General features: G+C 63.7%; 53 protein-coding genes and 2 pseudogenes. 18 read left to right on the plus strand and 37 right to left on the minus strand.

The window, feature by feature from the left end; translation table 11 throughout:
• Both IPF85_RS20670 and IPF85_RS20675 read right to left on the minus strand, forming a co-directional pair.
• Window positions 1–679, minus strand: a 679-nt coding sequence (locus tag IPF85_RS20670) for a hypothetical protein (protein WP_343409954.1), incomplete at its 3' end; no start/stop codon positions are given.
• 97 nt (window positions 680–776) lie between these two features.
• A complete protein-coding gene (locus IPF85_RS20675) occupies window positions 777–1028 on the minus strand; it encodes a hypothetical protein (protein ID WP_343409955.1) in 252 nt (83 codons plus the stop codon).
• A 392-nt stretch (window positions 1029–1420) separates the two neighbouring features.
• Between IPF85_RS20675 and IPF85_RS20680 the strand changes: the two genes are divergently transcribed.
• The 3 genes from IPF85_RS20680 to IPF85_RS20690 are packed head-to-tail and all read left to right on the plus strand — an operon-like array spanning window position 1421 to window position 5616.
• Window positions 1421–3511 carry an O-antigen ligase family protein gene (locus IPF85_RS20680; RefSeq protein ID WP_343409956.1) on the plus strand — a complete coding sequence of 697 codons (2091 nt, stop codon included), beginning with the start codon at window positions 1421–1423 and terminating at the stop codon, window positions 3509–3511.
• 11 nt (window positions 3512–3522) lie between these two features.
• Window positions 3523–5190: a hypothetical protein gene (locus IPF85_RS20685; RefSeq protein ID WP_343409957.1), complete on the plus strand. Its 1668-nt coding sequence runs from the start codon at window positions 3523–3525 to the stop codon at window positions 5188–5190.
• Window positions 5191–5199: 9 nt separating this feature from the next.
• The gene (locus IPF85_RS20690) at window positions 5200–5616 is read left to right on the plus strand and encodes a hypothetical protein (RefSeq protein ID WP_343409958.1); all 417 of its coding nucleotides are present in this window, start codon (window positions 5200–5202) and stop codon (window positions 5614–5616) included.
• Window positions 5617–5680: 64 nt separating this feature from the next.
• On the opposite strand, the gene IPF85_RS20695 is transcribed toward IPF85_RS20690, so the two are convergent.
• The 4 genes from IPF85_RS20695 to IPF85_RS20710 all read right to left on the minus strand — a co-directional run bounded on the left by IPF85_RS20695 (window position 5681) and on the right by IPF85_RS20710 (window position 11632).
• Window positions 5681–6691: an enoyl-CoA hydratase/isomerase family protein gene (locus tag IPF85_RS20695; RefSeq protein ID WP_343409959.1), complete on the minus strand. Its 1011-nt coding sequence runs from the start codon at window positions 6689–6691 to the stop codon at window positions 5681–5683.
• Window positions 6692–6786: 95 nt separating this feature from the next.
• Window positions 6787–9378, minus strand: a complete 2592-nt coding sequence (locus IPF85_RS20700; protein ID WP_343409960.1) for an FtsX-like permease family protein — start codon at window positions 9376–9378, stop codon at window positions 6787–6789.
• Window positions 9379–9404: 26 nt separating this feature from the next.
• On the minus strand, window positions 9405–10160 hold the full coding sequence (locus IPF85_RS20705; protein WP_343409961.1) for an ABC transporter ATP-binding protein: 756 nt from the start codon (window positions 10158–10160) through the stop codon (window positions 9405–9407).
• 98 nt (window positions 10161–10258) lie between these two features.
• Window positions 10259–11632: a PQQ-dependent sugar dehydrogenase gene (locus IPF85_RS20710; RefSeq protein WP_343409962.1), complete on the minus strand. Its 1374-nt coding sequence runs from the start codon at window positions 11630–11632 to the stop codon at window positions 10259–10261.
• A gap of 271 nt (window positions 11633–11903) precedes the next feature.
• On the opposite strand from IPF85_RS20710, the gene IPF85_RS20715 reads away from it, so the two are divergent.
• The 4 genes from IPF85_RS20715 (at window position 11904) to IPF85_RS20730 (ending at window position 17907) form a co-directional block, all read left to right on the plus strand.
• On the plus strand, window positions 11904–15398 hold the full coding sequence (locus tag IPF85_RS20715; RefSeq protein ID WP_343409963.1) for a S41 family peptidase: 3495 nt from the start codon (window positions 11904–11906) through the stop codon (window positions 15396–15398).
• Between the two features lie 159 nt (window positions 15399–15557).
• On the plus strand, window positions 15558–16538 hold the full coding sequence (locus tag IPF85_RS20720; protein WP_343409964.1) for a B12-binding domain-containing protein: 981 nt from the start codon (window positions 15558–15560) through the stop codon (window positions 16536–16538).
• Between the two features lie 214 nt (window positions 16539–16752).
• Window positions 16753–16971, plus strand: a complete 219-nt coding sequence (locus IPF85_RS20725) for a hypothetical protein (protein WP_343409965.1) — start codon at window positions 16753–16755, stop codon at window positions 16969–16971.
• A gap of 273 nt (window positions 16972–17244) precedes the next feature.
• Complete coding sequence (locus tag IPF85_RS20730; RefSeq protein WP_343409966.1) at window positions 17245–17907, plus strand: Crp/Fnr family transcriptional regulator; 663 nt, start codon at window positions 17245–17247, stop codon at window positions 17905–17907.
• Between the two features lie 13 nt (window positions 17908–17920).
• On the opposite strand, the gene IPF85_RS20735 is transcribed toward IPF85_RS20730, so the two are convergent.
• From IPF85_RS20735 to IPF85_RS20815, 17 genes are all read right to left on the minus strand, one after another.
• Window positions 17921–18478, minus strand: a complete 558-nt coding sequence (locus IPF85_RS20735) for a PD-(D/E)XK nuclease family protein (RefSeq protein WP_343409967.1) — start codon at window positions 18476–18478, stop codon at window positions 17921–17923.
• 47 nt (window positions 18479–18525) lie between these two features.
• The gene (locus tag IPF85_RS20740) at window positions 18526–19317 is read right to left on the minus strand and encodes a L,D-transpeptidase (RefSeq protein WP_343409968.1); all 792 of its coding nucleotides are present in this window, start codon (window positions 19315–19317) and stop codon (window positions 18526–18528) included.
• Window positions 19314–19568, minus strand: coding sequence for a hypothetical protein (locus IPF85_RS20745; RefSeq protein WP_343409969.1), 255 nt, complete (start codon window positions 19566–19568; stop codon window positions 19314–19316). Before IPF85_RS20745 ends, IPF85_RS20740 begins: the two co-directional genes overlap by 4 nt.
• Window positions 19555–20268 carry a haloacid dehalogenase gene (locus IPF85_RS20750; RefSeq protein ID WP_343409970.1) on the minus strand — a complete coding sequence of 238 codons (714 nt, stop codon included), beginning with the start codon at window positions 20266–20268 and terminating at the stop codon, window positions 19555–19557. Before IPF85_RS20750 ends, IPF85_RS20745 begins: the two co-directional genes overlap by 14 nt.
• A 134-nt stretch (window positions 20269–20402) precedes the next feature.
• Entirely contained in the window at window positions 20403–21566 is a 1164-nt protein-coding gene (locus tag IPF85_RS20755) for a glycosyltransferase (protein WP_343409971.1), read from the minus strand.
• Window positions 21567–21616: 50 nt separating this feature from the next.
• Window positions 21617–22789 (minus strand): glycosyltransferase, encoded by a 1173-nt coding sequence (locus IPF85_RS20760; protein WP_343409972.1) that lies wholly within the window; start codon window positions 22787–22789, stop codon window positions 21617–21619.
• 38 nt (window positions 22790–22827) lie between these two features.
• Window positions 22828–23625 (minus strand): SDR family NAD(P)-dependent oxidoreductase, encoded by a 798-nt coding sequence (locus IPF85_RS20765; RefSeq protein ID WP_343409973.1) that lies wholly within the window; start codon window positions 23623–23625, stop codon window positions 22828–22830.
• Between the two features lie 55 nt (window positions 23626–23680).
• Complete coding sequence (locus tag IPF85_RS20770) at window positions 23681–24673, minus strand: beta-ketoacyl-ACP synthase 3 (protein WP_343409974.1); 993 nt, start codon at window positions 24671–24673, stop codon at window positions 23681–23683.
• Window positions 24674–24729: 56 nt separating this feature from the next.
• Window positions 24730–25641, minus strand: coding sequence for a PD-(D/E)XK nuclease family protein (locus IPF85_RS20775; RefSeq protein ID WP_343409975.1), 912 nt, complete (start codon window positions 25639–25641; stop codon window positions 24730–24732).
• A complete protein-coding gene (locus IPF85_RS20780) occupies window positions 25641–26936 on the minus strand; it encodes a hypothetical protein (protein WP_343409976.1) in 1296 nt (431 codons plus the stop codon). Before IPF85_RS20780 ends, IPF85_RS20775 begins: the two co-directional genes overlap by 1 nt.
• A gap of 63 nt (window positions 26937–26999) precedes the next feature.
• Window positions 27000–27725, minus strand: a complete 726-nt coding sequence (locus IPF85_RS20785; RefSeq protein ID WP_343409977.1) for a phosphate ABC transporter ATP-binding protein — start codon at window positions 27723–27725, stop codon at window positions 27000–27002.
• A 73-nt stretch (window positions 27726–27798) separates the two neighbouring features.
• Window positions 27799–28488, minus strand: coding sequence for an ABC transporter permease (locus tag IPF85_RS20790; protein WP_343409978.1), 690 nt, complete (start codon window positions 28486–28488; stop codon window positions 27799–27801).
• 4 nt (window positions 28489–28492) lie between these two features.
• Entirely contained in the window at window positions 28493–29392 is a 900-nt protein-coding gene (locus tag IPF85_RS20795) for a substrate-binding domain-containing protein (RefSeq protein ID WP_343409979.1), read from the minus strand.
• 72 nt (window positions 29393–29464) lie between these two features.
• Window positions 29465–29812 (minus strand): LysR family transcriptional regulator, encoded by a 348-nt coding sequence (locus IPF85_RS20800; protein ID WP_343409980.1) that lies wholly within the window; start codon window positions 29810–29812, stop codon window positions 29465–29467.
• A gap of 234 nt (window positions 29813–30046) precedes the next feature.
• Window positions 30047–30436: a hypothetical protein gene (locus IPF85_RS20805; RefSeq protein ID WP_343409981.1), complete on the minus strand. Its 390-nt coding sequence runs from the start codon at window positions 30434–30436 to the stop codon at window positions 30047–30049.
• A 47-nt stretch (window positions 30437–30483) separates the two neighbouring features.
• On the minus strand, window positions 30484–31563 hold the full coding sequence (locus IPF85_RS20810) for a DNA translocase FtsK (RefSeq protein ID WP_343409982.1): 1080 nt from the start codon (window positions 31561–31563) through the stop codon (window positions 30484–30486).
• A gap of 288 nt (window positions 31564–31851) precedes the next feature.
• A complete protein-coding gene (locus IPF85_RS20815; protein ID WP_343409983.1) occupies window positions 31852–32523 on the minus strand; it encodes an HD domain-containing protein in 672 nt (223 codons plus the stop codon).
• Window positions 32524–32884: 361 nt separating this feature from the next.
• On the opposite strand from IPF85_RS20815, the gene IPF85_RS20820 reads away from it, so the two are divergent.
• From IPF85_RS20820 to IPF85_RS20840, 5 genes are all read left to right on the plus strand, one after another.
• A complete protein-coding gene (locus IPF85_RS20820) occupies window positions 32885–34270 on the plus strand; it encodes an MFS transporter (RefSeq protein ID WP_343409984.1) in 1386 nt (461 codons plus the stop codon).
• A gap of 154 nt (window positions 34271–34424) precedes the next feature.
• Complete coding sequence (locus tag IPF85_RS20825) at window positions 34425–34964, plus strand: GNAT family protein (protein WP_343409985.1); 540 nt, start codon at window positions 34425–34427, stop codon at window positions 34962–34964.
• Window positions 34965–35213: 249 nt separating this feature from the next.
• Complete coding sequence (locus IPF85_RS20830; protein WP_343409986.1) at window positions 35214–36323, plus strand: M50 family metallopeptidase; 1110 nt, start codon at window positions 35214–35216, stop codon at window positions 36321–36323.
• A gap of 159 nt (window positions 36324–36482) precedes the next feature.
• Entirely contained in the window at window positions 36483–36890 is a 408-nt protein-coding gene (locus tag IPF85_RS20835) for a hypothetical protein (protein ID WP_343409987.1), read from the plus strand.
• 144 nt (window positions 36891–37034) lie between these two features.
• Entirely contained in the window at window positions 37035–39161 is a 2127-nt protein-coding gene (locus IPF85_RS20840) for a glycosyltransferase family 39 protein (RefSeq protein ID WP_343409988.1), read from the plus strand.
• A gap of 29 nt (window positions 39162–39190) precedes the next feature.
• Here IPF85_RS20840 and IPF85_RS20845 read toward each other — a convergent pair whose 3' ends face one another.
• The 4 genes from IPF85_RS20845 to IPF85_RS20860 form a co-directional block, all read right to left on the minus strand.
• Complete coding sequence (locus IPF85_RS20845) at window positions 39191–40474, minus strand: nucleotide sugar dehydrogenase (protein ID WP_343409989.1); 1284 nt, start codon at window positions 40472–40474, stop codon at window positions 39191–39193.
• A complete protein-coding gene (locus IPF85_RS20850) occupies window positions 40471–41481 on the minus strand; it encodes an NAD-dependent epimerase/dehydratase family protein (protein ID WP_343409990.1) in 1011 nt (336 codons plus the stop codon). Before IPF85_RS20850 ends, IPF85_RS20845 begins: the two co-directional genes overlap by 4 nt.
• A gap of 60 nt (window positions 41482–41541) precedes the next feature.
• A complete protein-coding gene (locus IPF85_RS20855; RefSeq protein WP_343409991.1) occupies window positions 41542–42174 on the minus strand; it encodes a transcription termination/antitermination NusG family protein in 633 nt (210 codons plus the stop codon).
• A gap of 136 nt (window positions 42175–42310) precedes the next feature.
• Window positions 42311–42460 carry a hypothetical protein gene (locus IPF85_RS20860; protein WP_343409992.1) on the minus strand — a complete coding sequence of 50 codons (150 nt, stop codon included), beginning with the start codon at window positions 42458–42460 and terminating at the stop codon, window positions 42311–42313.
• A 314-nt stretch (window positions 42461–42774) separates the two neighbouring features.
• On the opposite strand from IPF85_RS20860, the gene IPF85_RS20865 reads away from it, so the two are divergent.
• Together IPF85_RS20865 and IPF85_RS20870 are read left to right on the plus strand one after the other, a co-directional pair.
• Window positions 42775–43125, plus strand: coding sequence for a hypothetical protein (locus tag IPF85_RS20865; protein WP_343409993.1), 351 nt, complete (start codon window positions 42775–42777; stop codon window positions 43123–43125).
• Between the two features lie 169 nt (window positions 43126–43294).
• Window positions 43295–44017 carry a DUF3307 domain-containing protein gene (locus IPF85_RS20870; protein WP_343409994.1) on the plus strand — a complete coding sequence of 241 codons (723 nt, stop codon included), beginning with the start codon at window positions 43295–43297 and terminating at the stop codon, window positions 44015–44017.
• Window positions 44018–44036: 19 nt separating this feature from the next.
• On the opposite strand, the gene glgA is transcribed toward IPF85_RS20870, so the two are convergent.
• Together glgA and IPF85_RS20880 are read right to left on the minus strand one after the other, a co-directional pair.
• Window positions 44037–45512 carry a glycogen synthase GlgA gene (gene glgA / locus IPF85_RS20875; RefSeq protein ID WP_343409995.1) on the minus strand — a complete coding sequence of 492 codons (1476 nt, stop codon included), beginning with the start codon at window positions 45510–45512 and terminating at the stop codon, window positions 44037–44039.
• Between the two features lie 128 nt (window positions 45513–45640).
• Window positions 45641–46084 carry a hotdog fold thioesterase gene (locus IPF85_RS20880; RefSeq protein WP_343409996.1) on the minus strand — a complete coding sequence of 148 codons (444 nt, stop codon included), beginning with the start codon at window positions 46082–46084 and terminating at the stop codon, window positions 45641–45643.
• A 246-nt stretch (window positions 46085–46330) separates the two neighbouring features.
• Between IPF85_RS20880 and IPF85_RS20885 the strand changes: the two genes are divergently transcribed.
• The 3 genes from IPF85_RS20885 (at window position 46331) to IPF85_RS20895 (ending at window position 51767) form a co-directional block, all read left to right on the plus strand.
• Window positions 46331–47863 (plus strand): hypothetical protein, encoded by a 1533-nt coding sequence (locus IPF85_RS20885; RefSeq protein WP_343409997.1) that lies wholly within the window; start codon window positions 46331–46333, stop codon window positions 47861–47863.
• On the plus strand, window positions 47758–51072 hold the full coding sequence (locus tag IPF85_RS20890; protein WP_343409998.1) for a carboxypeptidase regulatory-like domain-containing protein: 3315 nt from the start codon (window positions 47758–47760) through the stop codon (window positions 51070–51072). The genes IPF85_RS20885 and IPF85_RS20890 overlap by 106 nt, the downstream gene beginning before the upstream one ends.
• Before the next feature lie 500 nt (window positions 51073–51572).
• The gene (locus tag IPF85_RS20895; RefSeq protein WP_343409999.1) at window positions 51573–51767 is read left to right on the plus strand and encodes a hypothetical protein; all 195 of its coding nucleotides are present in this window, start codon (window positions 51573–51575) and stop codon (window positions 51765–51767) included.
• A 900-nt stretch (window positions 51768–52667) separates the two neighbouring features.
• Here IPF85_RS20895 and IPF85_RS20900 read toward each other — a convergent pair.
• From IPF85_RS20900 to IPF85_RS20925, 6 genes and pseudogenes are all read right to left on the minus strand, one after another.
• Window positions 52668–53243, minus strand: coding sequence for a sulfite exporter TauE/SafE family protein (locus IPF85_RS20900; RefSeq protein ID WP_343410000.1), 576 nt, complete (start codon window positions 53241–53243; stop codon window positions 52668–52670).
• Window positions 53240–53596: a rhodanese-like domain-containing protein gene (locus IPF85_RS20905; protein ID WP_343410001.1), complete on the minus strand. Its 357-nt coding sequence runs from the start codon at window positions 53594–53596 to the stop codon at window positions 53240–53242. Before IPF85_RS20905 ends, IPF85_RS20900 begins: the two co-directional genes overlap by 4 nt.
• Window positions 53597–53606: 10 nt before the next feature.
• The gene (locus IPF85_RS20910; protein ID WP_343410002.1) at window positions 53607–54131 is read right to left on the minus strand and encodes a hypothetical protein; all 525 of its coding nucleotides are present in this window, start codon (window positions 54129–54131) and stop codon (window positions 53607–53609) included.
• Window positions 54132–54204: 73 nt separating this feature from the next.
• Window positions 54205–54471 (minus strand): annotated as a pseudogene (locus IPF85_RS20915) (type I glutamate--ammonia ligase); the annotation flags it as partial.
• Window positions 54437–54679, minus strand: coding sequence for a hypothetical protein (locus IPF85_RS20920; protein ID WP_343410003.1), 243 nt, complete (start codon window positions 54677–54679; stop codon window positions 54437–54439). The pseudogene IPF85_RS20915 and the gene IPF85_RS20920, both read right to left, overlap by 35 nt.
• A 64-nt stretch (window positions 54680–54743) precedes the next feature.
• Window positions 54744–55103 (minus strand): annotated as a pseudogene (locus IPF85_RS20925) (glutamine synthetase); the annotation flags it as partial.
• Between the two features lie 442 nt (window positions 55104–55545).
• Between IPF85_RS20925 and IPF85_RS20930 the strand changes: the two are divergent.
• Window positions 55546–55719 carry a hypothetical protein gene (locus IPF85_RS20930; RefSeq protein ID WP_343410004.1) on the plus strand — a complete coding sequence of 58 codons (174 nt, stop codon included), beginning with the start codon at window positions 55546–55548 and terminating at the stop codon, window positions 55717–55719.
• A 63-nt stretch (window positions 55720–55782) separates the two neighbouring features.
• Here IPF85_RS20930 and IPF85_RS20935 read toward each other — a convergent pair whose 3' ends face one another.
• On the minus strand, window positions 55783–56046 hold the full coding sequence (locus tag IPF85_RS20935) for a hypothetical protein (protein ID WP_343410005.1): 264 nt from the start codon (window positions 56044–56046) through the stop codon (window positions 55783–55785).
• Window positions 56047–56170: 124 nt separating this feature from the next.
• The coding region (locus tag IPF85_RS20940; RefSeq protein ID WP_343410006.1) for an ABC transporter permease at window positions 56171–56352 on the minus strand (182 nt) is incomplete at its 5' end.

Genomic DNA, 56352 nt, shown 5'->3' on the forward strand with positions numbered 1-56352 from the left:
GAACTACTACGTTGGACAAGTTAGCTGGGTTGCGCGAGCGCAATCTGAATGACTCGGAAGCACGAACAAGAAAATGCACCCTGGAGAGAGTCCCAGCCCAACAATCGTCTTCCATGCCGACGCCCATGACGCATCTCCCGGCCATCTTCTGTACGCACACGGCGAGCGACGGTCCGCTCGAAGTACGAGATCTTCGGGCGCTGCCCTGTCTGGGCGAGCGCGTATCGAAATCACTTTCGCTGAATGGGGCGTTTCGGGGCCGTCGGGGAGGTAACACATAGCGGATAAAACTGGCGCGGGTTGCGATCAGGTCAAGCGGCAGTCGAATGTTGCTGCCCTGGTTGCATGTCAACGCTTGCAGGACGAGTCGTTTGGCCTCAACCGGACCAATACGCGTCATCGGCATCCCGTCCCTCTCCCCAGAACTCCACGTATTTCTGCAAAGCCATGAACGGAGTTTCACGCGGAAGTGGGTAATGTCTTTGAGCGCGCCGTCCCACGGTGGGTTGTAATCCAGCAAGAAACTCATCCCCTGAACCTGGGTGCGCTGCATGTCGCGATACCAGAAATGATGATGACCACCTGCGAGCGGTTGCCATGAAAAGGCATCGAAAAAGGCGTCCGGCTCCTGTGTCTGGGGCTGTATGGCGGGAGTTTCGCCCACTGCTTGCAGCGCCACGCCGCGCCCGCTCGCGCTCGGCGCCTTCGGCCAGGGGAGCTTGCGCGACTGCCCCACGCAGCGGCGGCAGATGTCCCCGGCTGCGCAGCCGAGCCGGCTAAGATGATCGAGCCGTGTCTGCGCCTGAGCCTGGCGCGACCTGGTAAGCCTTGAGCAGCGTAGCAATCAGATTGACGGACGAGACGCCCTTGCTCAGCGCGTCAAGTTCACCTTGCAGAGCCGCGTCGTCTCCCTGTGGCCAGGCCGGATCGCCCCACAAAGCGTTGAGGCGTTGGGGAAGCAGCGCGGCAGGCGGCAGATTGAGCATCCCCCGCATCTTCTTACTGTGCTTTGTGTCGTGACGACTCATGGATCGCTCCTTATACTTGTAGCCACCAAAGTGGCCGCATTCTATACAACGTATTTCAGGGCGTCAAGTCTGACCCTATTATAACACAACGCCCGCCCGTAACTACTCAAGCATCCTATGCCGACTACAGCCGCCGAATGAATTCGGGCCGCACGGGCGTGGCGCCGACCCATTGACATAGACCCCCCGATTGCTGTACAATGGGGATAATGGTGTACGATTGCCCCGATGTTGCGGGACCACAAAGGCGTGTTCTCCCCACACGGAGGTGGGCCTATTGGCCTGCTTTCACGCGCTGATCGCGGACACCGTGCCTGAGACGGGGCGCCCGGTATGCGCGGCGAAAAACGCGCTGTGACCTGTCCCCGGCACGTCCCCGGAGGTCGTATGTGATGATCACAGTCAGACCCATGCGGCTCTTGCCCCGGTCACCTCCCCTGGATGTGACCGAGGTTCTCCTCCTTGTCGTTGTGTTCGCCGTGCCCGTGGCCGTGGTTCCCTGGGCGAGCAACGCCTTCGAGCTCCCCAAAGCGGCGCTGCTGTGCTTCCTCGTGTTGATCCTGGCGGCCCTGGGCCTGGGACAATTCCTGATCGCGGACCGCCAGCGCCGGCTGCGCTGGCGCGCCGGATGGCGCCACCCTCTGCTCTGGCCCGTTGTGGCCTTCAGCCTCGCGCTCGTGCTCGCCACGCTCCAGTCAACCAACCTTCTGGTCAGCCTGCGGGGTTCTTACGAGCGCCAGCAGGGTCTGCTGACCCAGCTCGCCTATCCCACTCTGCTCCTGCTGACCGTACCGCTCCTGCGCACCCGCCAGCAGATGGCGCGCCTGTGGGAAGCCCTGGTGTGGACCAGTGCGCCGGTCGTGGCCTACGGCCTGCTCCAGGCCCTGGGCGTTGATCCCCTGGGCTGGCAGACCGACGCGACCTCGCCTGTGCTTTCAACCCTGGGACGCGCCAATTTTCTTGGCTCCTACCTTGTCCTGATGGCGCCCTTGACCGGGGGGCTGCTGCTCATCAACCGCCGGCGCAGCCTGCTCGCCCTGCTGCTGCTTGGCCAATTGACCTGCCTCGCGCTGACGCTGGCGCGCGGCGCGTGGATCGGCCTGGCCGCGGCCCTCTTGACCTTGGCGCTGGCCTGGGCCTGGCACACCGGCCAGCGCCGGCTGGCCGCGATGGCCCTCGGAACAACACTCCTGCTCCTCGCCCTGCTCGTCCTGCTCAATCTGCCCCAGCGCCCCCTCGGCTCGCTGGCCGACCTTCCCGGCCTGGACCGCCTCGCCAGCTTGAGCGATACCCGCGCCGGCTCGAGCGCGGCCCGCCTGACCATCTGGCGGGCGACCTTGCCCCTGCTGCAGGCCCGCCCCTGGCTCGGTTACGGGCCGGACACCATGCGCACGACCTTTGCCGCGGTCTATCCACCGCAACTGGTCTATTACCAGGGCCGGCAGACGGTGGTGGACCGTGCCCACAACCTGTGGCTCGACCTGGGCATGAGCGCGGGGCTGCTGGGTCTGCTGGCCTTTACCGCAGTGCTGGCAGCCTTCATCCGCATGGCCTGGCGTGCATTGCGCGCGGCGTGCGATCGCTGGACGGCCGCCGCCTGGACTGCGCTGCTGGCCGCGGTGACCGGGCACCTGGTGGATCTGCAGGTGAGCTTCGACGTCACCGCGACCGCTGCCACCTTCTGGCTGATGCTGGCGCTGGCCGCGGCCCTGGGCCGGCCGGGTGGTCTACCGGCGACGGCTAAGCCCGTCAGCCAGGGTAATCAACCCGGCGCCCGCGCGACCGGTCCGGTGGGCTACCTGCTGGGCGGTATCGCCCTGGCCCTGGCCATTCCCCTAACCGTGCAACCTGTGCTGGCCGATCTGGCTCACTGGCAGGCGCAGCAGTCGCGCCAGCCGCTGACCGCCCGCCTCGAGGCGGCTGAACGGGCAGTGCGGCTCAATCCGGCCGAGCCAACCTACCGCCTGACATTAGCGGCCGTCGCCGTGCAGCGAGGCGACTGGAGCGCGGGCGAGGCTGCCGCGCGGCAGGCCGTGGCGTTGGCGCCTGACGACGCGGTCGTCTGGGCTGCGCTGGGCGACCTGGAGGCGCGCTGGGGCGCGCTGGATTCCAGCCGCCTGGCGATCGCTGAGCAGGCCTACCAGGAGGCCAGCAGACGCGCGCCCACGATCGCGGCCTACCACACCGCGCGCGGGCTGATCCTGGTGCAGCAAGGGCGGTTGGCAGCCGGCACGACTACCCTGCAGCGCGCGATTGATCTGGATGCCACCGATGGCGTGGCCTACGCCTACCTGGGTGATGCCTGGCTGGCCCAGGCGCAGATATTCGAAGCCCTGGCCGCGTATGACCAGGCAATCCGTTGGCTACCCACTCTGAGCCGGGCCTATGTGGGCCTGGCCCGTTGTTATGAACAGCTCGGGAATGTGGGGGCCGCCGAGGCGATGTGGGCGCGTGCGCGACAGCTCGCCGAGGCGGTCCCTTGAGGAGGAAACTCATGAGAACGCACGCTTCGTTGATGGTCGTATTGATCGTCGTCTTGCTGGCCGCGAGCCTGGGTGGTGCCGGGGTCGTCTTTTCCGATCCATTGATCCCAGGAGCGGTTGTGGCCGGCAAATTCAACTACCAGGGACGTCTGACAAGCCCCAGCGGTTTGCCCCTGGATGGGGTCTTCCCCATGCGCTTCCAGGTCTACGATGATGCCGCGGTGGGGGTTCTGCGTTGGGACAGCGGCGTGGTGAATGTCACTGTGGTCCGCGGCCTGTTCAACGTCGGTCTGGGCGTTAATCCGACCGACTTTAACGGCACGGCCTTGTGGCTGCGACTGTACGTGAACGGCGAATGGCTCTCCCCGCGGCAGGAACTGGCGCCGGTGCCTTACGCGTTGAGCCTGCGCCCGGGCGCGCAGATTCGCGGGGAGCCGACCGCCTGGTCAGGCTGGGTACTCAATGTCACCATGGACGGCGCCTATCCGCAAGCCGGCGCGGTGACCGGCGTGGCCGCGACGGGGTCGGCCGTGCGCGGTGAGTCATCCGGCGGCCTGGGGGTGTATGGCTACACCCAGGATGGATACGCAGTGTACGGTCGGGACACGGGAACCAGCCAGGCGCGTGGATACGGCGGGTACTTCGCCAGCGACAACGGCGTCGGTGTGTACGGCTACAGCGCGGCCGATCGCTATTACAACAACACCCAGGCGCCCGGCGTCTACGGCCGCAGCCTCAACGGCGTCGGCGTCTATGGCGTGGGCGAGACCACGCACGAAGGAGTGCGCGGGGAGAGCGTTGACGGCCAGGGATTGCATGGCGTGAGCACGAACGACGCCGGCGTGTATGGGTATAGTACCAACGACATCGGCGTCTATGGCCGCACGGGCGGCAGCACGGGCGCTGATGCCGGCGTCTATGGCTTGGCCGGCGCCGGCGCCTATGGGGTCCACGGTTATCAGAGCGGCGCCAGTTCTGGGCTGGGCAGTTTCGGCGAGACCCAGGGCACAGGAGCGGGCGCCTCCGGTCTGAGCTCGAGCAGTGGGAATGGCACGTGGGGCTACAGCGCGAATGGCAATGGTTTGGCCAGCATGACGGCCCGCGCCGACAACAACTACGGGCTGTACACCTATGACAACCTCTACTCGCTGAACATCCACTCCTTTGGCGCGGCCATGCAGGTCGTACAGAACGGCGATCAAGGCTCCCTTGAGCAGGGAGATGTCGTCGCCATCGCCGGCCTGGGGGATTCGCCGGTGGACGGCGTGCCGCTGCTGCGCGTGGCCAAAGCCAGCGAGGCCAACAGCACGGCCGTGATCGGCGTGGTCTATTCCACGTACGCGGCGGCCTGGCTGGCGGACCCGGCCGCGGTGGATCCGACAGGGGCGACCGGTCGGGCCGAACCGATTCCGCCTACGGGGCCGGGGCCGGTTGCGCCCGGGGACTATCTGTTGATCGTCGTGCGCGGCCCGTGCCTGGTCAAAGCGAACGCGGCCGCGACCCCGATTCAGGTCGGGGATCTGTTAGCCAGCAGCAGCCTGGCCGGCCACGCCGCGCGCGCGGCGCGGGTCACGGTGGATGGAGTGCAGCTCGCCATCCCAGGCACGGTCTTCGCCAAGGCCCTGGCGCCCCTGGCCGCGGGTCAAAAACTGGTGGCGGCTTACGTCACGTTGCAGTAGGAGGAGATCATGACGACTCAACGTTCGATGGTGGTCCTGGTCCTTGTGCTGCTCGTCGTGGGCAGCTCTGCGCTGATGGGTCAAGCCCAAACCTCGACCACCTACGACCTGACCTGGCACGTGATAGGTGGGGGTGGTGCGCCGATCAGCTCGGCGAGTTATCGGGTCAACAGCACGGCCGGCCAGGGTGCGGCCAGCCCGCCGGCCGCCAGCAGCGCCAGCTACGTCGTGAGCAGCGGCTATTGGCGCTGCGCCGTGGCGGGTGATGTCAACGACAATGGCGTCGTTGACATGGACGACATTCAGGCCGTCGCCAGTGCCTGGGGTGACATCCCCGCGCCTGGTTACGCCGATCGCGATGGCGACGGGGATGTGGATGTCGTGGACATTCAGCAAGTGACGGCCCATTGGGGAGAGGTGTGCTAGCAGCCAGCACCTGGACGTGGTCTACAGTATCACACTCCCGGAGTGAAGACGCCGTATTGGCTGGTCACTTCCCGAACAAGTTCGGGACTCCCGGTTCGCCTGCAGTTTCGTCGTGATCGGCGCGGTTCAGGATCGCGCCGCACGCGCCGCAGAAGGTGAACTGGCTGGGGATGTGGTCTGCGCCGCAGGTCTGGCAGGTGCGCAGCGGCGGGCCCCAGTAGAACTCCGGCGCCTCGTCGTTGGCCCAGGCGGCGCGTAGTTGGGCGTAGTCTGGCTGGCGTTTTTCGTCGAAGGCGCTCATCCCCTCGATCGTCTCCGGCGAGCTGTTGTGAATCGCCAGCCAGTCCGCGCCATGACCGATGGTCAGGTGCCAGGAAAGGTCGCGCCAGAAGTTGAGCTGCTGCTTAGTGTAGCGTGTCCCTTCCGGGAATTTGTTGACCAGTTTCACGCACAGGCGCTCGACGGCCGCGTCCAACTCCTCCCGCGGCACCACTTCGTTGACCAGGCCCCATTGCAGCGCTTTGGCCGCCGGAATCTCCTCGTTCAGGAAGAGGATTTCACGGGCGCGGCGCTCGCCCACCATCAGGGGCAGGAACTGCGTGGCGCCGGCCAGGGCGACGGAGCCGCGGCTGGTGCCCACCTGGCGCAGGTAGATGTCGTCGGCCGCGATCGCCAGGTCACAACTGAGGTTGAACTCGTTGCCGCCGCCCACCACGATGCCATTGAGTCGAGCCACGATCGGCTTGCCCAGGTTGCGCATCAGTTCATGGGTGGCGATGAACTCACGCATCCATTTGTAATAATCGCGCGGGCGTTCACGAAACTGCTTCTGCTCCTGTAGATCGGCCCCGCTGCAGAAGGCGCGCTCGCCCACGCCGGTCAGCACTACCACGGCAACGGCATCATCCCACAGCGCGTCCTTGAACGCGATCTGCAGTTCCAGCAGCATCGCCAGGTTGATGGCGTTCAGAACCTGCGGCCGGTTGAACGCGACCCAGGCCACGTAGTCGCGCTTGCTGTACTGAATGGCCTTGAAATCGAAATGACTCGGAACTTGACCCACGAATGTGCGCATGGTGATTCTCCCCCCGGAAATAAGTGTTGCAAAGTGCAGAGGGCGCTCAGCGTTCCTCTCCCAGCGTTTTGCACTTGGCGCTATTCCTCGTTCCTCTATTCTCCCCGCAGCGCGTCGGCGGTGACCATGTTGGCCTGACGCCAGGCTGGGTAGATGCCCGCCAGCAGCGCGGCCAGCAGCGCGACGCCAAACGCCTGCACGAATGTGGCGGGGCTGAGCTGTAGCTGCAGTGTCCAGCCAAACGAGCGCAGGTTGATGACATAAATAAGCACCAGGGCCAATGCCAGGCCGGCCGGCAAGGCCAGCAAGCCCGCGGTGCCGCCCATCAGCCCGGTCTCCAACAGGGTCAGGCCCCAGAGCTGGCGCCGCGTCAAGCCGCTGGCGCGCAGAATACCCAGCTCGCGCGTGCGTTCCAGTTGCAGGGAGAGGAGCGCGCTCAGCACGCCAACAAAAGCGACCACCGTCGCCAGCAGTTGCAGCGCAACCGTGATGGCGAAGGCGCGGTCGAACACCTCAAGCACGGCGCGGCGCAGGGCGGCATTGGGATTAATGACCAGTGCTTCCTGATCGGCAAAGCGGGCGCGCAGTGTCTGCACCACGGCATCCACCGAACGCCCCGGCTGTACGTAGAGCGCCACTGAGTTGACTGCGGTATCCTTCCACAGGCGGCGATAGACGGCGTCATCCATGATGACCGTGCCGGCGCCGGCCGCGTAGTCGTAGTAGACGGCCGCAACGGGAAACTCGTGCAGCCCCTGATCGCTCAGCAGGCGCAGGGTGGCGCCGCGCCCCTGGTTGGGCAGCCCGCGCAGGTTGATGAATGGCTCCGAGACGATGACCGCGCCCTCTCGCACCTGCCGCCACAGCTCGGCCGCATTGGCTCCGGACGACCACAGGTAGCGCCGCTGACCATCGGAGATGTCGCCTGAGACGGCCACCACCGCCACCTGACCCAGGTCGGGCGAGCTGACGGTGACACTGCGCGCGGTCTCCACGCGGCGCAGGTCTGGCTCTTGCGCCAACGCGGCTGCCAGGCCCGCGGGCAGCGCGGTTGTCACCCGCGTGGCGGTCAGTGTGGGCGGGGAGACGAAGATGTCGGCCTGCAAGGTGGCGCCCAACCAGTCCTCGACCGTGCTGCGAAAGCTGGAAATCATGAGGCTGACGCCGATGATGACCGAGACGGAGACCATCAACGCGGCGATGGCCACCGAGGTGCGGCTGAGCGAGCGCGCAACCGTGCGCGGCGCCAGGCGTCCCAGGTAGCCAAACAGGCGACTGGAGAGCGGCGTCACCAGCGCCATCAGCACCAGGGTCACGCCGGGCGTGAGCAGCGCAAAGGCCAGCACCATCAAGAAGAGACCGGCGAAATTGAGCACGAGCGAATCCTGCGGCAGCCAGAGGAGCAGCACACTGACCGTCGCCAGCCCCAGCCCGGCCAGGGTCAGCCAGGGCAGGGAGCGCCGGATTTTGCTCTCGATGACGGAGCGTCGAAAGGCGCTGACCGGCGGTACGCTGGTGGCCTCCAGGGCCGGCCCGGCCGCGGCCAGCAGCGCGGCGGCCAGGCCGATCACCAGGCCCTTGAGCAGGCTGAGGAGCGGCACATCAACCGTGCGCACGTTGACGACGAAATAGAGATCGTTGATCGTCTGCGTGACCAGGGCCACGGCGGCGCGGCCGAGGATCACGCCCAACCCCAGGCCGAGCAGGGTGCCGATGAGGCCCAATGCCAGCGCTTCGATGAGGACGATGGCGAAGATTTCCCCGCGGGTGACGCCCAGGGCGCGCAGGGTGCCCAGCACCGGTCGCCGCTGAATGACCGAAAATGAGACGGTGTTGTAGATCAGGAACATGCCGACGACCAGGGCCAGCAGGCTGAGTGCGGTCAGGTTCAGCTCGAACGCGGAGGTCATCTGCTCGATCGCATTGGCGCGGGCGGCGGCCGGTTCGATGGACACGCCGGGCGGCAGCATGACGCGCAGGCGATCCAATTGGGCCGCGTCAGTGGCCGGGACGATCAGGTCAATGTGACTCAGGCGCCCGCGCATGTCCAGCAGTTCCTGCGCGGTGGCAATGTCGGTCAGAATCAGGCCAGCGAGGGCGCGGCGGCTGATGTCGTCGCTGGGGCGAATCAGGCCCACGATCTGCACCGGCTTGATCTGCGCGCCGATGCGCAGGTCGAGGGTATCCCCACTGCGCAGGCGATAGCTTTCGGCCAGGCTTTCCGATAGCAGCACGGTGTTGGGACGGGTGAGGAGCGCGGTCAGGCTGTCGAGCGGCACGCGTTGGGCGTTGGTGGTCAAGTAGGTGCGAAAGGGCGCCTCGGCAAAGGGGTCTACACCGAGCAGACGCAAGGGCTGGCTATCGAGCGTGGGCACGATCACGTAGCCTTCGACGATGGGCGCGCTGTCGCGTTGACCCAACTCCACGCGCAGTTGGCGATAGACGGCCTCGTCCAGGCCGGTCGGCCCGCCCAGCACTTGATGGGTGGCCTTGCCGGCCACGGTGTCGGTGGAAAGGCGAAAGGCGCGGCCGGCGCTGCCGTTGGCCAGGTCAATCGCCACCATCATGGCGACTCCCAGGGCGACCCCCACGATGAAGAGCGCACTCTGCCAGCGCCGACGCGCGATGTGGCGCAGGCTGACCCGAACGAGAGAGCGCTGGCGATTTTCTACGAAAACATTCCTCACTTCTCACCCCTCACTTCCCTCACTTCTCACTTCTCACTCTTCTCTATCACCTGCCCGTGGACGATGCGAAAGACGTGATTGGCCTGGCCGGCCACTTCCATTGAATGGGTTGCCATGATGAGGGTGCGACCGGTCTGGCGCGTCAGTTCCAGCAGCAGGGCCAGCACGCTGCGGCCGGTGTCCTCGTCCAGGTTGCCGGTCGGCTCATCGGCCAGAATGAGGGTTGGATTGGCGGCCAGGGCGCGGGCAATGGCCACGCGCTGCTGCTCCCCGCCAGAGAGGCGATCGGGGTAGGTGTGGGCGCGGTTGGCCAGGCCCACGCGTGCCATCAGATCGCGCACGCGTGCCAGCGCCTGGGCGGCCGGCCAGTTGTTCAGCTCCAACGTCAACAGGATGTTCTCCTGCACGGTCAGCGTGGGTATGAGGTTGAAGAACTGGAAGACGAAGCCGACATGCTGGCGTCGGAACAGGGTGCGCTGGCGTTCGGGCAGCCGGGTGACAGGCACGTCATTGATCCAGATCGTGCCCGCGCTGGGGTCGTCAATGCCACTGATGAGGTTGAGCAGCGTGCTTTTGCCAGAGCCGGACTTGCCCAACAGCACGGTGAATTCTCCCGCGCGCAGGTCCAAATTGACATCGTGCAGGATGACATGGCGCTCGCCGGCTTCTTCATAGTGCTTGCTCACCCCCTGCAAGCGCACGATGGGCACAGGCGCGGTCACGGGCGCGGCGGCGGTCGGGTGTCTGTCGGTTTGGGCGAGCGGTGGGATCAGCGTTGGCATGAGCAACCTCCAGGATGCGCCTGTCGCGGTGATGCGTTTCGATGGCAGGCTGAGTCATTGGACGCCGCGCCGCGGCGCTCGGTCACGCGCACAACGTCTTACTGCTCCAGAGGATGGGCAACGCCACCGCAGGCATCGCCCCAGTGAACCGCGGTCTCCTGCACATCCAGCACATCATTGGCGCCATCGAAGTTATTATCCAGGTGCATGCTGTAGCCGCTGTCCGGCCACGTGTTGCCCCACAGGTCGGCCGCCTGCTGCACATCGAACACATCCACCACTTGGTTTTGATCAAAATCCCACGGCAAAAGACATCCCTGGTTGCTGAGAACACTGACGGCGCCGAACTCGAGATAGTACAGGCGCCCGTCCGGGCCAACGCTCAGGTCGGTTGGGCAGGTAACGCCATCCACCACCACGGCGCTGCCCGGCGCCAGCGCGTCGAAGCGGGCCGAGGCAAATGGGGCATGGTACATGGCGTAATCACGGTTGGCGCACCAAATCAGGTGATGGCGCCAGGCGGGAATGGTCGTGCTGTTGAACAGTGTGATGCCCACGATGCCGATCGGGTCCGGATGGACGTAGATCGGCTCCTCGTAGGGCCGCGGCAGCGCCACACAGTCGAAATAGCTGGTCGCGCTGTAGGGCCAGCCATAGTTGTGTCCAGCCAGGATCCAGTTGATCTCGTCGTTGCAACCGGGACCGTTTTCGGTGGCAAACGCGAAGTTGGTCACGCTATCGAAGGTGAAATCCCAACTGTTACGCAGACCGCAGGCCCACACGCGGCGGTCAACGGGGCCGGCCGCCTGGGCTGCGTCACACAACGGGTTGGGGGCGGGGCGTGCGGCGTTGGGTTCGGCCAGAAAAGGCGGGCGCACGTCCAGACGCAGCATCTTGCCCTTGGGCGTAGCCAAATTCTGGCTGTGACCGCCATTGCAGCCGTAATCGCCGATGGTGACGTATAAATAGCCGTCGGGGCCGAAGTGCAGGTTGCCGCCGTGGTGCCAGGCACAGTTCAAGTCAGAGCCGGTGCGGGGCACGTCGAGCAAGACCAACGGCGCGGTCGCCGCGCCGTTGGCTTCGGTAAAACGCACCAGGCGATTGCTGATGACGCCCTCGTTTTCCACGGAGTAGTAGAGGTAGACATACGGTTGCGTGGCGTACAGAGGATCGAACACAATTCCGACCAGGCCATGCTCCACCGCCGAGAGCACCACGCCCGACAGATCGAGCCAGACGGTGGCCGCGCCGCCGCCCACAGCCATCTGGTACACCCAACCTTCTTTGGTGTTCACAAACAGGCGCCCGTCCGGCGCCCACACCATCGCCGTCGGATAGCCGGTGGGCCAGGCGCCATAGGTTTCAATGGTCACATCCGGGGGCAGAGGCTCGGCATGGGCCGGTAACAACGGTGCGAGCAACAGACTGAGAAACCATGCCGCCAAGCAAGCGGTTTTCAGTTGACGACTCATTCTCATCTCCAGAGCTGCAAGTAGGGGCGCACCCTTGCGGCCGCCCACGCGGGCAGGCGCAAGGCGTTGCAGTATAGCATGACGCGCCGCGATAATGAAAATAATGAAATCAGTCATGTAGACGAGGAGAGAGACGGTTTTTACGTCTTGCCAAAACATGGTATGATAGCCGATGTCGTACTCCCGGATTGTGATCGGCTGTCGGCCGCTGTTTGTCTCTCTGCTCCCGGTCCAATTTATCCTGAGCTTATTCTGCCCTGAAAGGTTTGTCATGACCAATGCCGGGTACTATCGCTTCCCCACGCTGCACCGCGAGACGGTGGTTTTTGTTTGCGAAGATGATCTGTGGATGGTGCCCGTTGCCGGAGGAACGGCGCGGCGCCTCACATCCAACCCGGGTCAGGTGGCGACACCCGCGCTGTCACCCGATGGCGCCTGGGTCGCGTTCATCGGTCGCGATGAGGGCCATCCCGAAGTTTACGTGATGCCGGCCACGGGCGGCCCGGCCCGCCGCCTGACCTACCTGGGCGCCAATACGCGCGTCGTCGGCTGGACGCCCACTGGCGACGCGGTCATCTTTGCCAGTGATACCGGGCAACCCTTTGCCCACTTTTCCTTCCTCTACGCGGTGGCACGCGAGGGCGGGGAACCGCAACGCCTGCCCACCGGCCCCGCCCTGAGCATCTCCTATGGCCCGACCGGGGGCATGGTCATTGGCCGTAACGCCACGGACCTGGCGCGCTGGAAGCGCTACCGCGGGGGCTTGATCGGCGATCTGTGGATTGACCCAACCGGTCAGGGCGATTGGCGGCGCCTGCTACAAGTGCAGGGCAATGTCGCCTTGCCGCTCTGGGTGGGCGAGCGCATCTACTTCGTGTCCGATCACGAAGGCATCGGCAACCTCTACTCGTGCCTGCCGAGCGGCGCGGACGTGCGGCGGCACACGCATCACGGCGACTACTATGTGCGCCATCCGGCCACCGATGGACAGCGCATCGTCTACCATGCTGGGTCCGAGCTGTACGTCTTTGACCCCGCCACGGACCAGACTCAGCCGATTCCGATCGTTTTCCATAGTTCACGCGCGCAGCGCAATCGCAAGTTCGTGGATGCAGCGGAGTACTTGCAGGACTACGACATCCACCCCAAAGGCTGGGCCGTGGCCCTTACGACACGCGGCAAACCCTTCGCCATGGCCAACTGGGAAGGCGCTGTCTTTCAATATGGGCAAGCCAACGGCGTGCGTTATCGCCTGGCAGCCTGGCTGGCCGATGGTGAGTGGCTGGTGGTGGTCAGCGACGCCAACGGTGAGGATGCCCTGGAAATCTACAAGGGCGACAAGGCCGGCATTGCCGAAGCGCGCCTGGAAGGCATGGACATCGGGCGCCCCTTGAGACTTGCGACCTCGCCGCAAAAGAACATGGTGGCCCTGAGCAATCATCGCAACGAGCTGATCGTGGTTGACCTCGATACGCGCACGATGCGCGTCTTAGATCGTAGTCGCCAACGCCCCATTCGAGGCCTGGCCTGGTCGCCGGATGCGCGCTGGCTGGCCTATAGCTTTTCCGATACGCAGCAAACCTCCATTATCAAACTGGCCCTGCTGGAAACCGGCGAGACCTGGGCGGCCACCAAACCTGTGCTGCGCGATGTCGGTCCCGCGTTCGACCCTGACGGCCGTTATCTCTATTTTCTCTCCTACCGGGAATTCGATCCGGTGTACGACAATCTACACTTCGATCTCAACTTCACCTGGGGGATGAAGCCCTACTTGATCACGCTGCAAGCCGGACTGCCTTCGCCGTTCATCCCGCTACCGCGGGCGCCGGGCGAAAAGGCCAGCCGGCCGGCCGCGCCGGAGCCGCGCCCAGCGCCGCCGGCCGCCCCCCCGGCTGACGGCGAGGCTGCGCCAGCGCCGCCGGCCGCCCCCCCGGCTGACGGCGAGGCTGCGCCAGCGCCGCCGGCCGCCCCCCCGGCTGACGGCGAGACTGCGCCAGCGCCGCCGACCGCCCCTCCGGCTGACGGCGAGACTGCACCAGCCGACCCTGCAACCGCTGAGGCTGATGCGACCGCACCGGAGGTCAAGACTGCACCGGAGGCCAAGACTGCACCGAAGACCGAGACCGAAGGTGAAGAACCGCCGCTGCGTGTGCAGATTGACCTGGAAGGTATCAGTGAGCGCGTGATCGCCCTGCCAGTGCCCACGGGGCGTTACCACCGGGTGCGCGGCATCAGCGGTAAAATTCTCTTCTCCTCCTATCCGGCGGAAGGCACTCTGGGCAACGGCGCCGGCTATAGCACCGCCCCCGCGGCCAAGGGACGCCTGGAGGTGTACGATCTGGAAGATCAGCGGCAGGAGGTCCTGGTGGACGGCGTCAGCGATTTCGAGATCTCACACGACGGCAAGACCATGATCTACCGGGCGGGCAATCACCTACGCGTCCTGAAGGCCGGGGACAAGCCCGAAGGCAACTCCGGTGGCACTACCCGACGCGGCGGCTGGCTCGATCTGGATCGCGTTCGCCTGTCGGTGGAGCCGCACGCCGAGTGGGAGCAGATGTACCGCGAGGCGTGGCGCCTGCAGCGCGATCATTTCTGGACCGAGGATATGTCTGGCGTGGATTGGCATGCGGTCTATGCACGCTATCTGCCCCTCCTGCAACGCGTGGCCACGCGCAGCGAGTTCTCGGACCTGATGTGGGAAATGCAGGGCGAGTTGGGCACTTCGCACGCCTATGAGTACGGCGGCGACTACCCACCAGAGCCGTCCTACGACCAGGGCTTCCTGGGCGCCGATTTCCGTTACGATGACACGGCTGACAATTACGAGCTGATGCATATCGTCAACGGTGATGTTTGGGATCACGCCAACAGCGCGCCCTTGCAGCGCCTGGGCATCAATCTCAAGGTGGGAAATCGGCTTGTGGCCGTCAATGGCCGCAAGGTGGGACGCGAGAATCCACTGGGCGAGATGCTGGTTTACCAGGCAGGCAACGAAGTCTTCCTGACCTTCGAGCGCCAGGGCGCGGAGACCCCAACCATGTTCTCAATCAAGACGCTGCACTCCGAATTTCGCGCGCGCTACCGGGAATGGGTGGAAACCAATCGGCGCCGCGTGCATGAAGCCACGGAGGGCCGCGTCGGTTATGTACACATTCCCGACATGGGCGCCCGTGGCTATGCCGAATTTCACCGCGGCTACCTGGCCGAGATAGACCGCCCAGGCCTGATTGTGGATGTGCGCTTCAACGGCGGCGGCCATGTCTCGCAGTTGATCCTGGAAAAACTGGCGCGCCGGCGCTTGGGTTATGATGTGTCTCGTTGGGGCACACCGGTGCCCTACCCCCGCGAGTCGGTCATGGGGCCAATGGTCGCGATTGCCAACGAGCAAGCCGGGTCCGACGGTGACATGTTCTGCCACGCCTTCAAACTGATGAAACTCGGCCCCCTGGTCGGTAAGCGCACCTGGGGCGGGGTCATCGGCCTGACCTACCGCGACTCCCTGGTAGATGGCGGCATCACCACGCAGCCTGAATTCTCCTTCTGGTTCGAAGATGTGGAATGGGGCGTCGAGAATTATGGCACCAATCCCGATATCGAAGTAGAAATACGCCCGCAAGACTATCTGGAGGGACATGACCCGCAGTTGGCGCGCGCGCTGCAGGAAATCATGCAGACCCTGAGTGACCATCCACCCACGATGCCTGATTTTGGCAAGCGACCCAAGCTGCCGCTGCCCATACTCTCACCCCTCACCATACCCTGATCGCACCATCGCACGCCGTTGATCGCAAAACCGGGCTTTTTTGTCGAAGCCCGGTTTTTTGTGCCCTGACAACGTTAGACAAAGATTTTACGTTGTGTCCAATCTGTGTTATACTGATGTCTATGATTTGTCTATACAGACGCGTGGATGAGGTGTAACATGACTGAAATTTTTCGGGCAGAGGATTACCAGAATCACCCGTTGTACAACATCAAAGCGGTTGAGCAGGCCACCGGTTTGACGGCTGCCACGCTGCGCGCGTGGGAGCGACGATACGAGGTGTGCGAGCCGCAGCGTAGTGAAAGCGGCTACCGGCTATACTCAGAGCGTGACATGGCCGCGCTGCACTGGCTCAAACGGCGGGTGAAGGATGAAGGCCTCTCGATCAGTCAGGCGGTAGCTGTGCTGCAGATGCACCGGGGAGCGAGCAACGGCACTGCGGCGCCCGCGGTCATGCCCGCGCCGCAGGTTGATGCCGAACCTTCCGCGCAGATTGATCTGTGCCATCAGTTGATCCGGGCGCTGCTCGCCTTCGATGAGAATCACGCCGACCACATCCTGAGCGAAGCGTTCGCCTTGCACGGCGTCGAATCGGCCTGCGAGCTTGTCATCGCACCGGCCTTGGTGGAGATCGGCGACCGCTGGCATCGCGGCGAAGTGAGCGTGGTGAGCGAACACTTTGCGTCTCACTACGTGCGGCGCAAGCTCGAATCCATGGTCAATGTGACGGCGGTGCATGAGGCTGGGCCAATGCTTATCCTGGGTTGCGCGCCCGGCGACTGGCACGAAGTCGCCCTGGTGCTGCTGGCCTTCTTCCTGCGCCGCCAGGGCTACCGCGTGATCTACCTGGGCCAGAATGTGCCGCTGGAAAACCTGGTGGCCGAATTGGAGCGACTGCATCCGGCCATGGTCATCATGTCTGCGACCACCGACGAAACGGCCGCGGCGCTGGTGCAGGTGTCACAGGTGGTGGCGACTCTGCCCTCGCCGCGACCGCTATTTGGTTTCGGTGGCCGGGCATTCAATCGAAACGTCAGCCTGCGCGCACGCGTGCATGGCTCCTTTTTGGGTGAAACTGCAGCCAGCGCCATCCACCGCGTGCAGGCACTACTGAACCCACCCGCGGCCAATCCGGGGTAGGGGCATGGCCTTGCGCCTGCCCGCGTGGGCGACCGCAAGGGTGCGCCCCTACACCTGGCCCTGGAGAGATGCCCGGCACGCCCGTCACTTTCCATGATTCTACTCGTCGCCATTTAGGAATGGTGGGTGATTTTGCACAGCACAGTCAGCGCCATACTTCAGCAAACATGGCAACAGCCTTCGCGGCTGTTCGGGAAAGGGACAAAAGATCGCCATGCGCGACCTGATCATTCAGATTCTGCTCGACAACGCACCGTGGTCAACACCCGATAACAAGCGCCTGGATCGCCCCGGTATGCCAGCCTGGATGGTGCCCAACGGTCTGCTCATCCGTCACCCGGACGGTGGGTTGATCTTTCTGCCTGCCACAGAACTGTTGGAAATGTGGCAATATGACGACCTGATGATGATTGACGCTGTGCCGGCAATGTAACCTGCGGCGCCCGCGGCAACCGATAGAAGCTACGTTCACATTAAGACTTGATGAGAGGTCGCCCAACGATGGCCCAAATAGCCGTAACATGCGTACTACAGGGTAAGACACTCACATTTACGCATGAGGTCAGTGCGCCGATTTGCGCGGGTTGGTGTATAATGAGACCGAGAGATGTATTTAGGACTACAAATGGCCACACGCCATTCGCGCAAAACACGATCGGCCATAGTGCTCTTGGCGGCGGGAACATAGGGGAGACATTGTGTCATCATGATTAAGAATGCAAAACAGCCATCCCTGGCACAAGTGCTGGCGCACCTACCTGATGAAGATCCGGCATTTGGTCAGGTCATCACCATCGCCAACTATCGTCGCCATGACGTCATCGCGACGCCACGCGATTTGGACCAGAAACTGCATATCCTGATGGACGGCCGTGCCCAATTGGTGTGTACCAATTCTGAAGGGCGCCGCTTGGTGTTGGCTACCCTCGAAGCAGGCGCCATCTTTGGTGAAGGCGCCCTGATTGACGGCGCGGCGCCTGCAGCCTTTGCCGAGGCCATGAGCGATTGCACGATCTGGGTGTTGCCACGTGCGGATGCCCGCATCATGACCGTGCGCTACCCCATTTTGGGTTGGGGCCTGCTGCAAACCTTCGGCAAGCGCCTGATGCAGGTGGAATCACACCTGGAGGATGTGGCTTACAAGAAGCTGCCGGAGCGCCTGGCCGCGCTGCTGCTGGAACTGGCCGACAAGAATGACACCATCACCGGTACCAGTCACCAAGCCCTGGCCGACCGTCTGGGTACTTATCGCGAAACGGTCAGCGCGATCCTGCGCACCTTCAAGCGCGAGGGCTGGGTGGATCTGGGCTACCGCCGCATCCGCCTGCTGGATGTGCCCGCGCTGGAACTGGCCGCTAACACCTACTAACATGATGGGGTTCTCAGGTCAGTTTTTCATCACAGGCGTGGGCCAGGCCGCAGTGTTGACAACGCACGGCTTCTTCATGTGAGCGCGCGACGTTGACAGACTGACGGTCAGCGCGCATGGCGCTCAAGATTTCCAGGAGTTGAGCTTTGAGCGCCGGCGTATACGGAATGCGCAGCGTCACCGGGTCGCCGCTTGCCCCCTGCCCCGCGCCAGGCCGACCGGCATAGTGCAACAGGCCAAAAGCGGGCGCAACGTGCCAGGTCTCTTCGACCAACAGGCAGTAGGCCGCCAATTGTAGAATATGTCCCGGATAGGGCTGCGCCGGCCGGCGCCCGGACTTGACCTCAACCGGGACCGGTGCCGCGCCAGCCGCCACCAGGTAATCCGGCTTACCCACCAGGCCGAACTGACGGCTGATGAGCGGACGCTCCTGGCGCTGCCAGGCCCCCGTGTCGCTGTAAACCACCTCGCCGCTGGGCAAACCGCTGGCAGCCCGCACTTGGTTGCCCAGGCGCAACAGCCACCAGCCTGCAAGCAGAGCCACCAGAAAAGCAATCAGGAGAAGAAGCACCGTAGAACCTCAAGAACCTCTGCGCCGCGTCACGGCCGGCGCCGCGGTCACAGTTGCAGGCCGCCGCCGCCGAACGGCAAGATGATCGCCGGCACGCCCTCCGGTTGCCACGTGCTGAACCAGGCGCTGTCCTCGGGCTTCAGCCGGATGCAGCCACGCGAGGCCGGGTAGGTGCCGATGGATTCGATCTGTTGATAGACTTTGTTGCCCTGGTTGTCGCGCACATAGGGCGCACCGTGGATCAGGATCGAGCCGTTGCTGCGGAAGAGGAACCAGCCTTCGTCCGCAAACACCCCAAACGATGAGAAAGTGCCCCAGTACACGCCCACGTAGCCGTTCCAGGCCGGTGTGCGCGTCTGTTTTTCAGGGTCGCCTGTACTGACCGGGAACAGGCGGATCGCGCCCCGTTCCGCGACGATCATCTGCTGCAAATCCTGGTCAACCACGATGAAACGACCCCCCGGGTCATAACCATAACTGCGCACCAGGGTCGCCAGTTCATCCGTGACGCCAGGCGCCGCGGCCGCAGTCGTCACGGGCGCCGCTGTCGGCGTTGCGGTCGGCAGGGGGGTGTCGGTGGGCAGAGGTGTGGGCGGCGTGGGCGTCGCGGTAAATTCTGGCGCGACGGTCGGGGTCTTGGTGGGAGTGGGCGGCAGGGACGTGGCGCGACCCAACAGGGCCATCAGCAGCCCCGGTTCTTGCGCGCCAGGCCCACTGACGCCGGCGTTCACCGCCAACGCGCCGAGCAGGGTCACGGCCACCAGCAGGAGCCACAAACCCATTTTGAGTGTGCGGCGCCGGCGTGGCGGCGCGGACGTCACCATGTCAGTTTCGTTCATGATCCTCGTGTCAGGGTAAAGAGAAATGCGAGAAATGCGAGTAGGGCCGCGACCAGCAAGATGATGCCAACCTGACGTGCGCGGGCGGCCCAGATCACGCGCCGGCCATGCTGGCGATGCACCCGCGTGCCAGCGTTCATCTCCCCCACGTTCGTGGAAGGGACATCCAGGACACGCGCCAGCCACCAGGCGCGCTGGCAAAAGACATATTGACCGATGTCACTGGCGCGGATCAGCCTATCCTGGCTCATGCGACTCATCACCTTCCGGCTGACCTTCGCCATCTGCGCCAAAATCCACGTCGCTGAACGCGGTCGCCAGGTTGTTGACGCCCAGGCGCTGCTCGAAACTGTGCAGGGCGGCGCGCATCTGGTCTTGACGCACGGCCACGGTCAGGTCGCCGCGCGTGCGTTCCAACACGCCGCGCACCGTGTCGGTGTGACGGCGCAGGCCGCCGGTAATCGCATCGGGATAATCGAGCGCGATGAGGTGCGAGTAGACATCATCCATGATGTCGAGATAGCGCTCGGCCTCGGCCACCTCCCCGCGACGCACCAGGTCAAGCGCAAAGCGGCGCAGCTCCGTGGTGGCCTCAGCCAGGCCGCGCAGGTAGGTGGCGCCAACCACGTGCAAGTCCAGGGGAGTGGGCAGCGGCGCCGCAGTGACGAACGCCACCACCAGGAACGCTTCAGTCACCTCTTTGAGCGCGTCCTGCGTGTAGCCCGCGTAGTACAGGTCCTGATGCACGGCCAGATCGGTTACCATTTCCGCGGCGGCCGCCTGCGCAGTTTGCAGCAGACGCTGCGCCTCGTCGAATTCATGGCGGTGCGCGGCGCGGATCGCGTGCGCGCAGTAGCGAATCAGCTCGCGCGAGCGGCGCAGCGTCAGATAGCGCGCGTCGTTTTTCAGAGTCAGTTCGGCCTCGATGGCCGCAATCGTTTCAATCAACATGACAGAATGTCCCCTGGGGTCATCCGCAGATCGTTGCGGTTGCCCTGTGTCGGCAATGCGCCGCCTGATTATAGTCGGATTAGGGGTCTCGTGCAAACGAACGGAACGAGGCGTCCCCGGAGGGTGAGCCAAATTCACTCCTCGCGCCGGCGCACGAAGCGAAAGCCGCCGCCCCGCTCCACCTGTATGACGTGTCCGCGCCAGCGGATGCGCTGTGGCGAGAGCAAGGCCACCAGCAGTTGCAGAGGGAAGATCAGTTGCAGTACGATCACCAGCCAGAGGTGCCGCCAGGGAGTGGCCGTAAACAGGTAACAGCCGTTGAGGTGGGCAAAGCTCAGCAGGCACAGCAGAAAGTAGGCCAGCACCAGGCCCAGGTTGAGCGCCGTGGGTTGCGCAAACAGCCAGGCCACCGCGAGCAGCGGCGCCACGGCCGGGACCAGCGCGACGCCGCAGAGAATCGCCACCTGCCGCGGGCGCAGATGGCGCAGGAGCGATTCACGCGGGAAGATGAACCAGCGTTGCATCAGGCCCAGGTAGTGACGCGCGTCGGTGACGTGGATGCTGATGGCATGACGGAGCGGGGTTTGCACCAGGCGGTGACCGGACGCAACCACGCGCTGCGCCACGGCAAAATCGTCCGCCAGCCACGTCTCCAGCCCATCGAAGCCGCCCAGTGCCTCGAGCAACGGGCGCCGCAGGGCGTAGAACATGCCGTTGATGGTGAAGGGCGCGCTCAGGGTGGTGTAGGGGATGTAGGTCAGCAGGCTGTTGCTGTTGACGAAGATGGCAATCAGGCGCGACCACAGATTGTCAAAATGGACCTGGTAGGGCAGGCCAAAGACCAGGCCCACCCCCGGCTGATCGAGAAAAGGCAAGCACTGCTCCAGCCCGTCGTCCGGCAGCATCGTGTCATCATCGAGCACGCAGACCACCTCCCCGCGGGCCGCGGCCAGGCCCTGGATCAGCTTGACGATCTTGGGATTTTGACCCTGCGCCGGCCGCGGGAGCAGCAGCAGGCGCACGGTCTGCCCCGGAAAGCGCGCTTGCAGCGATTGACAGATGGCCTGCCCCGCGGTGTCCGTGTCATCCAGCAGCCAGATGAACTCGCGCGCCAGGCAACTGCGCGCCTGCAGGTTGGCCGCCAGGCATGCGGCCAGGGTGGGGTCCCCGCTCAGGATCGGCTGTAGAATGCTGACCAGCGCCGGCGGCCGCGTCAACCGCGGCCGCGGCCGGCCGAAGAAGTACACCACGGCCACGTGTTTCCACAGCCGATCCAGGATCAGAAGAAGTAGGAGCACGAGGGGTTTTACCTTTCGTTTTTGAGATTACAGGAAATGCCCTCGTGCCCCTACCTGGCCGCGCCGCCGCGCTGGATGCGCCAACGCTGCCCGCGCCACTCCACCTGGTCATCGGCCAGGAGAGCGCCCAGCACCTGGAACGGCGCGATCAGCGCGGTCAGCAGCAGATAGGGCCAGTGACGCCAGGGCGTGGCCGCGCGGTAGAAGCGCCGGTCAATCCAGGCCATCAGCGCGGCGAACAGCCCCAGGCTGATGCCGCTCGCCAGCGCCGCTGACCGGCGCCGTGTCAGCAGGGCGAGCAGCGCCAGCAGCCCGGGGATCAGATTGCCCACTGATGCGAGCAGCGAAACCAGGCGCTGACGTGGGGTCAGCAAGGGCAGCAGATTCTGGCGCGGGAAGATGAACCAGCGCTTCATCTGCCCGGCGTAGGCCCGGCGCGTGGCAAAGTGATTCTCGATCCGGTAGATGAGCGGCGTTTGCACGCAGCGCAGGCCGATGCCTTGCAGGCGCCAGGCCAGCATGTGGTCATCGCCGACGTGCAGACCCAGGCCGTCCAGGCCGCCGGCCGCGGCAAAAATCTCACGGCGCAGGGCAAAGCAGTGACCGGTGATGGTGTACGGATCGCTCAGGTAGGTCAACGGCACATAGCTGGGCAGCGCATTGGCATTGACGAACGCGCTCATCAGGGCCGACCCATGATTGCTCCAGTCGGTGTAGCAGGCCAGCCCGAAGACGGCGCCCACGCCGGGTTGATCGAGATAGGGGAGCAGGGTCTGCAGCGCGTCAGGCGGCAGCAGCACGTCATCATCCACAAAGCACAAGACAGCGCCGGTGGCGTGAGTCAGGCCGGCCAACAGCTTGGTCACCTTCAGCGCCACACCGGCGGCCGTGTCGGGCGCGGCCAGGATGATCTGCGCGTCCAGCCCTGGGAATTCGGCCAGGTGCGCCCGGCAAACAGCCTGTGACTCCGCATCCTCACGATCGCAGATCAAGAGTAACTGCACGCGGCCGTCGTAGTGCAAGCGAGCGCGGGCCGCCAACACCGCCGCCAGATTGCTGGCCCCCTGCGTCACCGGCTGCAGCAGGGTAACGGCGGGCCAGGCGGCCGTGCCGCGCACCGGCGCGGGCCGCCGGAAGAAGTCCCACAGCGCCAGCGCCTTCAAGCCGCGCTCCGCCGCATACAAGAGCAGCAAAAGCCGCGCCAGGCGATCAACCCACATCATCTGATACTTCCTCTGATACTTTCTCTGATCGCCCACGATCATGCGTCCTGCGGCGGGCGGGCGCTCATCATGCGCTGCCAGCGGTGGCGCTGCGTATGCAGGCCGCGGCGCACCAGCCCCGGCGCGAGGGCAAAGAGCCGGCGCAGCGCCTGCTCTCCCACGCCCCAGGTCACCTCGCGCTGTCCTTTGTAAAGCGCCTGCACGATGCGCTCGCCGGCCGCCTCTGGCGCATCCAGGTGAAAGCCCGGCACGCCCGACGCGGCCGCCATGCCGGCGGTCATGGCCGTGCGTACGCCAGGCGGGTAAGCCATGAGGATTTGCACCCCGGCCGGCTCCGCCTCGTAGCGCAGCGCCTCTGCGAAGCCGCGCAGGCCCATCTTGCCGGCCGCGTAGAGCGCGGCGAACGGCTGCGGGACAAAGCTCATACTGCTGCCGATGAAAATCAAGCGCCCGCGTTGCGCCTGTAGATCCGCCCAGGCCAGGCGCGTCAGCTCGATGGGCGCCAGCAGGTTGATGGCGATGGCTTGCGCCACTTGAGAAGCGGGCTGTGCGTGCAATGCGCCGCCGGCCAGCAAACCCGCGTTGTTGACCAGGATGTCCAGTGGCCCCCAGGCGGCGCGCACACTGGCCAGGAGAGCCGCGCGCTGCGCCGGATCGCTCAGGTCAGCCGGCGCAACCAGGGCGGCGACGCCCAGGGCTTCGATTTCAGCGGCCACGTGCTGCAAGGGCTGTGGCCGGCGGCCGCACAGCGCCACGTTTACACCGCGCCGCGCCAGGGCCTGGGCGATGCCGCGGCCAATGCCGGCGCCGCCGCCGGTGACAAGGGCATAGGGCATGAGGCTTACCTTTCGTTCTTGAGATTGCCCGGGGATGCTCAGGCGGCCCCCAACCCTAAAAGGTCAGCGCCAGCGCGCCGAAGGTCAGCCCGGCGCCGCTGCCGACCAGGACGACGCGATCCCCACGCTGCACGCGGCCCGCGTCGTGGGCTTCGCCGAGCGCCAGGGGGATGGAGGCAGAGATGCAGTTGCCGCGTTCGGGCAGGTTGAGAAAGACTTGCTCCGGCTGAAAACCGAGGCGTGCGGTCAACAGCTCGACGCCATGACGGCTGGCCTGGTGCGGCACCACCAGGTTGACCTGCGATTTCGTCCAGGCGAGCTGGGTAAAGAAGTTCTCCAGGAAGGGGCCGATCAGCCGCGTGGCTTTCTTGAAAACGGCCGGCCCGTCCATGTGAAACATGTTCATCACCGGGGTGGTCTGGGGGTCATTGGGGTGATGCAGAGTGCCGCCGCCCAGCAGGCAGGTCAGATCGGCGCCGCTGCTGTAGGTGACCACCTGGCTGTGCCAGATCGCGCTGCTCTCCTGCGGCGCGGCCGGCGTGATGATGGCGGCTGCGGCCGCATCGCCAAAGAGGACGGCGCTCTCCCATTCCAGGGGGTTGAGCGAGCGCGAGGCTAGTTCGCTGCTGACGATCAGGACGCGCCGATAGAGGCCGCCCGCAACCAGGTGCGCGGCCGCTTGCAGCGCGACGAGAAAGCTCAGGCAGGTGGCGTTGACATCGAAGCACGCGCTGGCGCCGTCGGGCGCGCCCAACTCACGCTGGATGAGCGCGGCGGTGCAGGGAATGGCTTGCTGCGGCGCGCTGGAGGCTCCGATTATGGCGTCCAGGTCGGCGGGCGCCAGGCCGGCGCGGTCCAACGCCATGCGCGCCGCGGCCACGCCCATGCTGACGGAGGTTTCAGCAGTGGCGTAACGGCGCTCACGCACCCCGGTGGTGCGCTCGACCCAACCGCTGGGGATGTTGAGTTGGGCCTCGAGTTCGGCGCTGGTGACGCGCCGCGCCGGCAAGTACCATCCCAGCCCGGCGATTCTGACGGGTAGTTTCATCGGTAGATCCTGAAAAGATCGAGAGTTGCCAACTTTCACAAAGCGAGCAATTCTATTTACGCGAAAGCCATCTCTGCCACATCATCCAGACTGAAGGTCAGGTCAGCCTCGCGGTCATCATCGAAGGTCGCCCAATCGCCCGCTTCCACCCCGCGGTCACACAACGAGCGGTAGGTGCAAAACCGGCAGCGTGCTTCGTCTGGCGTGAGGGGCCAGGTGACGTCATGACGGCTGCTGATCTCCTCGATCAGCGCGCTGAGGTAGCGCCGATGGGCCTCGTGCTGGCGCGCGCTGTAGGCCAGGGTTTGCGGGCGCTGAGGATCGTTGGCAAACCAGTAGACCATGCGCACCTGTTCAGGCGCAATCGCTCCCAGGCCGAGGTCGGCGCCGGCTTCCACCAGGACAAAGGGATAGACCCAGCTCTGCATGCGCTGTGCCAACTGCACCCGCGTGGCCGGCCGGCGGCTGGTCTTCCAGTCCACGATAAAGGCCTGTCCATTTTCCTGGATAGCCAGCAAGTCGTAGCGCGCGGCCAGGCGCTGGCCGCTGATCACCGTGGAAAGCACCTCTTCGGCGCTGATGTTCCAACCGGGCTGGGCGCCGGCCGTCGAAGGCGTGGGCAGGCCGGGCGGCGGTGAGGCCAGGTAGGCTTGCCACCAGCGGCGCAGATCGAAATCCTGAATGCTGGCGCCGATGCGCTCAGCCGCAACTCCGCTGATGTGGCGCTGGATGAGGCGGTGAAAAAGCTGCCCCAACGCCTGATGGTGTTCGAAGTCGAGCAGCGGCTGCGATTCCAGCGCGGGCCAGGGTTGATTGAGCAGGAAGCGCAGTTGAAAACGCCGCGGACATTCGGTGTAGTCCTGCAGGCTGCCCTGGCTGAAGCTGAGTGCGGCCACGGTTGGCTGGCGACGAACCGGCGCGGGTGGAGCGGTGAGGGCGAGGGGGCGGGTGTCAGGGATCGCGGCCATCAGCGCATCACCCAGGGGAGGAAGCCACGCACGCCAGGGGTGGGCGTCGCGACAGGTGTGGGAGTGGGGCGAGCAGGGCAGGCTACGTTGAGTTCGAAGCTGCCAATTGCACCCTGGTAGCCATCCACCACCAGGTAGTAGAGGCCGGCGCTGTTGGCCGTGTGGCTGAGAAAACGATCCCCGTACGCCTGACACATGGAGGGCAGTGCGCCCGACAGGAGAAAGATGTCCAGGTCAGGGCCTTGTGGAGGGTAGGTCAGTTCGAGCTGCAGCGGCTCGCCCGCATCGAGGGACAAGGCGTAGACGCGCTCCGGTCCGCTCTCCAACCAGTCCGGGCGGCAGGCATACTGGCTGATCTGGCTGGCCGCGCCCAGGTTGGCGTCGCTCACCTGCTGCCAGCACTCGATGGGGGTTGCCAGCGAAAGATCAAGGCCCGGCGTCGCGGTGGGTGTCGCGGTGGCCGATGGCGTGGCGGTGGGGGTAGCCGTGGGGGTGATGGTCGCAGTGGGCGTGGGCGTCACAGTCGGTGGACGCGGGGTGGCGGTGGGGGTGCGCGTCGGGGTACGCGTGGGCGTCGGCGTGCGCGTCGGGGTCGGGGTGATGGTGGGGGTGGGGGTGTCGGTGCCCACGGCCGACCGGTAAGCGACCGACAGGCGCGCGGCCTGGTCCGGCCGAAAATCGAAGGTGAAGAGATCGAGATAGGCGCTGTTGTTACCGGAGCTGACCGCCAGCAGCACCAGAGCCTGGCCGCTGCCCCAGCCGGGGCGGGAGATGATCTCCTGCAGCACCGGCGCGAGGTCTGGCGACATGAACGTGGTCGTCGGCGTGTAGACCAGCGCCCAGTCCACATGCGCGTTGGTGCGCGGGCGCAGGTGCGCCAGGGTCTGCGCATGGTCGAAATCGGCCGCATCATCGCTGGCTTCACCCACCAGGGAAACCGGGATGGGGATGCCGGTCTGCCACAGGGCCGGGTTGAGGGAGAGGGTGGCGCTGACGATGATTACGCCCGGCGGGATGGCTACGTTCTGAAAACGCCAGCCGTCCACATAGTTGACGACGCTGCGCCCGAAACGCTGCAGGATGTCGCTGTTCAGGTTGGCCGGCGTGGAGTCCACCTTGACAGCGGTGTCGTCCAGAAACGCGCTGACCTCCATATTGACCACGGTGGCCTGCGGCGCGGCCGCCAGGGCGCGGGGAATGGGCTGGCGGTCAGGACTGATGAGCAGGAGCAGGCCGACCAACAGCAGCAGGAACAGAGCAAGCGTAGGCTGGAAGAGAATCGTTCGGTCACGCATGGGCGCATTGTAGCACGACTACGATGGGCGCCGCAAACCGCGCCAGTGGTGGCAATGGCCCCTTCAGTAGACCATGTCCCCACGCACGAAGGCGGCCGTGCGGGGATCACTGGGCGCCTCGAAAAACTGCGGCGTCGCGGTCAGTTCGATCAGGCGGCCGCCCAGCAGCAGACCGGTGCGATGGGCCAGGCGCCGCGCCTGAAATACATTGTGCGTCTCCAGCACCACCGTCAGGCCGGCCTCGCGGTTGGCTTCACGGATGATTTCTTCGATCAGGCCCACGTTGTAGGGGTCGAGGTTGGCGGTCGGTTCATCGAGCAGGAGCACCCGGGGGCGGATGATCAGCGCCCGCGCCAGGGCCACGCGCTGCATTTCACCGCCAGAGAGCAGGCGCGCCGGCTGCTGGGCCAGCGACGCCAGTCCCACCCGCGCCAGCATGGCATCCACCTGGCCGTCAGGCGTGATACCGCGCAGGCGCAGGCCAAGCGCCACGTTGTCAGCCACGCTGCTGCGCTGCAACGCCGGGCGCTGAAAGACGGTGGTCACCTGGCGGCGCAGGGCGAGCGGGGCCGGGTGGCGCACCAACTCCCCGGCAAAGCGCATGGCGCCAGCGGTGGGCGGCTCCAGGAAATTGAGCAGGCGCAGCAGGGACGATTTGCCGGCGCCGCTTGGCCCCACCAACGCCAACACCTGCCCCTCGTGTACGCCCAGGTGGGCGATATCCAGCACGGTGCGCCCCTGGTAGGCGTGTTGCAGTTTTTCGATCTCGTACAGTTCATTGAGGTTCATTAGAGATTTATTAGAGGTTCATCAGAGGTTTATTGTGAGCGACCTCGGTCGCCCGGCCGGGACCCGCTGACATTCAATCACGGCCCTGCAGGCGCAGGAAGGCCAGGTTAGCCGCGAAGGCCAGCACGAGCAGGATGACGCCCAGGGCCAGGGCCAGGGAAAAATCACCCTGCCGCGTCTCCAGCACGATGGCGGTGGTCAGCACCCGCGTCTTGCCGGCGATGTTGCCGCCGACGAGCATGACAGCGCCCACTTCGGAGATGATGCTGCCGAACGCGGCCACGATGGCGGCCACCACACCAATGCGCGCTTCCAGCAGCACGGCCCAGGCTTCCTGACGCGAGGTGGCGCCCAGGGCGCGCACCTGCACGCGCAGGGCCGGGTCCACGCCTTGCACGGCGGTCATCGTCAGGCTGGTCACCACCGGAAAGGCGATGACGGTCTGCGCCAGAATCATGGCGCTAGGGGTGAAGAGCCATCCCCAGGCGCCCAACGGCCCGCTGCGCGAAAGCAGGAGGTAGACGAAGAGGCCCACCACCACCGGCGGCAGGCCCATCCCCGTGTAGAGAAGCGCGGTGACCAACCCGCGCAGGCGCGTGCGAGAGAGACCGAGAGCCGCGCCCAACGGCACCCCGCCCAGCATACTCAGCAGGAGCGCCAGCCCCGTCACACGCAGGGAGAGCGTGATGATGGCAACCAAGCCAGCGTCGCCGCCTGCAATCAGGCGCAGGGCTTGGTCCAGGCTGTGCAGGATGTCGTTCATGTCGCTACTGATTCACATTTGGGTAGAACAGGGGCTGTCCGAACTGATCAACGCCAAAAGCGCCGATCAGTTGTTGGGTGGCGGGCGACAGGATCCAGGCGACAAATTGATCTGCCAGCGCCGTATTGACGCCAGGATGCGTCTGCGGGTTGACGGCCAGCACGCCATACGGGTTGAGCAGGCTCTTGTCCTTGTTGTCTGCCAGGCTGGCGCCGCCCACCAGGATGGCCAGGCCAGGCAGCTTGCTCTTCATCGCCAGGAAGGTGGCGCGATCGCTCAGGGTGTAGGCCTGGCGTTCCTGGGCAAAGAGCAGGGTGTCGCCCATGCCCTGGCCCAGGGCATTGTACCATGTCATTTCCGCAGTCGGTGTGATGCCGGCTGAGGCCCAGATCGAAAGCTCTTTGGTGTTGGTGCCTGACTTGTCACCGCGGCTGGCAAACGGCGCCTGCGCGGTCATGATGGCCCGGAACGCCTCTTTGGCGCTGCCCAGGCTGCCGATGGCGGCCGGGTCGGCCGTGGGGCCGACGATGATGAAGTCGTTGACCATCACGTCGAAGCGCGCCAACGCGTGGCCTTCCGCAACGAACTGGTCTTCACCCTTGCGGCTATGCACCAGCAGCACGTCGGCATCGCCCTGGCGTCCAATTTCCAGGGCCTGGCCGGTGCCCACGGCGACCACATCCACCTGGCACTGATAGGCCTTTTCGAAGACCGGCAGAATGGCATCCAGCAGGCCAGAATCGGCCGTGCTGGTCGTCGTAGCCAGGCGCAAGACGGCCGGCGGCGCAGGGGGTAAGGCGGTCGCAGGGGGCAGGGCGGTCGCAGTGGGCGCGGCGGAAGGGGAAGCACAGGCTGTCAACAGCAGGGCCAACAGGCAGACGATGACGAATAGACGAGAACGCATAAATCCTCCTCAATTGGTTATCAAAGCGTTATTCATTTTCATCATAACGCTCTACTCTGCCTATGATCTATGTCATAAATCGGCAAACACTTCGGCAAAACGCTGCTGCACCCATTCGTCCAGCCCTGTGCTGAGCAAGCGATAGCGCCGGATGAACTCCAGGGCCGCGGGCGTCAGCTCAGCGCCGCCGCCGTGGCTGCCGCCGATACGCGTTGTCAGCAGAGCCACGCCCAGGCCATGCTCCATCTCCTTGATCTTGCTCCACGCCACGCGATAGTTGACCTCCAACTGATCGGCCGCGGCCGAAATGGACCCGGTTGCGGCGATCGCCTCCAGGAGGGCAATGCGCCAGCCGCTGAGCACAACCTCCTCCTCGTGCGTCACCCACAGATTGATGTGCGGAGCCAGTGCGTTGGTCATCAGGTTATTCACCTATTTCATCGAACAAAGCCATAGTCCCGGCGGCAACGCGGCAACCATTCTGGCAATCACTTGCGCATATTCATGAGATTGGACTAATGTGTTGGCGAGCATTACTATTTCTCCCCCGGCTGGCCGTCAAGGGGGAGCGCCAGCTATCAATGTATGGAAACCGACGCGATTGTACCACGCGATTAGTCGCGGGGCAATTACACCGCTTCATGACGACCTGTGTCAATCGTCCGAATCCACGTCCGCGCCGATGATGCGGAAGCGCCGGGGCATCGGCAGCATGGATGGCGTCTCGACCGCGTCGAGCCGGTGGGCTGCGCCCTCGTGCCCCAACATCTGGCCGCCGTACCCGTAGGGAAGCTGCCCCATGGGGTTGACGATGATCATCGGCTGCGCGGATGGCGGTTGACGCGCATCGTGCGCCGGCGGCGCCGACGTCGGCAGGGTGCGCCGCATCAGCGAGGCAATCAACAGGCTGGTGGGAATACTGGCCGCCACGCCGAACACCACGCCAATCACTACCGCCATAGACTCAGTGCTCATGCGCTGGCCGATCACGACGGCCAACACGCCCACAAAAACCAACAGCGTCAACGGAATCCACTTGTTCATTATATTGGCCTCCTGGCCGCGCCGCGTCTCATGCGCGGCGATTGCCTTCACATCTTGACCAACTGCCTGGCTTCGGCGGGGCTCCAGCGCCGCGAGCGCCGCCCGCCCTCTCGCAACACGCCCACCAGGCGGCCCAGGGTACTCTCACCAATCCAGGCCGCTTGAAAGCGCACGGTCTGCCCTTTGGTCACCAGCAGGAAATCACCTGCACCGGTCAGTTTCTCCGCGCCGGAGCCGGCCAGGCCGGTGGCGATCTTCGCCTCTTCGGGGCTGGTGACGCTGCCCACCAGGCGCACAGGAAAGTTGGCCTTCAACAGCGGCCCGATGGCTGTGCTGGTCGGCTTTTGCGTGCAGCACACCAGGTGAATGCCCGCCTCGCGTCCGCGCTGCGCCAGGCGGGTGAGCGCCCGTTCCACGTCCCGGCCGCCGGCCTGCAGCAGGTCGGCCAGCTCATCCACCGCCACGACCAGTCGCGGCGAATCCACCGGACGCCGCAGTTGCCGCGCCATGGCGTCGCGCCGCTCCATCTCTGTCACCAGGTCGGTCAACACGCTGAGAATTTCGTTCTTGTCGGCCACCAACGGCCGCAACAGATGGGGAAGGCCGTCCAGCGGGCCGAAGCCGCGGCCTTTGGGGTCAATCAGCACCATTTGCAGCGCGCCCTGGCGATTGTGCATGGCGAGCGAGGAAAGCAGCGCACGCGCCAGAGCCGTCTTGCCACTGCCGGTGGTGCCCGCGATCAAGACGTGGGTGACATCCGGCGAGGAGAGGCGCAGGAGGAGCGGGGTGTGTTCTTCATCAATGCCCAGGACGCCGGTAATGGGAGGAATGTTGGCGAGGCGCGCGCACAGTGGCACCAATTCGATGCGCGGGGCTGCGCCCTCACGGGCGACTTCGATGCTGATCTTGTCGCCATCGCGAAAGATGCGCGTGGAGCGGGCGCCGAGCGCGAGGGCGATCTCTTCGGCCAGCGCGCCCACACGGTTGATGCGCGTGCCCATGGGAGTAACCAAATCAAAACGCACGAAGCGGGCGGTGACGGTCCCTCCCGCCACCCGTCCGCCCACCTTATGGCTGGCCAACACGGCCTCGATGCGGTCCGCCTGCATGTCGAGTTTGCGCTGCATAGAACGATCCTCCTCCGGCGCTCCGCCCGTCGTCTGCTTCCTGCCAGAAGCGGGCGCTGATAGAGGCGGGCCGTCACGCCCGAAGGTGCGCGGCCCTACCCAGGAACCTGGTAGACTGGAAGGGCCGGCAATAGGATCTTCTCTCTTGTGCGCAAAACCAATGATTGCCCTAATGGAACAAGTGTTCTAAGTATATCAGAACATTTGTTCTATGTCAAGAGGCGCGGACGGGCAATTTGCCCACCGATTGGCAGGCCAGCAAGGGCATGCGCGGGCACAGGGTTGCCATCACGGCGCTGGCGGCGTGATCTCTCGGCGCAGTTGTGCCAGGAACTGCTGCATGAACTGGGTGCGCTGCTGAGCTTCGGCGCGCGCGCTGGCAGTATGCATCAGTTCAGCGAGGCGCAGGAGCTTGACGTAGAAGTGATCGAGCACGTTGGATGTGTCATCCGGCGGGCGCTGGTCAGGAAACGGCTGGGCGCTGTCGAATAATGGTTTGCGCTGCGCCCCGCCCAAGAGCAGGCAGCGGGCAATGCCAATGGCGCCGATGGCATCGAGACGATCAGCGTCCTGCACGACCTTCGCTTCCAGGGTGCGGGGGGCGATGCCGGCGGAGAAGCTGTGCGCGACGATGGCGTGTTCGACGGCAGGGATCAGGGATGGCGGGTATCCGCTGAGACGCAGGAATTCGCCGGCCGCCTCGGCCGCCAGGGTGGAGGCGCGGGCGCGCTGCGGTGATGTCTTGGGCAGCAGGACGCAGTCGTGCAGCCACGCGGCCGGCAGTACGATTTCCAGGCGGGCGCCTTCGGCTACGGTTAACGCGCGTGCCATGTCCGCGACGCGACGCACATGGTCCATGTCGTGCGCGGGGTCGGCATCAACCAGGCGCGGGGACAGGAAGGCGAAGCAGCGTGCGGCCCAGAGGGTTTCGTCGAACGATCGAGTGCTCGATGGGTTCATGGCATGGTCATTATAGCACAGTGCCGGCAGCGCGGAGCCAGCGCACGGCAACGCCAAATTTGGCACGCCCGTGACCACAGCGAACGCGGCAAACACAAAGAAACGGCCGGCTGGTCGCAGATTGACGGGGGGGCGGGGGGGGCGTGCTCCTTGCGGTAGCAACATCGTTCAGATGTGGAATTCCTGGCCGGCGCGGGCCAGGGCGTGCGTGTGGGGTGCAACAGGCATTGGCTTAATCTGTTATTTTCAAGTAGAATTCGGGCGCCTGCGCGCTTGCAGGCGACATCCCCGTCATCTCGCACGTCAATGACCCGGCGCACGTGGGTCAGAGTCGTGTGCTAAGAAAGGCGCTGACATCGTCGTGGAAGAGGTCAATGTTGAAGTCCGGTCATCGTTGCTTCATGTTCTAAGGAATCGTGGCTTTTCGCGTCTGTGGGCGGCGCAGGCCATCTCCCTGACGGCGCAGTCTATGGTCAATTTTGCCGTCATTGTGCTGACCGAACGGGTCACGCAGCGATCCTTGTTTACCAGTCTGGCTATCCTGTCGTTCGTGATCCCGCCTGTGTTGGTGGGGGCGTTTGCCGGCGTGGTCGTGGACCGTTCCAACAAACCAGCCATGCTTTGGATTACCAATCTGCTGCGCATGCTGTTGCTGGTTTGCTTCTTCCTGTTCGACCGCGACTGGTCGCCCTCCATTCTGCTGATTGGTATTTTTCTGCTCACGGCGCTTTTCGCCGCGGTATCGCAGTTTTTCGGCCCGGCGGAAGCTGCCACCATTCCGCTGTTGGTGCCGCGCAACCAACTCCTGGCCGCCAACGCCCTCTTTGCCACCACCTATAACGCGTCGCTGGTGGGAGGAATGGCGATCTTGGGGCCAATTCTGGTGGCTTTCCTCGGTTTGCGGCGTTTGTGGCTGTTTGTGGCGGCGTTGTACGGATTGTGCGTCATCCTGGTGGCGCGCCTGCCCTCCGGGGACCGCAGTCACGAGAAGCCGCTGCTGGCGGTCCTGCGTGATTCAACCGACGGCCTGGGCGCAACGCTCCACCGGGAGTTTTGGGTGCCGGTGCGTGAGGGTTGGTCGTTCATGGCCGGCAATGCGCCCGTGCGCACGGCGACCATCAATCTGTCAGTGGCCTCGACCATCCTGCTGGTGGTCGCGACCTTGGGGCCAGGCTTCGTCAGCCGCATCCTGGGCCGCAACCCTGAGGATGTCAGTTTCTTGCTGCTGCCGGCCAGCCTGGGCATGCTGCTGGGCGTCGTGCTGGTGGGCCGGGTCGTGCGCCGGGTGGGCACGGCGCGGCTGATTAGCCTGAGCATGGTGGGGGGTGCGCTTTCCCTGGCCGGTCTGGCCCTCTCGCCGTTCTGGGGCAGCGCGCTGGCGCAACTTCTTTGGGGAACCAACGCGCCGGCTGACCTCCTGGGCAACACGATCCTGGGTGGGGCCATCGTCATGGCAGTTGGCCTGGGCCTGGTCAATTCCTTCATCACGGTGCCGGCCTACACGCAGTTGCAGGAGGAGACCGAAGATCACATGCGCGGGCGTGTCTTCGCTTCGCTCTTCATGATCACCGGTTCGCTCTCCATGCTGCCGGTGCTCTTTGCCGGTGCGCTGGCCGATTGGCTGGGTCTCGTCGCCGTGATGGTCGTCGTGGCGCTGATCATGGGGCTGGCCGGCCTGGCCACTCTGAGCCGTCGCTCACCGGCGCCTCAACCACGCGGCCAGACCGACGCGCCGCCTGGCAATTGAACCGTGAGCCATCTGTCAGATATCTGTCGCGGATCTGTGGTGTACCCGGCTGCCACGGGTTCCATACTCAGTAAACTCCCGGCGGGAGGCTGTCACCGGCAATCCAGCGGTTTGTGGCACGGGGCAGCGCAAATCACAGATTTCGGAGGGTCATATGTTGTACGGGGAAAGGGTCCGTTTACGGGCCATCGAGCGCACGGATCTGCCGACGTTCGTGCGCTGGTTCAATGATCCAGAGGTGCGCCAGTATCTTCTGATGTTCGAACCGATGTCCATGGCCATGGAGGAACGTTGGTTCGAGAAGCGGCTCAGCAGCGAAGATGATTATCTCTTCGGCATCGAGGCGCACGTCGGGGATGAGTGGGTCCACATTGGCAACAACGGTTTGCATCGTGTTGAATGGAAGAACCGGTTTGCCAACTTTGGCATCGCGCTGGGCGAAAAGGCGTATTGGGGTCAGGGTTACGGCACCGACGCCACCCGCACCATCCTCCAGTTTGCGTTTGGCGAGCTGAACCTGCACCGCGTCGAGCTCGATGTGTATGATTTCAACCCGCGCGGCATTCGCTGCTACGAAAAGGCCGGTTTCCGCCATGAAGGCGTCAGGCGCGAGGCGATCTTCCGCAACGGCCGGTACCACGACATCCTGACCATGGCGGCTCTTCAGCATGAGTTCAGCCTGCCAGGCGCCTGAGCCGGCTTCCGTGTCGCCTTGAACACCTGATCGGCCGGCCCAGGCGTCAGCGCCGTAACGGCAAAAGGGTTTGACTGATTGTACGTGCTTGAGGTATAGTAAGCCTGGTGAAGGCGTATTGTGCGTTCATCCTGACAGAAACGGCCCATGAGCCGAGATACAATGTGAGGAGCGCGACCCAGACGAAACCAAAGACCGCTGACGAACGTGAACCGGGCCGCATGATGGGTCGCATCGAGAGGAGTATGAATGATTGATTTGAGTTTTCTGAGCAACAAACTTGCCTGGCTGGCTGTGATTCCAGTCCTGGGCGTTCTTGTTTTCTGGCATGAGCTGGGCCACTTCTTGGCCGCGCTGTGGATGAAGGTCAAGGTCGAAGAGTTTGGCTTTGGCTACCCGCCCCGCATGGCGACGCTGTTCGAGCGCAAGGGCATCAAGTTTACACTGAACTGGCTGCCGTTGGGCGGCTTTGTGCGCATGGTCGGCGAAGAAACCGGGTTTGACACCGAGGGCAGCCTGACGTCGAAGAAGCCTTACCAACGCGCGATCGTCCTGCTGGCCGGCCCGTTGATGAACCTGATCCTGGCGCCAATTCTATACGCCGTGGTTTTCTCGTCCGGTGTACCGTATCCCCTGGGCAAGGTGGAAATCACCACGGTTGTGGCAGGTTCGCCGGCCGAACAGGCTGGCATCCTGGCGGGCGACCAAATCGTCATGGTGGGCGATGTGCGCCCAACCACCACCGACGCGGTGCGCGAGACGATCGTGCAGTACCGCGGGCGTCTCATGCCGATTATCGTGCAGCGCGGGGATCAGACCTACAGTCTCTCCCTCACCCCGCGCACCGTGGAGGAAACACCGACCGACCAGGGAGCAGCGGGAGTCGGCATCCAGCGCGCGCTGGTCACAGCCAGCGGCTTCGGCCAGGCCGTGACGATGGGCATTCAGCGCAGCGGTGAAGTGGTCATCATGATGATCACTGGCCTGGGTGAATTGCTCCGTAACGTAATCGCACCGGCGCCAGATGCACCGCCCATGGGTGGCGTCGCCGGCCCGGTGGGCATTGCGCGCATCACCGGCGAGTTGGCGCGGCAGGGACTCCTGCCGTTGATCGAGCTGACCGCTTTTCTGAGCCTCAACTTCTTCATTATCAACCTGCTGCCCCTGCCCGCGCTGGACGGTGGACGCTTGGTCTTCGTGCTGCTGGAGGCCATTCGCCGCGGCAAACGCATTCCGCCAGAACGCGAAGCCCTGGTCCACCTGGTTGGCATGATGGGGTTACTGGCGCTCATGTTGGTCATCTCCTATTTTGATCTGGCGGCCTGGTGGAGCGGCGCGCCTCTGTTCCCCGCACAGTAGACGATGCGCAAGATCGGTTTTGACGGCCTCCGGGCGCGGTACGCGGGTACTATTGTCTCTCCCGACCGCCATGCCTACAATATCACCGAAACAATGAGTCGCTGTCGCTCTTTGTGCAACATCAAAAGAGCGAAGCTCAAAGGCTAAAGGAGGTTCGTCATGTCTCGTCGTTCAATAGTTGCCTTCCTGGTGACGGTGCTGATGGTTGCGGTGGTTGGCGTTGTTCCCGCTGGTGCGCATGTGTCGTGGTGCTCATCTGACCCCGTTGTCACTCTGCCTGACGGTAGCGTTGTCAATGTGGTGGTGGAGGCGCCGGTCGAGTACACCGGTTCAACCGTGAGCGTCAACCTGCTGGCCCCGCGAGGGTCAGTACTGACCGCGGTACTCGCAGGTGATCTCGATCTGGACGTGAATTTTCATGCCGTTCAACATGCTAACCGTATGTTCCTGGTTGTGGCGCCCCACGGTAATTTTCCGCTGCGGGTAACGGTGACACGCGATGGCGCCACGGTGGCCTACGCCGAGGGCGAGTCCGGCCACGCGCTGACCATGTGGGTGAACTTCTAGGTCTCCAGTCTGGACACTCCCCAAACCCCAAATTGGGAATAAAAACCGGCGGTGCTATAATCACCGCCGGTTCTTCTTATGCAAAAAATCGCCAAGACACTCATATCACCGCTAGTGCCCATCCTTTGGCTGGTGTCAGGCACCGTGTGGTTTGCCTGGCATGGCTGGCAGGAAGTGCATAACCCCAGCCCACTGGCCACCCCAGGTTACTTCGACTGGTTGCGCTACCTGGAGCGTCTGACGCCCACCTGGAGCCTGGCGTTGACCCTGGCGCTGCTGGTGTTCGTGGGCGGCGGCTGGCTCCTGTGGCAGCAAACCCGCTTTGACCGCTGGCTGTTGGCAGCGGCCGGCATTGCCCTGCTGGCCCTGGCGGCATGCCGACCGGTCACCAATGGCTTCAGCTTGTTGATGGCGGTCGTCCTGGCTGCCATTACGGCCGCGGCCGGCCGCTGGGTCATGCGCCGCCTCGCCATCGCGCACGAGCAGACGGCAAACACGCTCTTCTTCGCATGGATCATCGGCTGCGGTCTACTGGTACTCAGCGCGTTGACGCTTGGCTCCCTGCATCTGCTGTCCACCTGGACACTGGGTCTGGCGTTGGCCCTGGCTGCGCTGGTAGCTCGCCACGATCTGTGGTGGCTGGGACAAACCGCGCGCACCTGGCGCCCCTCGTTGCCCGCAGGCAGCAGCCAGCGCCTCATGCTGCTGGCGCTGGCGCCGTTCGCCGCGCTCGATCTGCTCGGCGCGCTGGCGCCGGTTGCTGCTTTCGACGCCACTTGGTACCATGTCTTCCTGCCCCGGCTCTATTTGCAGGTCGGCGGCCTTGACTACTTCCCGGCACTCTATCGCAGCCTGTGGTTTAGCAATGTCGAGATGCTCAACCTTTGGGGTCTGGCCCTGGCCGGTGACCAACTGGTGCAGTTGATCAGCTTGGGCCTCACGTTCTTATTGCTTCTGGGCGTGTTCGTGGCCGCACGTCAATGGTTTGGAACACAGATTGCACTCCTGGCCGTCCTGCTCCTCTTCACCACCCCGGTCGTCGCCAGCTATGCGCCGTTGGCCTACGTAGACATTCCATTGGCTCTCTTTCACCTTGCAACTGCCCTGGCCTGGTTGCGCTGGATCCAAACCGACAAAGCCGGCTGGCTGCTTACGGCCGGCCTGGCTGCCGGCCTGGCTGCCGGCACCAAGCTTCTGGGCTGGCCCTACCTGGTGCTGTTTGTCGTGCTGACGCTGGGCCGTTTACTCTGGCGGCCACGCGCTGGTCGCTGGTCGCTACTCGCGGCCGCCATACTGGTAGCGGCGCTGCCGTCTGTGCCCTGGCTGTGGCGCGCCTGGGCCCTGGGTGGTGATCCAATCTTTCCGTTTGGGTTTAGTTGGTTTACAGAGGCAACCTGGAACCAATGCGCCGATCTCTTACACAAGGCACACTTTGCCTACGTCGGCGTCGGTAAGGTGCGCAGCCTGGCTGCGGTGGGCGTGATACTCTATTTGGTCGCGCTCTATGGCAGCGGCATCTGGTTGAGCTTGGTCTGGCCGATCACGTTGTTGCCGCTATTGCGGGCCGGATTTGGAGATAAACGGCGCGTCCTGATCCGGTTGATGATAGCTGGCATGCTGGTGACCCTCATGCAGGCTTTTCTCTTTCCCATGCCGCGCTTCTTTATCTTCGCGCAAGCGCTGGGCGCCATTGTCGTGGCAGCCTGCACCTGGTTTTACCTGACGCACGGCCCGGCGTGGTCACGCAAGCTGATGACGGCGCTCTTGGCGATCGCTATGGCGCTGGGGCTGGCCCATGCGGCCTCCGCACGCCCTGACGCCACGCGTGCGGTGTTGGGGCTGGAAAGCGAGGTGGAAGCGCTCAGTCGGGGCTTGCCGGAATATGACGCGATGGCGTGGGCAAACCGTAACCTGCCAGCCGAGGCGCGGGTGCTCAACTGGTCCTTGCGCGGTTCTTTCCTGTCGCGTGACCAGGTGCCGGTTGACCCGGCCTTTCAGGGATTGCTCGATTTTTCCCAACTGACGGACGCGCAGCGCTTTCTGACCCGTCTGCACGAACTAGGCATCACCCATCTGCTGGTGCTGCCCGATGGTCGCCAGTTCTTCTATCCCCAGGGCAGCGAGGTGGCCGCACATCTCGATGCGTTCCTGGCCGCGGTTGACTCCCATCTGACTCTGCTTTACGCGCACAATGGCACGCGTGTCTATGCCATTGACACCGAGGGCCGCGTGCCGCCAATCCCCTTGCCTGGCATTGCACTTTGCCGCTAACGCGAGAATCTACTGGGCCGGCCGACTTCTCACGGCAGGGCGTGGCGCGTATCAATGACCAGCGCGGCGCGCCGGGTCACATCAGCCCAATCGTACATGGAATGATCGGTGGCAATCACCACGCAATCGGCTGTCTCCAGCGCCAACGCCAGGTCGGTCACCGATTTCAGGGCATGGCCGTTATGTCGAAACGAGGGGACATGGGGATCGTGGTAGCTCACGGCCGCGCCCTTCAAGCTCAACAGTTCGACGATGTCCAGCGCCGGTGACTCGCGCACATCGTCAATGTCCTTCTTGTACGCCACGCCCAACACCAAGACCTTGCTGCCACGCACAGGCTTGCCCACATCATTCAGGGCATCCTGCACCTTGTTGACCCAATAGCGCGGCATTTCGCTGTTGATCTCGCCGGCCAATTGAATGAAGCGCGCATTGTAGTTGAGAGTCTTCAATTTCCATGACAAATAGTGCGGGTCAAGCGGGATACAGTGCCCGCCAACGCCCGGGCCAGGCGTGAATTTCATAAAGCCATAGGGCTTGGTGTTGGCGGCATCAATCACCTCCCACACATCAATGCCCAGCTTGTCGCACATGATGGCCGTTTCGTTGACCAGGGCGATGTTGACCGCGCGGAAGGTGTTTTCCAGTAGTTTGACCATCTCCGCGGTCTGTGTCGAAGAGACCGGCACAATCGTCTGGATGGCCTGGCGATACATCGCCACAGCCACTTCCAGGCAGCCAGCGGTCAGGCCGCCCACCACCTTGGGTGTGTTCTCGACCGTGTAGTCCTTGCGTCCGGGGTCAATGCGTTCCGGCGAAAAGGCCAGGAAGAAATCGGCGCCCGCACGCAGTCCGCCGGCCTCCAGCATAGGGCGCAGCAGTTCTTCGGTCGTACCCGGATAGGTGGTTGACTCCAGTGATACCAACATACCGGGATGAACATAGCGGGCCACCGATTCACCGGCCGCGATCAGGTAGCGCACATCCGGGTCGCGCGTCTTGCTCAGCGGCGTCGGCACGCAGATAATGGCCGCGTCGCAGGTGGACAGCGCACCGAAATCGGTTGTGGCTGACAGGGCGCCGCGTGCAACTGCCGCGGCCAGGCGGGTCGTAGCCACATCTTCCACATAGGACTCGCCGCCATTGATGGCCTTGACCTTGTTCTGGTCAACGTCAATGCCGATCACGGTGAAACCGGCCTCAACAAAGGCGACGGCCAACGGCAAACCGACATAGCCGAGGCCGATGATCGCAATGCTGGCGGATCGTGCATTGAACTTGGTCAGCAGGTGGGATTTGATCTCTGACATCATGCCCTTACTCTTTCGGAAATAGGCGCCTGGCGCCCCAGTGTGTCAGCCACGCGCCGGATCGTTTCAGGCAGAGGGATAGCGGGCGCCCAACCAGTCAGGGCGCGCAATTTACTCGTGTCGGGCACGCGGCGGCGCATGTCTTCAAAACCAGGGGCGTAGGCATCCGCGTAGGCGACAAATTGGATGCGCGGATCATCGTCGGCGGGTGGAGCCTGCGGGAAAAGAACCTGCAGAATGAGGCGAGCCAGGTCGAGGATCGAAATCTCCTCGCTGCCGCCAATGTTGAAGACCTCCCCCGCGGTGTCAGGCCGGGCGGCCAGGGCCAGGGCGGCGCGCACCACGTCAGCCACATCGCAGAAGCAGCGGCTCTGTTGGCCGTCGCCATAGACAGTCAAAGGCTGCCCCGCCAGCGCCTGTGCGACCAGGCGCGGGATGACCATACCGTAGCGGCCAGTTTGCCGGGGGCCGATCGTGTTGAAAAAACGCATGATCGTGACTGGCAACCCTTGCTCCTGGTAATAGGCCAGCCCCAGGAATTCATCCACCATCTTGCTGGCGGCATAGGCCCAGCGGCTCTTGTTGGTAGGGCCGAGGAGGACATCGTCGGCTTCGTTGAAGGGCACGCGGCTGCCTTTGCCATACACCTCCGAGGTCGAGGCGATCAACACGCGGGCACGATAGCGCGCGGCCGTGCGCAGAACCGCCTCGGTGCCCATGACATTGGTTTCGATGGTATGCACGGGCTGGCGCACAATCAGTTCCACGCCCACGGCCGCAGCCAGGTGAAAGACCAGGTCGCACTCGCTGGTCAGCCGATCGAGCACGATGTCGTTGGTGATCGAGTCAATGGCGAAATGGAAGGCCGGATGGCCGACAAGATGAGCGATATTCTCGAATCGGCCGGTTGACAGGTTATCCATGATCGTGACGCGATGGTCGGCAGCCAGCAGCGCCTCGGCCAGGTGACTGCCAATAAAACCGGCGCCACCGGTAATCAATACACGCACACAGCACCTCGTTTGTTGCAGAAGCCTGGGTTACGGTGCAGCACAGCCGACAGGTTGCGACTAGCCCTGACCAGCCCGGCTCAGCTCTTCATCATGATAGTGAATCTGGCGCCCTTTGCCACGCGTGCCTCGGCGCAGGCGTGTCTCTTCATGTTCGCGCGCGATCTCGATCAGATCGAGCGGGTCAATGTCATCGGGCGCCGCCAACTCCAACTCCTGCACCGGCACCTCAGCCGGCCGCGCCCAGCCCAAGAAGTTCAGCAGAATGTGAACCCGTTTCGCAGGCGTGGTGGGGCCTTCGAAGATGCCCATGAGACCTTGCAGCGCGCCCGAACGGATACGCACGCGATCACCCGGCTGGAAGGGATGCGTGGGCAACCCGCCCTCGGCCCAGATGAGGTCCACCCGCTCACGGATGGCCTCGATCACCTCGTCCCCCACGATAGCTGGACGCCGTTCCACGGTGACAATGCCGCGAATCCCTGGCGTCCAGGCAATGGTGCGGTAGCCGGTGACGTCAAAATCAATACGGGCAAACAAATAGCTCGGAAAATAGGGCTGAGTGGTGCGCCCCGGGCGAGGGTGCAGCGACTTGAGGGTCGGCAGATAGGTCTCGACAGGGTGTCGGGCGAGAATCTCGGCAACCAGGTATTCAGCGTTCGGCTTGACATGCAGCGCGTACCAGTTTAACAAAGGAACGCCCTCACCTAAGATGTGCAATCAAATTGCAGCATTAGTTTAACACAAACGGCCCTGCTTTCAAAAATGAACGTAGGGCCGTTGCTCATTTGGCGCTTTGTTGACCATTCGCTAGAATCAGCGCAGCGGGTCAGGCCAGGTGGCGACGTAGCCAGGCGACCGCGTAACTCAGCAGGGGACGGCTATCCTGGGGCGGGTCCGCCTCCTGTACGACGTCATCGTCAGGCAGAAATGTCCAGGCTAACAAAATAATAACAGCACTCAGAATCAGCCACGGCATGTTGTGTTTCCTCCTGGTATGATCAGTATCTCGTTGTCGCATGCAGAGGTGAAACGAGTATGAATTTCATGCGTCAGTTGCCTGACAGTTCTTTCATCTATGATGCTAAAGTATGAGGCCAAAGTTTTTCATGCTTTGGGCTTTTCGGGGACCGATTGTACTGCAAGCGGGCACGAATTGCGCCTGTTTCCTCAGGCGGAAAAGCGAAGTCTATTCCCGCTTGCAGTATATCACAACGAATAGCCGTGCGGGCTGGTTCCCTGCCTGGCGCCATGAACAGACGTAATTGGATTAAGGTTGAGTGAGTAACCGTTATGGAGATCAACATCAAACTGGGCGAACCCCTGTGGCGGGCTGTCGGTCAGCGCCGCGTGCAGATTGCGTGGTCGGACGATAGCCCGCCGACTATTGCCGACCTCCTGGCCTATCTGCAAGGCAACTATGCCGGTTTTGCACAGGCGCTGGCGACGGTGGATGGCATCACGCATGTCAACCCCTATCAGTTCTTCATTGACTCGCGTATTGTGACTGCGCAGGCTATCGGCTCGCGGCGCTTGCGAGCCGGGGAGACCGTGTATATTTTCCTGCCGGCGGCCGGCGGCTGGGACTGCGCACCGCTGCCGCGCAGCTTTTTGCTCATTCCACCCCTGTCCATTCCGGGATAAGCTTTCCGAACCGGGCTTTTCAAGGTAGGTTTTCTTGGCAAACACGGTACCCTTCGCATATTGAGCCGGAAACGGGTTGAGGTCATACTAGCGCCAGTGTCACTCGCGAGGTCGGCCTGTCTTGGGCAGACACGCCACACATGGGGTACACACGCAGGGCATCGGACGTATGATCATCTTCCTACGTTTACTATTGGGTCATCTGGTTGGCGATTTTGCGCTTCAGACCGGCAAAGTTGCCCGTGGCAAGTTGGGCGGCTGGCGCGGACTTCTGATCCACGCCGGGCTGGTGACGTTTTCCATGCTCTGCTTTGGCGCCGGCGCGTTTGCCGGATGGCTTCCGTGCATACTGGCACTCGGCGTCGCCCATCTTTTGATTGACAGCGTGCGCACGTTCCTCGTTCGCGGCTTGCCCCCGCAGCGAGGGCTGCTCTATCTCGCCGCCGACCAAACAGCGCACATCCTGACCCTGCTGGCTACCACTGTCTGGGGCGCGCAGGTGCCGTGGCACGACTTGTGGCGACCGCCGCAGTTTGCGCTCAATGTTTCGGAAGGTCAACTGCTGGGGCTGTCTTGCCTGATCTTGCTGGTGTGGGTCGAGCCGGTCGTGGAGATGGAAATCCTGCGCGCCATGACGGTCGGCATACCAGCCGTCAGGCCAACCATTCACCCTGTGGATCGCATCCTCGGCGCGCTCGAACGTCTGCTTTTGCTGAATCTGCTGCTGATTGGTTTCGTTGGCCTGGCGCCCCTGGTGCTCGTCCCGCGCCTGGTCATTTATCGAACGCTGGGCAACCTGCGCCAGGAGCCATTGTTCAGTTTAGCCCTCATTCGCGCCAGCACCAGCGCCCTCTTCGTCGTTGCCATGACGTTCTGCCTCTATCTGCTCTAACACGCCAAAGCATCAATCGTCACGCCTGTCGGTTGCGCAGCGCCTTGTCATACAGATTTTCGTAGGCGTGGGCGCTCTTCTCCCAGGAATAGTCCTGCGCCATCGCCTGTTGGATCATCTGGTTGAGGTGATGCTTGCGATCGTAATAGGTGCTGACGGCCCAACCGACCGTGTCGAAAATGGCGCGTGGGGTTGGCTGCCAGAATTTGAAGCCGGTGCCCGTGCCGGTGGCTTCGTTGTACTGCTCGACGGTGTCGTCGAGGCCGCCGGTGGCGCGCACGATGGGCAGCGTGCCATACTTCAGCGAATAGATTTGATTCAGGCCGCACGGCTCGAACAGCGATGGCATGACGAAAAAGTCGGCGCCGGCCTCGATCAAGTGGGCGGCGGGGTTGCTGTAGCCGATGTAGGCGCCGATGCGGCCAGGATGGCGCGCCGCGGCCGAGCGGAAAAAGGCTTCCAGGCCAGGGTCGCCCGAACCGAGAATGGCGAACTGAACTTGCATCGAGGAGACGATGTCCTCGATGGCCTGCGCCAACAAATCAAGCCCCTTCTGCGCCGCCAGACGACTGACGACACCCACAATCGGCACGTACGAGTTGACTTCCAGGCCCATCTGACGCTGCAGCTCAGCCTTGCACGCGGCTTTGCCCGACAGGTCGTGCGGCCAGAAGTGCGCGGGAATCAGCGTGTCCACGGCCGGGTTCCATTCGGTGTAGTCCACGCCGTTGAGGATGCCCACATAGTTGTCGCCGCGGCCGTTGAGGTAGAGCGCCATGCCATGCGAGAGCGCGGGCGTGCGCGTCTCCCGCGCATAGGTGGGGCTGACCGTGTTGACCACGTCTGCGTACTGAATGCCGCCCTTGAGGAAGTTGACGCGCCCATGATCTTCGAGCTTGTCGGCGGTGAAATTGCCCCGCTGCAAGCCCAGGTAGCCATAACAACTGGCGTCATAGTTGCCCTGGTAGGCGACATTGTGAATCGTCAGGACACTGGCCGCGCCGCTCAGGATGGGATCGTTCCAGTGCCAGATCTTGAGAAAGGCCGGGGCCAGGGCCGTGTGCCAGTCGTGACAATGCACGATGTCCGGCTTGAAGTCGAGTTCAACGCACAACTGCAAAGCGGCCCGCGTGAGGAAGCCAAAACGGAAGGGATTGTCCAGGTAATCGTTGTAATAGGCGTCGTGATAGAGGCCAGGACGATCAAAGTAGCGCTCGAAATCCACAAAAAAGGTCGGCACGCCGTCGTTACTGGCGGTATAAATGCTGCACCACTCCTGCGTGTTGCCCATCCAGACCCCCATTGGGCTGAGGAAGGGGCGCAGGCCAAATTTTTGCTCGTCAATGCTGCTGTATTTGGGCATCACCACGATGACCTCGTGCCCCAACGCACGCAACGCCTTCGGCAAGGCGCCGGCGACATCCGCCAGGCCGCCCGTCTTGGCGTAGGGAACACATTCAGCGGCGATCATTACAATTTTCAGTTGGGACGGCATGAAAAAAAGTCCTTTCACGAACAGAGTCGTTGGCCAGAGGAAGCCAAAATTGTAGCACGGCCAAGAGAGGCGAGCAATTCGCCCGATCAGGAAATTCCGTAGCGCCGAACGAGTTCGGCGCCGGCAGGTCAGCCGCCGCCGCTCGCGCGCTCACGATTGAGCACCGCCAGCGTGAGCCGCGCAATGCAAACCGGTTGATCCTGCTCATTGCTGATGCGAATATCCCAGATGTGCGTCGTGACCCCGATGTGCAGCGGACGCGCAACCCCAATCACAAAGCCGCTGCGCGTGGGGCGGACGTGGTTGGCGTTGATCTCCAAACCCACGACCATCTTCTGGCGCGGGTCAATGCACAGGGTGCCCGCCACGCTGCCCAGCGTCTCAGCCAGCGTCACGTTAGCGCCGCCGTGCAAGATGCCGGCCGGCTGCACAGTGCGCTCATCCACCGGCATACGTGCCTTGAGATAGTCGTCACCCACTTCCAGGAACTCGATACCGATGTGCTGTGACATCGTGCGCGTGGATAGCGCGTTGAGGGCGTCCGGCGTGGCCGGTGTAAGCCAGATGGGCATCATTGTACTCCTCGGTCGGTCAGGCTGGCGGGCGTTGCTTTCCGTTGTACCTACGCATGCGCCAAGCATACCGCAGATGACGCCGCCGGGCAAATGCTGGCGGAGCGCTGGCGCTTGGTGCGCCCGCCAGGTGTCTTGACATTCCACCGGTTCGCCCATACAATTCATGTGTCAACCTGCTGCTCCGCACCACGACCCTCGTGCCTCAAACGACGGGTACCCACGCAGGTTGTCAAGGAGCATCCTATGTCACATCGGTTTCGCACGCACCCTGTTATGCCTGCACCTCGACCGTTGAGTAGCCGGCACACGCACCTGTCATTGATCTGGCTGACACTCTGCCTCCTGATGGCCCTGCTGCTCAGCATGACCCCCACCGCCACACAAGCCGATCAGGCGCCGGCCAACCGTGCGCCCTCACCCGGTGCGCCGCCGCCGGAAATCGCCCTCTCGTTCAAGAATGACACCTCAGCCCCATTGCGTCAACTGGCGTCGGCGTCGCAGACCGAGCACAAGATCGTCGCCCAACCCTTACTCCCCCTCCCCAAGGGCCAGGCTGGCGCCAAGACCCGTGTGTTCACGACCGATGCCGCCCTCCAAATCGCCCCGGTCGGCGCCGAGCGGCTGCCAGGCCCCCTGCGCAGTTTCGAGGGCATTGGCAATGTGGACAGGCTGCTGCCGCCTGACACCAACGGCGATGTTGGCCCCAACCACTATGTGCAGTTCGTCAACATTTCGTTTGCCGTCTTCAGCAAGAACGGCGACCTGCTCTTTGGCCCCGTCAATGAGGCCACCCTCTTCGCGGGCTTTGGCACCGGCTGCGAACAGTACGACAGCGGCGATCCGATTGCCCTCTACGATCATCTGGCCGACCGCTGGCTGCTCAGTTACATGGCTTGGCCCAATGCCCTGCCGGGCGATGTCTACCAGTGTATTGCCATTTCTCAGAGCGGCGATCCCCTGGGCGCCTGGCACCGCTATGCCTTTCTCGTCAAACGCGACAAGTTCAACGACTACCCCAAGCTCGGCGTCTGGCCGGATGCCTACTACATGACGGCCAATCTTTTCACCAACATCAGCTTTGCCGGCGCCGGCGTCTGGGCGTTCGAGCGCCTGCAAATGCTGCAAGGGCTGCCCGCGCGCCTGGTACACTTCGATCTCGCCAGCGTCAACCCCGACTTTGGCGGCATCCTGCCAGCGGACCTGGACGGCCCGCCGCCGCCCGCAGGCACCCCTGGCTATTTCGCCGAAGTGGACGACGCAGGCTGGATCGGTCCGCAGGATGCCCTGCGCCTGTGGGAGTTTCATGTGGATTGGACCGCACCCAGCAGTTCCACCTTTGGCCAGGCCGGCCAGCCGAATCTGATTCTGCCGACCGCGGCCTGGACGCCCCTGCCGTGCGTCGGCGTCACGCGTAACTGCATTCCGCAGCCAGGCGCGGGGGACGACGCCTACCTGGATGCCATTGGCGACCGCTTGATGCACCGCCTGGTCTACCGCAATTTCGGCGATCATGCCACGCTGCTCGCCAATCATACCGTGGACGCCGGCAATGGCGCGCCGGCATCCGCTGGTACGAACTGCGGCGCACGGCAAGCGCCTGGGAAATCTATCAACAGGGCACTTATGCTGGCGATTGGTCGGGCAGCACAGCCCACCGCTGGATGGCGAGCATGGCCATGGACGGCCAGGGCAACCTGGCCATCGGCTACACCGCGTCCAGCCCCACGGTCTATCCGTCCGTGCGCTACATTGGTCGCCGCGCCGAAGATCCGCTGAACACGCTGCCGCGCTTGGAAACCTCCTTCATGGAAGGCGGCGGGTCTCAGGCCTCCGAATCCTCACGCTGGGGCGATTACAGCATGATGTCCGTGGACCCGACCGATGATTGCACCCTCTGGTACACCAGTGAATACTACCCGGCAACCACCGGCTATGAGTGGCACACGCGCATCGGCGCCTTCCAGTTTGCCGACTGTCCCAGCGCGCCGCATGGCAGCCTGTCCGGCGTTGTGACCGATGCCGAAACCGCGCAGCCACTCAGCGGCGCCCTGGTCAACCTCAGTGGGTATATCGCTTTCAGTGATGCCGCTGGTCAATATCAGTTTGTCGCCCTGCCGGCTGGCAGCTACACCTTGCAGGCTTCGGCCTACGGCCACGCTAACGGCACAGCACCAGTGACGATTAGCGATGGCGCCACCACCACGCAGGACATTGCCCTCACCCCGCTGCCCGCGACCATCGTCTCCGGCCATGTCACCGATGCGTCCCTGCGCGAGGGTCAGCCGCTCTACGCGCGCCTGCAGTTCTCGACGCCTGGCTACACCCGCACCGTCTACAGCAATCCGCAAACCGGCGCGTACCAGGTCAACCTGCTGCGCGGGGCCGCTTACCAGGTGGTGGTCACCGCCGTCGGCAACGGCTATCAAACGGCCACGCGCACCATCACCCCCACCGTGGCCAGCGTCACGCAGGACTTTGCCTTGCCGGTGGACGCCACGTGCAGCGCATTGGGCTACGGTCGCAGCCTTGTCTATTCCGAGGATTTCGAAGACGACGACGGCGGTTACACCACCCAGGGCGCCACCTCTTGGGCCTGGGGTCAACCCAACAGCGGCCCCGGCCGCGCGCATTCAGGGCTTAAGGTGTGGGCCACCAATCCGAACGGCGCCTATCTCAACGGCGAAGATGGCTACGTCGTCTCGCCAGACATTGACCTGAGCGCATACGCCGGCTCAGCCATCTTCATTTCCTGGTGGCAATACCTGCAGTCCGAACGCGGCTATGACTTTGCCCGCGTCGCGGTCAGTAACGACGGCGGCATCACGTGGAGCAAGGTGTACGGCGAGGTGTCTGGCAACGTGGATCTGGCCTGGGCCGAACATTTTGTGAGCCTGGGCGCCGACTATGCCGTGCGCAACTTCCGCATCCGTTTCATCTTCCGCACGGATTACTCGGTTGTCGGTCCTGGCTGGTACATGGATGATGTGGGCATCGAAGTTGTCCCACTGCCCCCAACGACCACCGTCTACACCCAGAACTTCGAGACCAATGATGGCGGTTTTATCAAGACCTCCGTGCGCGGCGCCAGCAGTTGGGCCTGGGGTACGCCGACCAACGGCCCAGGTCGGGCGCACTCCGGCAGCAAGGTCTGGGCTACCAGCCTGGCCGGCAACTACACCGATCGCGAGGATGGCTTCATCGTCTCGCCGCCGCTTGATCTCTCCAGCCTGGCCGGTCGTTCCGCGCGGATCACCTGGTGGCAATGGCTGTTGACCGAACCCTCTTCTGACTTCGCAGCCCTGGGCGTCAGCAAGGACAACGGGGTCACCTGGACGCGCGCCTATGGGCCGGTCAGCGGCAGCATTGACGTGATAGAATGGGGCAAGGTCTCGGTGGATCTCGATCCCTCCTTCGACGTGTCCAATTTCCGTTTCCGCTTCCGCCTTTGGACTGATAGTTCCGCTATCCTGCCTGGCTGGTACGTGGACGATGTCTCGATCCAAAATGCCCCGCTCGCGCCGTCGCGGCCGTGTTTGTCCCTGCCCGGCAGCCCCATGATCGGCATCGTGCGTGACGCCAACACCAACGCCGGCATCATCGGCGCCACCGTACGCAATGAAACCACCGGCGTGGCCGTCAGCACACTATCAACACCCGATGATCCTCTGCTGGAGGATGGCTTCTACACCCTGTTTGCTGCGCCCGGACAGACCTGTTTCCTGGCGACAGCCACCGACGCCTATGGCAGCGACCGCGTCTGCCTGGACATCCCCGATGGCGCGGTGCTGGCGCAAGACTTCCACCTGCCTGCGGGCATGCTGCAGGTTGTGCCCCCGGCGGTCAACGTTGGGGTCGCGGCCGGCGCACCGCTTTCGTTCACCCTGACCCTGAGCAACACCGGCGCCCTGAGCCTGACGTTCGAACTGTTGCCCATCAACCTCCCGCCGCCGACGGCGCCTGCAGCCGAGAATGCGCGCCCGACCGTGCGCCCCGCGGCTCCTGTCAACACGCGGCCTAACAACGACCCCACCCGCGCCGCGCTGGCGTCCGGGCCACCGCCAGACGTGCCCATCCTGGCCGGAGGCCGTATCATCAGCAGTTGGCCGACGCAGCTCCCCTACGCGTGGGGTGTTGGCTTCGACACCACAGCCAACGACCTTTGGCTGAGCAACATCGGCAGTGTGGGGGGAGATGATCGCGATTACCGTTTCCTGCCCGCAGGCACTCCCACAACCGACAGCATTGACGTCTCGAGTTGGGTCGGGTCGTTTGCCGCCGACATGGCATTCGACGTGCTGACGAACCGCCTGTGGCAGGTCAATGTGGGCGGCGACAACTGCCTGCACGAGCTTGATCCCGCAACCAAGATCAGCACGGGCCGCCGCATCTGCCCCGCGTTTGCGGCCTCGCAGCGCGGGCTTGCCTACGACCCCATCGCCGACGCCTATTACGTGGGTAGCTGGAACGATCGCAGCCTGTATGTGGTGGCGCCCGATGGTCGGATTCTACGTTCGATCTACACCGAGCTTGACACATCGGGCCTGGCCTTCAATCCACTCACGGGGCACCTCTTTGTCATGACCAACGCCGACAGCGGGCTGGACGTCTATGTGATGGATGTGGCCGCCGACTTCGCCGTGATCGGTGGTTTCAACGTATCCAGCTTCGCTCAGTTCACCCAGGCCGGCCTGGACATGGATTGCAGCGGGCATCTGTGGGCCGTCAACCAGAGTACGCAGCGTGTCTACGAAATCGAATCGGGCGAAAGCGATGCCTGCAGTTGGATGCAAATCCCCTGGCTGACCACGTCGGTGCTGAGCGGAACCCTGGCCGCGGCCAGCAGCCAGGCAGTCGTACTGACCTTCGACACCAACCTGGCGCCGGGCACGTACCAGGCTCAACTGCGCGTGCGCACCAACACCCCGTACGACGCCAACACCGTCCCGATCACCCTGACCATTTTGGAAGCGGCCTCACGCGAGTGAGCACTCCCCTCCCCTTGCGCAGGCTGGCTGCCCCCCACAGCGCCGGGCAAGCCGCAAACGCCCGCCGCGGCGCAAGCTCCTTACCCGGCGAGCCTGCGCAAGGTTGGGCGATTCTTCGGCCGCCCCGTGAATGAATTCACGGTCTGATACACCGAAACCTGCTAAAGCAGGTTGGTGTTGGGTGCGACGACTCAATTCGTGTAATTCGTGGCAGCAGCCTGGCGCGGATGCCGTGCGCCTCTGAGGTCGTCATCTCGGCGCAGCCCTGCGAGGGGGACGTGGAATCCCCTTGCGCAGGCTGGCTGCCCCCCACAGCGCCGGGCAAGCCGACAACGCCCGCCGCGGCGCAAGCTCCTTACCCGGCGGGCCTGCGCAAGGTTGGGCGATTCTTCGGCCGCCCCGTGAATGAATTCACGGTCTGATACACCGAAACCTGCTAAAGCAGGTTGGTGTTGGGTGCGACGACTCAATTCGTGTAATTCGTGGCAGCAGCCTGGCGGATGCCGTGCGCCTCTGAGATTGTCATCTCGGCGCAGCCCTGCGAGGGGGACGTGGAATCCCCTTGCGCAGGCTGGCTGCTGCCCGAATCGCCGGGCAAGCCGACAACGCCCGCCGCGGCGCAAGCTCCTTACCCGGCGGGCCTGCGCAAGGTTGGGCGATTCTTCGGCCGCCCCGTGAATGAATTCACGGTCTGATACACCGAAACCTGCTCAAGCAGGTTGGTGTTGGGTGCGACGACTCAATTCGTGTAATTCGTGGCAGCAGCCTGGCGCGGATGCCGTGCGCCTCTGAGGTCGTCATCTCGTCGCAGCCCTGCGAGGGGGACGTGGAATCCCCTTGCGCAGGCTGGCTGCCCCCCACAGCGCCGGGCAAGCCGCAAACGCCCGCCGCGGCGCAAGCTCCTTACCCGGCGGGCCTGCGCAAGGTTGGGCGATTCTTCGGCAGCCCCGTGAATGAATTCACGGTCTGATACACCCGAAACCTGCTCAAAGCAGGTTGGTGTTGGGTGCGACGACTCAATTCCTGTAATTCGTGGTAGCAGCTTGGCGCGGATGCCGTGCGTCTCTGAGGTCGTCATCTTGCCGCAGCCCTGCGAGGGGGATGTGGAATCCCCTTGCGCAGGCTGGCTGCCGCTCGAATCGCCGGGCAAGCCAGATGCCCCCGCGCGCTCCTTCCGGGGCGGGTTGGGCGTTCTTCGGCACCCCGTGAATGAATTCACGGTCGATCCGAAACCTGCTAAAGCGGTTGGTGTTGGGGCGACTCAATTCGTGTAATTCGTGGCAGCAGCCTGTCACAGCGTTGCGTGCCTCTGAGGTCGTCATCTCGTCGCGGTCACGGTCATGTCATGTTCCGTTCCAGATCCACCAGGCGAATGGATTGTGATCGAGACAGACAAAATCCCGGATCAGATGACAATCCATTTCCGATGGTGTATAATAGCTGCATCAAATACCATAGACCATGAATGCCAAATTGAGAGGTGAAGTCTGATGACAATGCGCACCATGGAATTGACTCTGAATGAGGTCTTGTTTCAACGATTGGAACGAGCCGCACGTCCTGCCGGGCTTTCGGTCTCTGAGTTGGTCCTGCAACTATTGAAACGATGGTTCGGCGAAATAACGGTTGCCGAATTGGAGCAACAAGAAATCACAGCATACCAGCGGATGCCGGTGGTCGCCGATGAATTTGATGTCTGGGAAAGTGAACAAAGAAGTTGGGGTGAGGAATGAAGCGTGGCGAAGTCCGTTGGTATGAATTTGACCCGCCTGACAAGCGTCGCCCGGTTTTGCTTTTGACACGCGCCTCAGTGCCGGCGGCGCCAACATCAACCCGCCGATGATCAGCATCAGCAGGGCAAACGCCACGAGCAGGAGCGCAGGGCTGAAACGTTTCGAGAGGCCCGCGGCCAGGAAGGACGCGGCCATGCCGGCGCCGCCGAAGAGCAGGGCCACGCGCCAGTTGAGCGTGCCCTGCGCGCGATGAAACAGCGCGGCCAGCGCGCTGGTCGCCCCCACAATCGCCAACGATGTGGTGATCGCGACCTGCGGCGTCTGGCCAACCAGGTAAACCAGCGCCGGCACGGTCAAGATAGAGCCGCCGCCGCCCAAAAGTCCGAGCGAAAGGCCGATCACGAAGCCGAGCGCCAGGTCCAACGGCAGGCTATTCACTTGGCCGCGCCCTTCTTCACCGGCAGGCCAGCCTGTTCCCAGGCAATCATGCCGCCGCTCAGGTTGACGGCCTTGAAACCCTGGGCAAGGAGCTGCTGCGTGGCGCTGCGGCTGCGGTTGCCGGAGCGGCAGACGCACAGGATTTCGCGTTCGCGCGGCGAGATCTTGAGGCGCTGGCTCAATTCGCCCAGTGGGATCAGCATGGCGCCGGCAATGTGACCGAGTCTGTACTCCTCGGGCTGGCGCACATCGAGAATGAACGGGGCGGGCTGAGTGCGCAAACGCTGACCCGCCTCGCTCGCGCTAATCGCCGCAATCGAGCCGCCGCCCAAGAGTCGCCTGAAAAAATCCATCGTGTTGTCCTCATCTATTTACTGGATTGTCGCACACTCCCGTGTTGGATGAAACCACAGGCAAAAGGTTACACAGCAATCTCACGTCGTAGTACAGCGCAATTTCGGCCGGGTGCGGGCGGTTGCGCACGCCGTAGTATTCGTCATACCTGGCCTTGATCCAGTCGGCGATCAGGCCGGCGTCGAAAACGTCATTTTGCAGCAGAAACTCGTGATCGCGCACCAGCGCGTCGAGCGCCTCGCGCAACGAGGCCGGTAGCGGCTTGATCGCCTTGCGCTGCTCATCGCTCCAGGTGAAGATGTTCTGGTCAATCGGGCCAAAGCCGAGCGCACGTGGGTCCATCTGCTGGCGGATGCCATCCAGACCGGCCATCAACTGCACGGCCAAAGCCAGGTAGATGTTGCCGGTGGCGTCGGGCGGACGGAACTCGAAGCGCGCGGTGTCCGGTTGATCGGCATACTTGGGCACGCGGATGGCCGCGCTGCGATTGCCCAGGCTGAAGAAGGCGTTGACCGGCGCCTCGAAGCCGGGCACCAGGCGACGATAGGGAGTTGGTAGACGGGTTGGTGAAGGCTAGAACGGCCGGGCCATGCTGGAGCAGGCCGCCGATGTACCACAGCGCCGTCTGGCTCAACTTGCCATAGCCATCAGCGTCATAGAACACATTCTGAGCGGCCTTGAAAAGATGTTGATGAAAGTGCATGCCGTTGCCGGCCTCGCCGTAGAGCGGCTTGGGCATGAAGGTGGCCGTCTGCTGGCGCCGGTGCGCCACCATCTTGGTGACATACTTGACCATCTGCGTGGCATCGCCGCTGCGCACCAGGCCCATCATCGGCGTTTCAATTTTCGCACTGGCCTGGCCCGCCCACCTCATGATGGTGATACTTGACCTCGATGCCCATCTTCTCCAGTTCCATCACCATTTCGCTGCGCAGATTGAAGAGCTGGTCTTTGGGCGGAATGACGTGATAGCCGCCGTGGCGCGGGATCAAGTGCCCATGTCCGCCGCGGCTGCTCTGCCAATCGGCCTCCCTGCTCTCCACGCGGTAGGAGGCGGCATTGACCCATCGTCGCTTCGGCATGAATCGCAATGTTGCGCGGATCACGACCGAAGGGCAGCTTGGTATCGGCCTCGAACGCGCTGCAGATGAAGCTCAGGGTGGGGACATCCCAGAAGGGATCAACGAAGGCCGTGCTCAGATCAGGAATCAACACCATGTCGCCCGACTTGACTGAGCGCAGGCCAACCGACGAGCCGTCGAAACCGACGCCGTCACGCATCAGGTGTTCATTGAACTGGCTCTTCGGCACGGTGACATGGTGCCAACGCCCGGCCAGGTCGGTAAACTTGAGATCAATCATCGCGAACTGCTGTTTGCGCACAAAGGCTTGCGCCTCGGCAAAGGTGGTAAACATCGTCGTTTCCTCCTCGAAAAGTGTGACTGCTGACGTTTTTGCAGGATGCCCAATCATCGTAGCGTGTTCACGCACACCCGGCAATGGCATACGTCATAAAACGACCATCCGGCGGTTGAAACCGCGGCCACGAAAACAAAGAAGCTCAAGAACAACGCCGGCTGGAACGCCGGCCAGTTTGCCGATACCGCCGCACAAGACTTCGCGGCCAGGCTGCGCCTCCGCCCAACAGCAACGCCATTGTCATCCATGCCACGGATCAGAATCATCAGGATATGGGCGTCTTTATCAGCCAGCGCACCGGCGTTGGGGTCACGGCCAGCCGGCCGCCGGGGACTCGCGCGCCGGCCCGCATCAACTATGGAGCCGGCCCCTGCCCGGCGCGCTGAGAATGCCCGGCATGTGGGAATGACAACAGCCCCGGGCCGCCGCTGAACGGCGGCCCGGGGCCGCAGCATGAATTTGGCGCCTGCGTCTACTCGTAGCGCAGGGCATCAATCGGGTTCAAGCGGGCGGCCCGGCGCGTGGGTAGATGCCGAAAAAGAGGCCGACCATCAACGAGAAGCCGAGCGCCAGCAGCACCGCGTCGAGCGTGATCGCCGCGGTCAGCAGCCCTGTCAGGCTGACGAGCAGGGCCGAGGCCAACGCCTGGGACCAGGCCGATCAGGCCGCCGGTCAGGCTGATGACCAGCGCGCTCGACGATGAACTGCCAGAGGATGTCCTGCTCAAAGGTGCGCCCACCGCCTTGCGCAGGCCAATCTCCTTGAATTAGCGCTCGGTCACGCTGACCAGCATGATGTCCGTGATGCCGATGCCACCCACGAGCAGCGAGATACCGGCGATGGCGGCCAGAAGACCGTCAGCGAGGTGGTGATCATGCTCAACGTGCCCAGGAACGACTGGATTCACGATGCTGGAAATCATCTGCGCTGCCGTCCGCCTTCGCCTGATGACGATCCCGAGCAGGGCGGTCACGCGCTGCTGGATGGCTGCAGGTCCTCGCTGTTCTGCGGCCAGGGTGATGGCGGACACCTGGCAGTGGCTTACCGTCCGGCGTGCGCCCGCCAAACAGGCGTTGTTGGGCCACTGAGATCGGCACGAACGCGCGGTCATCCACCGAGCCGAAGGCGCCGCCGCCTCCGGGTGTCAGCACCGATCACGTCAACGTTTGGTTTTTGATGCGCACCGTCTGCCCCACCGCCACTCGCCGCTTGCCAAACAGATCTGCGCCAGGGTTGAGTGAGACCACCACCGGCGCCACGCTGCGCACCTGATCCTCTGTCAGGAAGCTGCCCTGCGCCAGGGTCGAACTGCTGCATTGACAGTTTGATAGGCTGG

Source organism: Candidatus Amarolinea dominans (assembly GCF_016704685.1).
GTDB classification, from domain to species: domain Bacteria; phylum Chloroflexota; class Anaerolineae; order SSC4; family Amarolineaceae; genus Amarolinea; species Amarolinea dominans.

Excerpts from the sequence above, each read along its gene's own strand:
- IPF85_RS20830 (WP_343409986.1), top strand. The coding sequence starts at position 35,214 with ATGATTGATTTGAGTTTTCTGAGCAACAAACTTGCCTGGCTGGCTGTG.
- IPF85_RS20785 (WP_343409977.1), bottom strand. The coding sequence starts at position 27,725 with ATGAACCTCAATGAACTGTACGAGATCGAAAAACTGCAACACGCCTAC.
- IPF85_RS20685 (WP_343409957.1), top strand. The coding sequence starts at position 3,523 with ATGAGAACGCACGCTTCGTTGATGGTCGTATTGATCGTCGTCTTGCTG.
- IPF85_RS20675 (WP_343409955.1), bottom strand. The coding sequence starts at position 1,028 with ATGAGTCGTCACGACACAAAGCACAGTAAGAAGATGCGGGGGATGCTC.
- IPF85_RS20795 (WP_343409979.1), bottom strand. The coding sequence starts at position 29,392 with ATGCGTTCTCGTCTATTCGTCATCGTCTGCCTGTTGGCCCTGCTGTTG.
- IPF85_RS20845 (WP_343409989.1), bottom strand. The coding sequence starts at position 40,474 with ATGATGTCAGAGATCAAATCCCACCTGCTGACCAAGTTCAATGCACGA.
- IPF85_RS20880 (WP_343409996.1), bottom strand. The coding sequence starts at position 46,084 with ATGCCCATCTGGCTTACACCGGCCACGCCGGACGCCCTCAACGCGCTA.
- IPF85_RS20870 (WP_343409994.1), top strand. The coding sequence starts at position 43,295 with ATGATCATCTTCCTACGTTTACTATTGGGTCATCTGGTTGGCGATTTT.
- IPF85_RS20715 (WP_343409963.1), top strand. The coding sequence starts at position 11,904 with ATGACCAATGCCGGGTACTATCGCTTCCCCACGCTGCACCGCGAGACG.
- IPF85_RS20745 (WP_343409969.1), bottom strand. The coding sequence starts at position 19,568 with ATGAGCCAGGATAGGCTGATCCGCGCCAGTGACATCGGTCAATATGTC.
- IPF85_RS20805 (WP_343409981.1), bottom strand. The coding sequence starts at position 30,436 with ATGAACAAGTGGATTCCGTTGACGCTGTTGGTTTTTGTGGGCGTGTTG.
- IPF85_RS20905 (WP_343410001.1), bottom strand. The coding sequence starts at position 53,596 with ATGGATTTTTTCAGGCGACTCTTGGGCGGCGGCTCGATTGCGGCGATT.
- IPF85_RS20760 (WP_343409972.1), bottom strand. The coding sequence starts at position 22,789 with ATGATGTGGGTTGATCGCCTGGCGCGGCTTTTGCTGCTCTTGTATGCG.
- IPF85_RS20825 (WP_343409985.1), top strand. The coding sequence starts at position 34,425 with ATGTTGTACGGGGAAAGGGTCCGTTTACGGGCCATCGAGCGCACGGAT.
- IPF85_RS20895 (WP_343409999.1), top strand. The coding sequence starts at position 51,573 with ATGCCGTGCGCCTCTGAGATTGTCATCTCGGCGCAGCCCTGCGAGGGG.
- IPF85_RS20835 (WP_343409987.1), top strand. The coding sequence starts at position 36,483 with ATGTCTCGTCGTTCAATAGTTGCCTTCCTGGTGACGGTGCTGATGGTT.
- IPF85_RS20705 (WP_343409961.1), bottom strand. The coding sequence starts at position 10,160 with ATGCCAACGCTGATCCCACCGCTCGCCCAAACCGACAGACACCCGACC.
- IPF85_RS20800 (WP_343409980.1), bottom strand. The coding sequence starts at position 29,812 with ATGACCAACGCACTGGCTCCGCACATCAATCTGTGGGTGACGCACGAG.
- glgA (WP_343409995.1), bottom strand. The coding sequence starts at position 45,512 with ATGCCGTCCCAACTGAAAATTGTAATGATCGCCGCTGAATGTGTTCCC.
- IPF85_RS20765 (WP_343409973.1), bottom strand. The coding sequence starts at position 23,625 with ATGCCCTATGCCCTTGTCACCGGCGGCGGCGCCGGCATTGGCCGCGGC.
- IPF85_RS20710 (WP_343409962.1), bottom strand. The coding sequence starts at position 11,632 with ATGAGTCGTCAACTGAAAACCGCTTGCTTGGCGGCATGGTTTCTCAGT.
- IPF85_RS20885 (WP_343409997.1), top strand. The coding sequence starts at position 46,331 with ATGTCACATCGGTTTCGCACGCACCCTGTTATGCCTGCACCTCGACCG.
- IPF85_RS20810 (WP_343409982.1), bottom strand. The coding sequence starts at position 31,563 with ATGCAGCGCAAACTCGACATGCAGGCGGACCGCATCGAGGCCGTGTTG.
- IPF85_RS20695 (WP_343409959.1), bottom strand. The coding sequence starts at position 6,691 with ATGCGCACATTCGTGGGTCAAGTTCCGAGTCATTTCGATTTCAAGGCC.
- IPF85_RS20890 (WP_343409998.1), top strand. The coding sequence starts at position 47,758 with ATGGCCATGGACGGCCAGGGCAACCTGGCCATCGGCTACACCGCGTCC.
- IPF85_RS20860 (WP_343409992.1), bottom strand. The coding sequence starts at position 42,460 with ATGCCGTGGCTGATTCTGAGTGCTGTTATTATTTTGTTAGCCTGGACA.
- IPF85_RS20750 (WP_343409970.1), bottom strand. The coding sequence starts at position 20,268 with ATGTTGATTGAAACGATTGCGGCCATCGAGGCCGAACTGACTCTGAAA.
- IPF85_RS20865 (WP_343409993.1), top strand. The coding sequence starts at position 42,775 with ATGGAGATCAACATCAAACTGGGCGAACCCCTGTGGCGGGCTGTCGGT.
- IPF85_RS20680 (WP_343409956.1), top strand. The coding sequence starts at position 1,421 with ATGATCACAGTCAGACCCATGCGGCTCTTGCCCCGGTCACCTCCCCTG.
- IPF85_RS20770 (WP_343409974.1), bottom strand. The coding sequence starts at position 24,673 with ATGAAACTACCCGTCAGAATCGCCGGGCTGGGATGGTACTTGCCGGCG.
- IPF85_RS20920 (WP_343410003.1), bottom strand. The coding sequence starts at position 54,679 with ATGCCGAAGCGACGATGGGTCAATGCCGCCTCCTACCGCGTGGAGAGC.
- IPF85_RS20720 (WP_343409964.1), top strand. The coding sequence starts at position 15,558 with ATGACTGAAATTTTTCGGGCAGAGGATTACCAGAATCACCCGTTGTAC.
- IPF85_RS20730 (WP_343409966.1), top strand. The coding sequence starts at position 17,245 with ATGATTAAGAATGCAAAACAGCCATCCCTGGCACAAGTGCTGGCGCAC.
- IPF85_RS20775 (WP_343409975.1), bottom strand. The coding sequence starts at position 25,641 with ATGGCCGCGATCCCTGACACCCGCCCCCTCGCCCTCACCGCTCCACCC.
- IPF85_RS20740 (WP_343409968.1), bottom strand. The coding sequence starts at position 19,317 with ATGAACGAAACTGACATGGTGACGTCCGCGCCGCCACGCCGGCGCCGC.
- IPF85_RS20815 (WP_343409983.1), bottom strand. The coding sequence starts at position 32,523 with ATGAACCCATCGAGCACTCGATCGTTCGACGAAACCCTCTGGGCCGCA.
- IPF85_RS20930 (WP_343410004.1), top strand. The coding sequence starts at position 55,546 with ATGCCGAAAAAGAGGCCGACCATCAACGAGAAGCCGAGCGCCAGCAGC.
- IPF85_RS20780 (WP_343409976.1), bottom strand. The coding sequence starts at position 26,936 with ATGCGTGACCGAACGATTCTCTTCCAGCCTACGCTTGCTCTGTTCCTG.
- IPF85_RS20790 (WP_343409978.1), bottom strand. The coding sequence starts at position 28,488 with ATGAACGACATCCTGCACAGCCTGGACCAAGCCCTGCGCCTGATTGCA.
- IPF85_RS20690 (WP_343409958.1), top strand. The coding sequence starts at position 5,200 with ATGACGACTCAACGTTCGATGGTGGTCCTGGTCCTTGTGCTGCTCGTC.
- IPF85_RS20725 (WP_343409965.1), top strand. The coding sequence starts at position 16,753 with ATGCGCGACCTGATCATTCAGATTCTGCTCGACAACGCACCGTGGTCA.